The sequence below is a fragment of the Frankiales bacterium genome (assembly GCA_016125335.1).
Classification (GTDB): domain Bacteria; phylum Actinomycetota; class Actinomycetes; order S36-B12; family CAIYMF01; genus Longivirga.
The window spans coordinates 1-56,999 of sequence record WGLY01000027.1 but is presented as its reverse complement, the minus strand read 5'-3'; the positions used below and the strand labels follow the sequence as shown (position 1 = coordinate 56,999).

Sequence of the window (56,999 nt, the reverse complement as noted above, 5' to 3'; positions counted from 1 at the left end):
CACGGCCGAGAGCATGACGAGCAGCACCGTGCCCGCGGCCGCGAGCGAGAGCCCGTTGAAGAAGCTGATCCGCATGATCCACAGGCCGAGCAGGGCGATGATCACCGTGCTCGCCGCGAACACCACGGCGCGACCCGAGGTGTTGACCGCCTCCAGTGCCGCCTCACGCGGGCTGTGGCCGGCGTGGATGGCCTGGCGGTAGCGGTTGATGACGAACAGCGAGTAGTCGATGCCGACGCCCAGACCGATCATCGAGGCGAGCGTGGGGGCGAAGGTCGCGACGTCGTAGAAGTTCGCCACGAAGTAGAGCAGCATCCCGCCGAGCCCCACGCCGACGCCGGCGGTGAGCAGCGGCAGCCCGGCGGCCACGAGGGAGCCGAACGCCAGCAGCAGGATGATGAGCGCGATCGTGACGCCGATGCCCTCGCTCGAGGGCGGCTCCTGGCCGGCGAAGGTGAGCGCGTCGCCGTTGGCGCCCACCTGGATGCCGTCGACGCCGTTGGCCGCCTTGACCAGGCTGACGATCTCGTTGCTGCTCGCCGAGGGGACGTCACCGATCGCCTTCGCCGTGAAGGTGATCGTCGACCGGGCGACCTGCCCGTCCGGGCTGATCGGCGAGGCGGCCTTGGCCAGGGCGGCCAGGCCCGCCTTGTAGGCGGCGGTCTGCTCGGCGGTCAGCCCCGGCTTGGGCTGGGGCGCCTGCGGCGGGGTGCAGGCGGAGCCGAGGCCGCCGCCCTGCGCGTCGTAGGGGTTGGTGACGCAGCCCACGCCCGGCAGCTTCGAGATCTGCGTGAGCAGCGGGACGATCTGCGTCGCGACGGCCGGGTCGGTCACCGAGCCGCTCTGCGGCGACCACAGGATCGTCGCGGTGATCGCGTCGTAGTTGCCGAACGAGGTCTGCGAGAGCAGGTCGGTCGCGGTCTTGGACTCGGTGTCGGGCAGCGAGAAGGAGTCGTTGAGCGTCCCCTTCTTCGCCGTGCCGAGGAACCCGATGACGACGGCGAGCACGAGGAAGGCGCCCAGCGCCCACCACGGCCGGCGCACGGCCCAGCGTGACAGTCCACCCATGAGGTTCGTCTCTTCTCTTGCGGCGGGTCCGACGGCGTCCGCTGCGGACGCCGGTGCGGGCGCATGGCCCGAATGCATGTGCTACACAGATACCGGCGACGAGCCTAAGATATGTGTGCTGCACATGCAATTCCGTTCGGCGACGACGAGCCGCCACGACCACGCGGGAGGGAGCACCGCATGAGCGTCGCGCGCACGCGCAGAGCCAGTCTCGCACCCGGGGAGCAGCCGTCTCCCGTCGTGCGCGCCCCGCTGCCCGACCACCTCGTGGACGCCCTCGACCGCGCGTTCCGCCGGCTGCGCCGCACGATGATCAAGCCGCCGGCCGGGATGGTGCCGGTGCCCGCCCTCGGGCGCCAGCTGGAGTTCCCCAAGATCGCCGCGTGCGACGCGATCGCCGAGCTCGCCGGCCGCTCGGGCTCCGTGGCGGTCAAGGACGTCGCGACGGCGCTGGGCCTCGAGCACTCCACGGTGAGCCGGCTGCTCTCCGAGATCGAGGAGGACGGGCTGCTCGTGCGCAGCGCGGACCCGGACGACCGCCGGCGCACCATCGTCACCCTCACCGAGCTCGGCGAGGCGGTGGTGAGCGACGCCACGACCATGACCCGGTTCTTCACCCGCACGCTGCTCACCGACTGGCCCGAGCACGACGTGGAGCAGCTCACCCGGCTGCTCGGCCGCCTGGCCGACACCGTGCAGGAGCGGCTGGCGGACCTGCCCCAGCTCGCGCTCGACGAGCTGCGCCGCGCGCACGGCCTGCCGCCCGAGTCGCTGACCGACCTCGCCTGCGGCACGGGGGACTGACGACCGGACCCGCCCGGGTCACTCCCCCAGGCGCGCGGCGTCGCTGAGGTCGACGTCGAGGTCGTCGAGCAGGGCGCGCTCGAGCGCGTCGAGCTCCGCCTCGCCGGCCAGGGCCTCGCGCACGACGCGCAGCGACATCCCGCCGGGGAACCCCTTGCGCGCGAGCATCCCGACCAGCCGTCGCACGCGGACGTCCACAGGGAGCGCCCGGGTGGCGAGCAGCCGCCTGGCGACCAGCGCCCGGGCGCTGGCGAGCTCGGCGTCCGGGTCGAGCCGGTCGAGGGTCTCGGTGACGACCTCCCCGGAGACGCCCTTGGCCCGCAGGTCGGCGCCGAGCGCGCGCCGCGACATGCCCGCCGCGCGGCGGGAGTGCACGACCGTCTCGGCGAAGGCGGCGTCGTCGAGGAGCCGGACGTCCTCGAGCCGGTCGAGGACCTCGGCCGCTACGGCGGGATCGGTGCCCCGGCGGCGCAGGACGGTGGCGAGCTGGGCGCGCGACTTGGGCGAGGACGCCAGCTGCGCCAGGCAGATCTCGCGCGCCACGTCGCGCGGATCGGCGTCGGGGACGGCATCGGCCGACGATCCCGGGGTGGGACCGTCGGCCGGGCCGCGTGCGGTGCTCATGCGGGGCGTCCGGGCGCGCGCCTACAGGTCGATCGGGACGTGGTCGGGGACCACGATCGCCTCGACCTCGGGCAGCTCGAGCGGGGCGCCGATGCCGAGCTTGGCCTTGATCTTGACCTCGAGCTCGTCCGCGAGGTCGGGGTTGTCCTTGAGGAACTGCCGGGCGTTCTCCTTGCCCTGGCCGAGCTGGTCGCCGTCGTAGGTGTACCAGGCACCGGACTTGCGGACGAAGCCGTGCTCGACGCCCATGTCGATGAGGCCGCCCTCGCGGGAGATGCCCTCGCCGTAGATCATGTCGAACTCGGCCTGCTTGAACGGCGGGGCCATCTTGTTCTTCACGACCTTGACGCGGGTGCGGCTGCCCACGGCGTCGGTGCCGTCCTTGAGCGTCTCGATGCGCCGGACGTCGAGCCGGACCGAGGCGTCGAGCTTCAGCGCCTTGCCGCCCGTGGTGGTCTCGGGGCTGCCGAACATCACGCCGATCTTCTCGCGCAGCTGGTTGATGAAGATCGCGGTGGTGTTGGAGCTGTTGAGCGCGCCGGCCAGCTTGCGCAGCGCCTGGCTCATGAGGCGGGCCTGGAGGCCGACGTGGCTGTCGCCCATCTCGCCCTCGATCTCCGCTCGCGGCACGAGCGCGGCGACGGAGTCGATGACGATGACGCTCAGCGCGCCGGAGCGGATGAGCATGTCGGCGATCTCGAGCGCCTGCTCGCCGTTGTCGGGCTGGCTCACCAGCAGCGCGTCGATGTCGACGCCGAGCGCCTTGGCGTACTCGGGGTCGAGCGCGTGCTCGGCGTCGATGATCGCCGCGATGCCCCCGCCGCGCTGGGCGTTGGCGATCGCGTGCAGGGCGAGCGTGGTCTTGCCGGAGGACTCCGGGCCGTAGATCTCGATGACCCGCCCGCGCGGCAGGCCGCCGATGCCGAGGGCGACGTCGAGCGCGACGGAGCCGGTGGGGATGACCTCGACGGGGGCGCGGCCCTCCTGGCCGAGGCGCATGACCGACCCCTTGCCGAACTGGCGCTCGATCTGGGCCAGCGCGGTGTCGAGCGCCTTCTCGCGGTCGGAACCGCCGGAGCCGCCGGGGGACTTGCGGTCGGAGCTGGCTGCCATCGGGACCTGCCTTCGTGTGATCGCGGGTGGTTCGTCGGGCCGGACGCTACGGACCGGGTCCGACACCGGGGCCGGTGCGGAGCCGGCCTGGGGACGACCGGCCGGGACCGGCGGCCCTGCGGACGGGCTCGTGCGGGGCGTGCGGTGGAGCGGTTGGAGCGGTGGTGCAGGCCGTGCGGGCCGGCCCCTCGCAGGGCCGGGATGCCCGACGACGCGCCCAGGCTAGGTCGAACGGGTGTTCGACGGCCACGCGACACGCCGACGGCGTTCGAACAGGTGTCCGGTCCCCGCCGGGGCCACCGCACGGGCCACCGGGCCCCGCCCCACCCGGGGTGCGCGTCCCGCCGCTCCCCCGCAGGACGACGCGGTGAGGGCACCCTCACCGCCGTGCTAGGATGGTTGCATGACACAAGCAATTAGTGCGGCGGAGGCGGCCGGCGTCCGTCTCCCCGGCCTCGGGGACGGCCGCGCGCCCGCCCCGGCCGGGGGGCGCGGCGACGACGTCATCGACGCCCTGATGCGCGTGCTCACCCAGCTCAAGCGCCGCTCGGGCGACCCGGAGACCCACGCCCGCGTGTTCCTGCTCAAGCACGTCGACGCCCTCGCCCCGGTGCGGGCCACCGACGTCGCCGACCACGCGGGGCTCGACGCCTCCACGGTGAGCCGCCACCTGCGCAGCCTCGAGGACGCCGGACTCGTGCTGCGCTCCCCCGACCCCGACGACCGTCGGGCCGCCCTGCTCGAGGTGTCCGACGCCGGCCGCGAGGTGCTCGACCACGCCGCCCGCGCCCGCTCCGAGCTGTTCTCCCGCGCCACCGACGGGTGGCCGGACCACGACGTGGCGGACCTGTCCCGCCTGCTCGACCTCCTCGCCCAGGAACTGGAGACGCTGTGACCACGCAAGACCCGTTCGTCTTCGACCCCGACGTCGAGGAGAGCCGCAAGCACCTGCGGCTGATCCTCGGCGCCCTCATGCTCACGATGCTGCTGGCCGCCCTGGACCAGACCATCGTCTCGACCGCGCTGCCCGTCATCACCAGCGACCTCGGCGGCCTCAACGAGCTCTCGTGGGTGGTGACGGCGTACCTGCTCGCCTCCACCGCGACCACGCCCATCTGGGGCAAGATCTCCGACCTCTACGGCCGCAAGCGCATGCTGCAGCTGTCGATCGTCGTGTTCGTCGTCGGCTCGATGCTCGCCGGCGCGGCCCAGAACATGGGCGAGCTGATCGCCACCCGCGCCCTGCAGGGCGTCGGCGGCGGTGGCCTCATGGTGCTGGTGATGGCGGTCATCGCCGACCTGATCCCGCCGCGCGAGCGCGGCCGCTACGCCGGCCTGTTCGGCGCGGTGTTCGGCATCTCCTCGGTGGTGGGGCCGCTGCTCGGCGGCTTCTTCACCCAGCACCTGTCGTGGCGCTGGATCTTCTACATCAACGTGCCGCTGGGCATCGCGGCGTTCGTCGTCCTCGGCGCGGTGCTGCACCTGCCGATCACCCACCAGCGCCGCAAGATCGACTGGATGGGCTCGGGCCTGCTCGTGGCCAGCGTCGTCTCGCTGCTGCTCGTGACCGTCTGGGGCGGGCACCAGTACGACTGGCTCTCCGCGCAGATCGTCGGCCTCACCGTGTTCGGCCTCGCCGTGGGCGCCTGGTTCGTGGTGCACGAGCTGCGCACCGAGGAGCCGATCGTCCCCATGTCGCTGTTCCGCAACAAGGTGTTCCGGGTGACCTCGGGCATCGGGTTCATCGTCGGGTTCGCGATGTTCGGCTCGATCGTCTACCTGTCCATCTACTTCCAGGTGGTGCGCGGCGCGTCGCCGACCGAGGCCGGCCTCATGCTGCTGCCGCTCATGGTGGGCGTGCTGCTGACCTCGATCCTGTCGGGCCAGCTCATCACCCGGCTGGGCCGCTACAAGATGTTCCCGGTCATCGGCACCGCGCTGGCCACGGTGGGCCTCTACCTCATGAGCCACATGGGGGTCGACACGCCGTTCTGGTTCTCCGCGCTGGCGATGTTCGTGCTCGGTGCGGGCCTCGGCAACGTGATGCAGGTGCTCGTCCTCGCGGTGCAGAACACCGTGGCACCGCAGGAGATGGGCGCGGCCACGAGCGGCTCGACCTTCTTCCGCTCGATCGGCGGCTCGTTCGGCACCGCGTTCTTCGGTGCCGTGTGGACGGCGCGGCTGGCCACCGAGCTCAGCTCGAGCCTGCCGCCGGGCACCGGCGCCGGGAGCGGCGACATCACGTCGTCGATCACCAACATCCAGGCGCTCCCCGAGCCCGTGCAGGAGATCGTGCTCGGCGCCTTCGCCCGCGCGATGGACACCACGTTCCTCGTGGCGGTGCCGTTCATGGCGGTGGCGTTCGTGCTCGCGCTGCTGCTGCCCGAGGTGCGCCTGCGCACCCACCAGGACACCGCGCACGCCCTCGCCGAGGACGCCGGCGTGCCGATGCCCTCGCTGGACTGACACCGCACGACCGCGTCGACGGCCGCCGTCCCCGTTCCGGGGCGGCGGCCGTCGTCGTACGGGGGCTCAGCGCTCGCGCGCGTGCAGGCCGAGCTCGGCGTGCACGGCGCGCCAGACCACGACGGTCTCCTCGCCGCCGGCGATCGCCTCGTCGACGGTGCGGCCGCCCAGGGCCGCCAGCACGTGGTCGGCCGCCCAGGAGCGGGCGTAGGCGGGGCCGAGGACCCCCTCCATCCGCCGCCAGAACTCCGTGAGCCGCATGCGGTGAGGCTACGACGTCCCGCGGCGGTGCGCGTGCGTCCCCCGGCCCGGCCCGGACGCCGTCGGGCTCTCGTGGCGACGGCGGACGGACCGGCGTCAGCCGGCGGGCGGCTCGGGGCCGTCGGCGGCCGGCGGGTCGCCCCGCGGTCCGGGGTCGTCGGCGGGCGAGCGGCCCGCCGCCCCGCGCAGCGCGAGCACGAGGAGCGCGGCCAGCACGAGCAGCACGGCGGCGGCCACCAGCCAGGGCACGAGGTCCACCCCCCGATCATCCGCCCCCGGACCGGACCTCACTGGCGGAACGGTCGCTTCCGGCGGCGGGAGGCGACCCTTTCACCAGTGACATCGGGGCCGACGGGGGCGGGCGTCGGACCGGCGGTGGAGGATGGCCCGGTGCCGGAGGCGGAGGTGGGCGACGCGGTGGCCGAGGACGTCCTCGGCCGCTTCTTCCCCGCGACCCGTGCGTGGTTCGCCTCGGCGTTCGCCGCGCCCACCGCCGCGCAGGTGGGCGCCTGGGACGCCGTCTCCGGCGGCCAGCACGCCCTGGTGGTCGCGCCCACCGGCTCGGGCAAGACGCTCGCGGCGTTCCTGTGGGCGCTCGACCGCGTCGCCGCCGAGGAGCGCCCGGCCGACCCGCTGCGCCGCTGCCGGGTGCTCTACGTCTCCCCGCTCAAGGCCCTCGCCGTCGACGTCGAGCGCAACCTGCGCAGCCCGCTCACCGGGATCCGCCGCGAGTCCGTGCGGCTGGGGCTGCCCGAGCCCGAGGTCGCGGTCGCCGTGCGCAGCGGCGACACGCCCGCGGACGAGCGGCGCCGGCTCGGCACGCGCCCGCCCGACGTCGTCATCACCACCCCGGAGTCGCTCTTCCTCGTGCTCACCTCGGCCGCGCGCGAGTCGCTGCGCGGAGTCGAGACGGTGATCGTCGACGAGGTGCACGCGCTGGCCGGCACCAAGCGCGGCGCCCACCTCGCGGTCTCGCTGGAGCGGCTCGACGCCCTGCTCGAGCGGCCGGCCCAGCGCATCGGCCTCTCGGCGACCGTGCGCCCGGTCGAGGAGGTCGCGTCCTACCTCGGCGGCACGCGCCCGGTCACCGTGGTGCGGCCGCCCTCGGCGAAGGAGGTCGACCTCGAGGTGGTCGTGCCGGTCGACGACATGGCCGAGCTCGGCGCGCCCACCGGTGAGGTGTCCGGGTCCGCCGCGGGCGACGAGCCGCGCACGTCGATCTGGCCGTTCGTCGAGGAGCGCGTCGTCGACCTCATCGCCGCGCACCGCTCGACGATCGTGTTCGCGAACTCCCGGCGGCTGGCCGAGCGGCTCACCGCACGGCTCAACGAGATCTGGGTCGAGCGCACCACCGGCGACGCGCTCGAGACGGGGGCCGCGCCGGCCGCGCTCATGGGGCAGGCGGGGTCCACTGGCGGCGCCCCCGCCGTGCTGGCACGGGCCCACCACGGCTCGGTGAGCAAGGAGCAGCGGGCGCTGATCGAGGACGACCTCAAGGCCGGCCGGCTGCCCGCGGTCGTGGCCACGAGCAGCCTCGAGCTCGGCGTCGACATGGGCGCCGTCGACCTCGTGGTGCAGGTGGAGTCGCCGCCCAGCGTCGCCAGCGGGCTGCAGCGCGTGGGCCGCGCCGGCCACCAGGTGGGCGCGGTGAGCAAGGGCGTGGTGCTGCCCAAGTACCGGGGCGACCTCGTGCAGACCGCGGTGGTCGCCGAGCGCATGCGGGCCGGGCTCATCGAGGAGCTGCGCATGCCGCGCAACCCGCTCGACGTGCTCGCGCAGCAGGTGGTCGCGATGACCGCGCTCGACACCTGGCACGTGGACGACCTGCTCGCGCTGGTCCGCCGGGCCGCCCCGTTCGCGACCCTCCCGCAGTCGGCGTACGACGCCGTGCTGGACATGCTGGCCGGGCGCTACCCCAGCGACGAGTTCGCCGAGCTGCGCCCGCGGCTGGTGTGGGACCGCACCGCCGGCACGCTCACGGGACGCCCCGGCGCGCAGCGGCTGGCCGTCACCAGCGGCGGCACCATCCCGGACCGCGGGCTTTTCGGCGTCTTCCTCGTGGGCGAGAAGGCCTCGCGGGTGGGCGAGCTCGACGAGGAGATGGTCTACGAGTCCCGCGTGGGCGACGTGTTCGCCCTCGGCGCGTCGAGCTGGCGCATCGAGGACATCACCCACGACCGCGTGCTCGTCTCGCCCGCGCCGGGGCTGGCCGGACGGCTCCCGTTCTGGAAGGGCGACGCCCTCGGCCGGCCCTACGAGCTCGGCCGGGCCATGGGCGCGTTCGTGCGCGAGGTGGCGGCGCTGCCGGCCGCGGACGCCGACCAGCGCCTGGCCGCGGTGGGCCTCGACGAGCGGGCCCGCACCAACCTGCGCGCCTACCTCGACGAGCAGCGCGCCTCGACCGGCCACGTGCCGGACGACCGCACGCTCGTGGTCGAGCGCAGCCGCGACGAGCTCGGCGACTGGCGTGTGATCGTGCACTCCCCGTTCGGCGCGCAGGTGCACGCCCCCTGGGCGCTGGCGATCGGGGCGCGCATCCGCGAGCGGCACGGCGTCGACGCGCAGGTCATGCACGCCGACGACGGCATCGTGCTGCGGCTGCCCGACGTCGAGGACGACGACGTCGTGCGCGGCGTGCTCGAGGCGGCGCTGCTCGACCCCGACGAGGTCGAGGCGCTCGTGACGGCGGAGGCCGGCGGCTCGGCGCTGTTCGCCGCGCGCTTCCGCGAGTCCGCGGCCCGCGCCCTGCTGCTGCCGCGCCGCGACCCGGGCAAGAGGTCGCCCCTGTGGCAGCAGCGGCAGCGCTCGGCCCAGCTGCTGTCGGTGGCGGCGCAGTATGGCTCGTTCCCGATCGTCCTGGAGACGATGCGCGAGGTGCTCCAGGACGTCTACGACGTGCCGGGCCTGGTGGCGCTCATGCGGTCGGTGCAGGCGCGCGAGGTCCGGGTGGTCGAGGTCGAGACCGCGACGCCGTCGCCCTTCGCCCGCTCGCTGCTCTTCGGCTACGTCGCGGCCTACCTCTACGAGGGCGACTCACCGCTGGCCGAGCGGCGGGCCGCGGCCCTGGCCCTCGACACCGCGCTGCTCTCCGAGCTGCTCGGCCAGGCCGAGCTGCGCGACCTGCTCGACCCGGCGTCGCTGGCCACCGTCGAGGCGGAGCTGCAGTGCCTGGCCGCCGAGCGGCACGCCCGCAGCGCCGAGGGGGTGGCCGACCTCCTGCGCCGGCTCGGGCCGCTCACCCGCGCGGCGATCGAGGCGCGCGGCGGCACGTCGGCGTGGGTCGACGAGCTGCTCGCCGCCCGCCGCGCCATCGAGGTGCGCGTGGCGGGCGAGGCGCGCGTGGCGGCCGTGGAGGACGCCGCCCGGCTGCGCGACGCACTCGGCACGGCGCTGCCGGTGGGGCTGCCCGACGCGTTCCTCGAGCCGGTGGCGGACCCCGTCGGCGACCTCGTCTCGCGCTTCGCGCGCACGCACGGCCCGTTCGTCGTGGCCGACGTCGCAGGCGCCTTCGGGCTCGGCCCGGCCGTGGTGGCCGGGGCGCTGGCCCGCCTGGCGGCCGTCGGCCGCGTGGTCACCGGGGAGTTCCGGCCCGGGGGCACGGGCACCGAGTGGTGCGACGCCGAGGTGCTGCGTCTCGTGCGGCGGCGCTCGATGGCGGCGCTGCGCCGCGAGGCCGAGCCGGTGCCGCCCGAGTCGCTCGGCGCGTTCCTGCCGGCGTGGCAGCACGTCGGCGGCCGGCTGCGCGGCCCGGACGGCGTGCTGCGCGTCGTCGAGCAGCTGGCCGGCGTCGCGGTGCCCGCGTCCGCGTGGGAGACCCTCGTGCTGCCGGCGCGGGTGGAGGGCTACCAGCCCGCGATGCTCGACGAGCTCACGTCCTCCGGCGAGGTGGTCTGGGCCGGGGCGGGCGGCCTGCAGGGCGGCGACGGCTGGGTGGCCCTGGCGCCGGCGGAGTCGGCCGCGCTCGTGCTGCCGGAGGCCGGCGAGCTCGAGCCCACCCCGGTGCACGCGGCCCTGCTCGAGACCCTCGAGGCCGGCGGCGGCTGGTTCTTCCGCGAGCTCGCCGAGCGGGTCTCGCGGCTGGCCGCGCCGATGGTCGAGGGCAGCGCCGGCCGGGTCGAGGACGCCGAGCTGGCCGAGGCGCTGTGGGACCTCGTGTGGTCCGGCCGGGTCACCGGCGACACCTGGGCGCCGCTGCGGGCCCGGCTGGCGGGCAGCGGGCGCCGGGTGCGCACCGCCGCCGCGCCGCCGCGGCGGCCCTCGCGCGCCCGCTACGCCCGGCCGTCGCGGTCGGCCGCGGCGGCCCGGCTGGTGCCCCCGGGGGTCGCCGGCCGCTGGTCGGCGCTCGAGCCGCGCGAGCCGGACCTCACGCTGCGCGCCGCCGCGCTCGCCGAGGGGCTGCTCGACCGGCACGGCGTCGTCACCCGCGGCGCCGTCGCCGCCGAGCGGGTGCCGGGCGGGTTCGCGGGCGTCTACCGCGTGCTCTCGGCGTACGAGGACGCCGGCCGCTGCCGGCGCGGGTACGTCGTGGAGGGGCTCGGCGCCGCGCAGTTCGCGCTGCCCGGCGCCGTGGACCGGGTGCGCGCGGCCGCGCCCGACAAGCGCGACCCCGCCGCCGCGCCGCACGCGGTGGTGCTCGCCGCCACGGACCCGGCCAACCCCTACGGCGCCGCGCTGGCCTGGCCGGCCCGCGCCGAGGACGCCGCCGGCGGCCACCGCCCCGGCCGCAAGGCCGGCGCGCTGGTGGTGCTGGTCGACGGCCGCCTGGTGATCTACGTCGAGCGGGGCGGGCGCACCCTGCTCACGTGGGACGACGAGGACGAGCGGGCGCTCTCCGCGGCGTGCGCGGCCCTCGCTGCGGCCGTGCGCGGCGGCGTCCTCGGTCGGCTCACCGTGCAGACCGCCGACGGCGAGCCGGTGCTCACCTCCCGCTCGCCGCTCGGCTCGGCGCTCGAGGCGGCGGGGTTCACCGCCACGCCGCAGGGCCTGCGGCTGCGCGCCTGAGCCGGCGCGGGCCCCTCGCTCAGCCGCGCACCACGCGGATGTTGAACGCCGGCGTCCCGAACGAGCTCATGAGCGAGAGCCACAGGGGCAGGTACAGCTCCAGCCCGCGGGCCGCGACGATGCCGCCGACGTCGACCACCTCGTCGGGGGCCCAGCCGAGGTCGGCCAGCAGACCGCCGACCAGCGTCTTGGCCTCGGCGTCGTCGCCGGCGACGAAGACGGTGTGCGCGGCCGGCAGCGACCGCGGGTCGACCATCACGGCGGCGGTCATCGTGTTGAGCGTCTTGACCACGCGGGCGCCCGGGAAGGCCTCCTGCACGTGCTCGCCGACGCTGCGCCCCTCCGGCTGGAGCACCGCGGGCGGGAAGCCGCCGGAGAAGTCCAGCGGGTTCGACACGTCGAGCACGGCCTTGCCCTCGAGCGCGTCGGCGCCCGCGCTGCGCAGCACGTCGAGGGTCACCAGCCCGGCGGTGGCGTTGACCACCACCTCGCCCCACGCGGCGACGTCGTGGAACGTGCCGTGCCCCGCCGGCGCGCCGAGGTCGCGCGCCCACGCCGCCGCCGTCGCGTTGTCGGCCGTGCGCGACCCGAGCCGCACCTCGTGCCCGGAGCGGACGAACGCCGTCCCCAGGGTCGTGCCCACCACTCCCGTACCCAGCACCGCGATCCGCACCGGCCTGCTCCGTCCCGTCCGAGGTACGGCGCCCGCCGCACGGCGGGGCAACACCGCTCGCGCCCGGCGTTGTTCCCGTGCGACGGTGGCCGCGGCGTCCCGAGCGGGGACGGCGCGGGAGGAGGAGCCGGTGCCCGAGGGCGACACCGTGTGGCTCGTGGCGCGGCGCCTGCACGACGCCCTGGCCGGCGACGTGCTGACCCGCACCGACCTCCGGGTGCCCTCGCTGGCCACGACCGACCTGTCCGGGCGGCACGTGCTCGGGTCGGCCGCGCGGGGCAAGCACCTGCTGCTGCGGCTCGAGGGCGGCCTCACGCTGCACAGCCACCTGCGCATGGACGGGATGTGGCACCTCTACCGCCCGGGGGCGCGCTGGGCCGGCGGGCCGGACTGGCAGGTGCGCGCGGTGCTCTCGACCGCCGCGTGGGACGCCGTCGGCTACCGCCTCCCCGTGCTCGAGCTGGTGCCAACCGACGCCGAGGAGCAGGTGGTGGGGCATCTGGGCCCGGACCTGCTCGACCCGGGCTTCGACGCCGACGCGGCGCTGGCCCGGCTGCGGGCCGACCCGGGCCGCGAGATCGGGCCCGCACTGCTCGACCAGCGGCTGCTCGCCGGGATCGGCAACCTCTACATGGCCGAGACGCTGTTCGTGCACCGGACCTCGCCGTGGACGCCGGTGGGCGAGGTCGCCGACCTGCCCGCCGTGGTCGGGACCGCACGCCGGTTCCTGCTCGCCAACCGCGACCACGCGGCCCAGGTGACCACCGGCGACCCGCGGCGCGGGCACGAGCACTACGTGCACGGCCGCGCGGGCCGGCCCTGCCGCCGCTGCGGCACCCCGGTGCGCACGGCGCCGCAGGGCGAGCCGCCGCGCGAGCGGGTCACCTTCTGGTGCCCCGTCTGCCAGCCCGGCCCGGCCCCGGCCGCGGACGCCCGGCCCCCGTCCCGTCGGGCCGGCCCACGGCGGTGAGCCCGGGCGCCGGGTGCGCGGGTCAGGTGGTGGGGGCGGCGAACGCCGTGGTGCGAACGGCGGCCGGCAGCGCGGCCGCGAGCACGCGCGCCTGCGCCTCGCGGGAGGCCCGCGTGCCGGGGGCGACGGTGTGCGTGGCCAGCCACCGGCACACGAGGTCGACGTGCTCGGCGGCGTCGGAGCGGCCGGCGACGTCGAGCACGCGGGCCACCTGCGCCCGCACGAGGTCCCAGCCCTCCCCGCTGCCCGGGGCCGCGAGGGCGACCAGCGACGCCGGCTCCACGGCGCGCAGGCCGACGACGACGACGTGGCCCGCGACCGCGTCCGCGGCCCGGGTCAGGGCCACGGCGAGGTCGTCGGCGGCGAGGTCGGCGCAGTCGGCGGACAGGTCGACGACCTCGTCGTGGACGAGTCCGGCGACGAGGTCGTCCTTGGTGCGGAAGTGGTTGTAGAGCGTGGCCTTGGCGAGGCCGCCGCGGACGGCGACGTCGCCCATGGTCGCCTTGCGGACGCCGCGCTCGGCCAGGACGCGGCGGGCGCCGTCGAGAGCCGCCGCACGGGTGCGGCCCATCGCGTTGCCCGCGCGCGACCGCGGGGACCGCTCCGGCACGGGACCGGGGTCAGGCGGCCGCGACGACGGACGCGGTGGGGACCGGGAGGTCGGTGACCTGGGCGACGGTCTCGAGCACCTCGACCTCGTCGCTCACCGCGCGCAGCACGGTCGAGAGGGGGACGTCGAGCGCGGTGCAGATGGACGCGAGCAGCTCGCTGCTGGCCTCCTTCTGGCCCCGCTCGACCTCGGAGAGGTAGCCCAGGGAGACGCGCGCGGCACTGGAGACCTCGCGCAGCGTGCGGCCCTGGTCCTGGCGACGACGCCGGAGCTCGTCGCCGATGACGCGGCGCAGCACCACCACGGGGGCACCTCCTCTCGCGCGGACCCGGGACTCACCGCCGGGAGCGGTGTGCACACCGTACCCGGCAGGGGCGGTCGGTGCAGGAGCACTACCCGCTCGGGCGATCACGGCGCGTCGCGTCGGGACCGTGGTGGGAGCGGCGGCGGGGGTGGGGATCACGGGCGCACCTCTCGGGGAGCAGGGTCCGCCGGACGGCAGATCGCGCCCGGCGGGTCCCACCGGGTGCGGAGGTCCGTCCGGCGGGAGACGGCCCGGAGGCCGTCGAAGGTGTAACGGTGTAATCGTCCGTCGGTGTTCCCGCCCGCGCGACCGGGTTTCCGTCGGGCCGGCGCACCGCGCGCGGCGGGGCGCCCGGCGCGGCTCAGGCGGGATCGACGAGCTCGAGCAGGAGCGCGAGCGCCGCCGCCACGGTGGCCTCGCGCACGGCCTGGCGTCCGTCGACGCCGGCGAGGTCCAGCGTGCGCGACCCGCTCCCCGCGGCCGTGGCCCAGCCCAGGTGCACCGTGCCCGGCGGGTGGCCGTCCTGCGGGTCCGGGCCGGCCACCCCCGTGGTGGCGACGCCGAGGTCGGCACCCAGGCGCGCGGCGGCCCCGTGCGCCATGGCGCGCGCGACCTCGGGGTCGACCGCGCCGGCCCGCTCGAGCAGGCCGGCGTCGACCCCCAGCAGGGTGGCCTTGAGGTCCGTGGCGTAGGCGACGACGCCCCCGCGGACCACGGTGGAGGCGCCGGGCACGGCGACGAGCGCGGAGACGAGCAGCCCGCCGGTGAGCGACTCGGCCACGGCGAGGGTGAGCCCCTGCGCGGCGCAGCGGCGCACCACCTCGGCCGCCTGCGGCGCCGGCGCCCCGGCCGGATCCGGGCCCGCGCTCACGGCACGTCCGGCGCGGCGCCGAAGCGGCGCAGGCGCCAGGCCCGCAGGACGTAGTCCACGCCGGTCACCACGGTGAGCACCAGGGCGACGGCCATCACCAGCGCGCGGGCGGTGAGCAGCCAGCCGCCCACCGGGAGCAGGTAGAGCAGGATCGCGAGCATCTGCGCCGCGGTCTTCGCCTTGCCGCCGCGGCTGGCCGGGATCACGCCGATGCGGATCACCCAGAACCGCAGCAGCGTGACGCCCACCTCGCGCACGAGGATCACCACGGTGACCCACCACGGCAGCTCGCCCAGCCAGCTCAGCCCCACGAGGGCGGTGCCGGTGAGGGCCTTGTCGGCGATGGGGTCGGCCACCTTGCCGAAGCTGGTGACCAGGCCCTGGCGCCGGGCGAGCTCGCCGTCGACGAAGTCGGTGGTGCCGGCGACGACGAAGACCGCGGCCGCCCACACCCGCGAGGCGGTGTCGGCGCCGTCCTCGCGCAGCAGGAGCCAGGCGAAGACCGGCACGAGGAGCAGGCGCAGCACGGTGAGCGCGTTGGGCAGGTTCCAGGCCGAGGGCGACTGGACCGGGTCGCCGACGTGGTCGGGGGGTGCCGGCCTCATCCGGCCGCCCCGCGGTGCCCGCTCGAGGTCACCGGCGGGCCTCCGCCGCGGCGACGAGGTCGACGCCGTCGCAGGCCACGACCCGGGCGGTCACCAGGTCGCCGACGCGGACGGACCCCAGCGGCAGGGCACCGTCGACCAGCGCCGTGGCGCCGTCGACCTCGGGCGCCTGGTGGGCCGCGCGGCCCTCGACCACGGGCGCGCCGTCGTCGTCGAGCCCCACGTGCTCGACGAGCACCTCCACGGTGTCGCCCAGCCGGTCCTCGGCGCGCTGCGCCGTGAGCTCCTCCACCAGCGCGGCGACCCGCTCGACCCGCTCGCGCACGACGTCCTCGTCGAGCTTGCCGTCGTAGCCGGCGGCCTCGGTGCCGTCCTCGTCGGAGTAGCCGAAGACGCCGACGGCGTCGAGCCGGGCGGCCACGAGGAACGCCTCGAGCTCCTCGACGTCGGCCTCGGTCTCGCCGGGGAAGCCCACGATGACGTTGCTGCGCGCCCCGGCGCCCGGCGAGAGCGCCCGGGCGGAGGCGAGCAGCTCGAGGAACGACTCGGTGCCGCCGAAGCGCCGCATGCGGCGCAGCACGGTGGACGAGGCGTGCTGGAACGAGAGGTCGAAGTACGGGACGACGCCGGGGGTCGTCGCGATGGCCTCGAGCAGGGACGGGCGGGTCTCGGCCGGCTGGAGGTAGGACACGCGCACCCACTCGATGCCGTCGACGGCCGCCACCTCGGGCAGCAGCGTCTCGAGCAGGCGCAGGTCGCCGAGGTCCTTGCCGTAGGAGGTGGAGTTCTCCGAGACGAGGACCACCTCGCGGACCCCCTGGCCGGCCAGCCACCGCGCCTCGGCGACGACGTCGGACGGGCGGCGCGACACGAAGGAGCCGCGGAACGCGGGGATGGCGCAGAAGGAGCAGCGCCGGTCGCAGCCGGAGGCCAGCTTGAGCGGCGCGGACGGCCCGGTGCCCAGGCGCCGCCGCACCACGCGCGGCCCGCTGGCCGGCGCCACGCCCGCGGGCAGGTCCGGCTCGTCGAGCTGGCCGTGGCCCCGCAGCGCGACGTCCGCCTCGGACCGCTCCACCGGCGAGAGGGGCAGCAGCAGGCGACGGTCGCGCGGGGCGTGGGGCACGTGCGCCTCGCCGGCGACGATGCGGCGCAGCCGCGCGCCGATGTCGGAGTAGTCGTCGAAGCCGAGCACGGCGTCGGCCTCGGGCAGCGACTCCGCGAGCTGGTCGCCGTAGCGCTCGGCCAGGCAGCCCACGGCCACGACCGCCTGCGGGCGCCCGTGGGCCTTGAGGTCGGCCGCCTCGAGCAGGGTGTCGACGGAGTCCTTCTTGGCCGCCTCGACGAACCCGCAGGTGTTGACCACCACCGCATCCGCGTCCGCGGCGTCGTCGACGAGCTCCCAGCCGTCGGCGGCGAGCCGGCCGGCGAGCTCCTCGGAGTCGACCTCGTTGCGCGCGCACCCGAGGGTGACGAGCGCGACGCGGCGCACGGTCGCGTCGGCGGGAGAGGTCATGCAGGAGAGCCTACGGGTCGGCGGCACCGCTCACGTGCGGCGATGCCGGCGGTCGGCGCGGACGGCGTCAGGCGGAGGGGTTGGTGGGGTCGCCCGGCCCGAACTCGGTGCGCACGACCTGGCCGTTGCCGCCGGGGCTGCCGAGGCTCTTGCCGTTGACGGTGAGCTCGACCGCGCCCGCGCTCCCGATGAGGAGCTTCACCTTCGTCTTGTCGCGGAAGGTCTTGCGCTCGCCCTGCTGGAGGGTGCCCTCGTAGAGGGTCTTGCCGCTGGCCGTGGTGGCGCGGATCCACGACGCGGACCCGGTGACGTCGAGCACGACGGTGACGCCGTTGCCCTCGGCCACGACGTCGGACGGCGAGGTGGTGGGCGACGCCGAGTCGCTGGGCGTGGCCGCGGGGCTGCTCGCCGGGGCGGTGACGCTCGGCGTGGAGGACGGCGTGGGCGTCGGCGTGTTCGCGGCCGCCGGCACCTCGCCGCCGCGGTTGCTCAGCAGCGAGATCGCGCCGACGACGACCACCGCGACGAAGGCGAGCGCCATGACGGCGGTCCAGTTGGCCCCGCGGCGGTCGGTGCTCGAGGAGCCCAGCGTGCCGGCCAGCGCGCTGAGGCTGCCGCTGGCGTCCATCACGCGGGTGGGCTGGTCGATGGGCTCCACGACGGGCACGGCGGGCCGGCTGGCCCCCTGCTGCTCGTCGAAATGCGCGGCGAGCTCGGCCGGGTCGATGCCCACGGCGGTCGCGATGCTCTTGAGGTGGCCGCGGGCGTAGACGTCGCCGCCGCAGAGGCGGAAGTCGTCCTTCTCGATGGCGGAGATGACGGTCGCCCGCACCCGGGTGGCGGCCGCGACCTGGGCGACGGTCATGCCGGCAGCCGTGCGCGCGCGCTCGACGGTCTGGCCGACCGTCAGCGGTGCCTCGGACATGCCGGACCCCTCCCCTGTCGACGGAGAGTGACCGGGTGCGCACTCCGACTGCCGCCGGTCGACCATGCTAGGCCGGTTCGTGACCCCGATCCACCCGACCAAGATCGACTTCCGCCGTCCGGGCGGTGTCCCCGCAGGTCAGCGGGGTTCGGCCGCGGCAGCGGTGGGCGTCCGACCCCCGGACACCCGGCAGGACCACGCGTGCGGTCCGGCCGGCCCCTCCGTCCGCCTCGGGCCTGCCCATCACGGGCCCCCCGGGCGCGACGGTCACCCTGGGTGCCGGCAGGCGGCTACTCGCCGCCGAGCAGGGCGAGCACGCTCTCGAGCTCCTCGACCGTGACCAGCACGTCGCGGGCCTTGCTGCCCTCGCTCGGGCCGACGATCCCGCGGCTCTCCATGAGGTCCATGAGCCGGCCGGCCTTGGCGAAGCCCACGCGCAGCTTGCGCTGGAGCATCGACGTCGAGCCGAACTGGGTCGTGACGACGAGCTCCACGGCGGCGCGCAGCAGGTCGAGGTCGTCGCCGATCTCCTCGTCGACGTCCTTCTTCGCCGAGGCCGGCGCCGTGATGTCCGAGCGGTAGGCCGGCGCCATCTGCGTCTTGCAGTGCGCGACGACGGCGCGGATCTCGTTCTCGGTCACCCACGAGCCCTGGATGCGGATGGGCTTGCTCGCGCCCATCGGCAGGAACAGCGCGTCGCCCTGGCCGACGAGCTTCTCCGCGCCGGGCTGGTCGAGGATGACGCGGCTGTCGGCCAGGCTCGAGGTGGCGAACGCGAGCCGGCTCGGCACGTTGGCCTTGATGAGGCCCGTGACGACGTCGACGCTCGGGCGCTGCGTGGCGAGCACGAGGTGGATGCCCGCTGCCCGCGCGAGCTGCGTGATGCGGACGATGGACTCCTCGACGTCGCGCGGCGCCACCATCATGAGGTCCGCGAGCTCGTCGACGATCACGAGCAGGTAGGGGTAGGGCGTGATGACGCGCTCGCTGCCCGGCAGCGGCTGCACCTGCCCCGCGCGGACGGCCTTGTTGAAGTCGTCGATGTGGCGGAACCCGAACTGCGCGAGGTCGTCGTAGCGCAGGTCCATCTCGCGCACGACCCACTGCAGCGCCTCCGCCGCCTTCTTGGGGCTGGTGATGATCGGCGTGATGAGGTGCGGCACGCCGTCGTAGGCGGTGAGCTCGACGCGCTTGGGGTCGATGAGCACCATGCGCACCTCGTCGGGCGTCGAGCGCATGAGCACGCTGGTGATGAGCGTGTTCATGCAGCCGGACTTGCCCGCGCCGGTGGCGCCCGCGACGAGGATGTGCGGCATCTTCGCGAGGTTGCCGCAGACGAAGCCGCCCTCGACGTCCTTGCCCAGGCCCACGAGCATCGGGTGGTGGTCGCTCGTGGCCGCCTTGCTGCGCAGCACGTCGCCGAGGCTCACCAGCTCGCGGTCGGTGTTGGGGATCTCGATGCCGATGGCCGACTTGCCCGGGATCGGGGACAGGATCCGGACGTCGGCGCTCGCGACGGCGTAGGCGATGTTCTTGCTCAGCTGGGTGACGCGCTCGACCTTGACCGCCGGCCCGAGCTCGACCTCGTAGCGGGTCACGGTGGGTCCGCGCATGTAGCCGGTCACCTGCGCGTCGATCCCGAACTGCTCGAGCACCTCGGTGAGCGAGCCGACCACCGCGTCGGAGGCCTTGCTCGTCGGCTTGTGCACCGCCCCCGGCTTGAGCGCGTCGACCGGCGGCAGGTGGTAGGTGACGTCGCCGGACAGCGGCAGCTGCTCCACGCGTGAGGGCGTCTCGGGCAACGGGTCGGCCACGACGCGGGCCGGCGCGGTGACGACGGTGTCCTCGGTGAGGTCCACGATCACGGTGGACTGCTCGTCGGGGCCCGGCGCGACGTGCTCGTCGTCGGCCACGGCGCCGCGGCGTCGCCTGCCCTTCGGGGGCTGCTCCGCGACCACCGGCGTCTCGAACGCGACGTCGCCGGCGAGGTCGCCGAGCCCGTGCGCCGATCCGGCGGCCGTGGCGGCCGCCTCGGCCTTGCGCCGGCGGCGGCGCTGGGCGCGCGTCTCGGTGGTGGGAGCCGGCTCCTCCTCCCCCTCGACCGGGATCGGCGCGACGCCGAGCAGGCGGTCGCGGACGTAGCGCAGCCGCTCGGGCACCGCGGCGACCGGCGTGGCGGTGACGACGAGGAGACCGAAGACGGCGAGCAGCACGAGCAGCAGCGCGGCGACCACCGGGTGGGTGGCCGACACGACCGGGGCGGAGGCAAGCCAGCCGACGGCGCCGCCGCCCGCGGCCATCGCGTCGGCGCCGTCCGCGGGGACGGGCGTGCCGTGCGCGACGTGCACCAGCCCGCACGCAGCGAGCACGAGGGCGGTCCAGCCGATGGTGATGCGGCCGGTGGCCGCGCTCTCGTCCGGACGCCGCAGCACGCGCCAGGCGAGGCCGAGCAGCAGGAACGGCAGGGCCCAGTCGAGGCTGCCGAGCGCGCCGGTGACGATCGTGCCGACGATGCCGCCGAGCCCCGAGGTGACGTTCCACCAGGTGGCGAACGCGACGAGGATGGCCAGGCCCACCAGCACCAGCCCCAGGCCGTCGCGGCGGTGCGCCGGGTCGAGGTCGCGCGCGCCGTGGCCGACGCGGCGCACCACGGCGCCGAGCAGGTGCCCGATGCCGACCCACACGGCCACGAACGCGCCCAGGATCCCGCCCACGACGCGGGAGAACGCCGAGGGGCCGGGCGGGCGCGCGGCCCGGGCCGCCCGGGACTCGGACGCGGACATGCGCGGACGGGAGGCGCGCGCCGACGACGACCGGCTGCTCGCCGGGGCCTTCGGGCGGCTCGTCGGGGAAGACCCGGACCGTCCCGACCCCGAGCGGGAGCGCGACGGCGCGGGCGAACGGGTCGCCATGTCCGGCAGCGTACTCACACGGCTCCCACCAGCCCCGTACGCCACACCGGACCCAGCGGCACGGAGGCGGGGGTCGGGCGGTGGACGGGTGGGGCGGCTCAGGCCTCGACGACGACCGGCACGATCATCGGACGCCGGCGGTGCTGGTCGTTGACCCACCGGCCGAGGACGCGGCGGACCAGCTGCTGGAGCGCGTACTGGTCCGTGCTGCCGTTGCGCAGGGCGTCCTCGACCGCGGCGCGGATGACCGGGATCACCTCGTCGAAGACCGAGTCGTCCTCGACGAAGCCGCGGGCCTGGATCTCCGGGCCCGCGGTGACCTTGCCGTCGACGCTGTCGACGACGACGAAGCAGGTGACGAAGCCCTCGGTGCCCAGCACGCGGCGGTCCTTGAGCGAGGACTCCGTGAGGTCGCCGACGCTGGCGCCGTCGACGTAGACGTAGCCGCACGGCACGGCGCCGGTGACGCGGGCGACGCCGCCCACGAGGTCGACCACCCCGCCGTCGAGGGTGAGCACGATGCGCTCGGCCGGGACACCCGTGGCCAGGGCGAGCTCGGCGTTGGCCTTGAGGTGACGGGGCTCGCCGTGCACCGGCATCACGTTGCGCGGCTTGACGACGTTGTAGCAGTAGAGCAGCTCGCCCGCCGCCGCGTGACCGCTGACGTGGACCATCGCGTTGCCCTTGTGCACGACCTTCGCCCCGAGGCGCGTGAGCCCGTTGATCACGCGGCTCACGGCGTTCTCGTTGCCGGGGATGAGCGAGGAGGCGAGCACCACGGTGTCGCCGGGGCCGACCTTGATCTGGTGGTCGTTGTTCGCGATGCGCGACAGCGCCGCCATCGGCTCGCCCTGCGACCCGGTGCACACGAGCACGACCTTGTCGTCGGGCAGCTGGGCGAGCTGCTCCGGGGTGACGACCATGTCGTCGGGCATCGTGAGGTAGCCGAGCTCGCGCGCGACGCCCATGTTGCGCACCATCGAGCGGCCGAAGAACGCGACGTGCCGGCCGTGCCGGCGGGCGATGTCGACGACCTGCTGGATCCGGTGGATGTGCGAGGCGAAGGAGGCGACGACGATCCGCCCCTGGGCGCCGGTGAAGACCCGGTCGAGCGCCGGCTCGATGTCGCGCTCGCTGGAGACGAAGCCCGACACCTCGGCGTTGGTCGAGTCGACGAGGAACAGGTCGACGCCGCGCTCGCCGAGCCGGGCGAAGGACCGCAGGTCGGTGATGCGCCCGTCGAGCGGGAGCTGGTCCATCTTGAAGTCGCCGGTGTGCAGCACGGTGCCGGCCGGGGTGGCGATGAAGACCGCGAGCGCGTCCGGGATGGAGTGGTTGACCGCGACGAACTCGAGCTCGAACGGGCCGGCCGTCGTGGTGCCGCCCTCGGCGACCTCCACGGTGGTGCCCTTGATGCGGTGCTCGCGCAGCTTGGACTCGAGCAGCGCCAGGGTGAGCCTCGAGCCGTACACGGGGATGTCGGCGCGCTCGCGCAGCAGGTAGGGCACCGCGCCGATGTGGTCCTCGTGGGCGTGCGTGAGCACGATCGCCTCGACCGCGTCGAGGCGGTCCCGGATGAAGTCGAAGTCCGGGAGGATCAGGTCGACGCCGGGCTGGGCGTCCTCCGGGAACAGCACGCCGCAGTCGACGACGAGCAGCCGCCCGGCGTGCTCGAACACGGTCATGTTGCGGCCGATGTCGCCGAGGCCCCCGAGGGGGACGACGCGCAGCCCGTCGGCGGGGAGCGCGGGAGGCGTCCCGAGCTCCGGGTGGGCGTGGCTCATGCGACCGACTCGAAGCCCGGCACGCCGCCGTCCGCGAGCGACTCCACGAGGGCGTGGCGGTCCGCGGCCGGCATGGGCAGCAGAGGCAGCCGCAGCGCGCCACCGCCCGGACGGCCCTGGTGCTCGAGCGCTGCCTTCACGGCGATGACCCCCTGGGTCCTGGTCATGATCCCCTCGGTGACGGGGACGAGCTCGTCGTTGAGCTCGCGGGCGAGCTCGACGTCGCCGGCCTCGTGCGCGGCGATCATGGCGGCGATCCGGTCGGCCACGACGTGGCCGGTCACGCTCACCGCGCCGACGGCGCCGACGGCCAGCAGCGGGAGGTTCATCGCGTCGTCGCCGGAGTAGTAGACGAGCTCGCAGCGCGACATCACCCGCTGCGCCTTGAACGGGTCGCCGGCGGCGTCCTTCACGGCCACCACCTGCGGGTGCCCGGCCAGGCGCAGCAGGGTCTCGGCCGCGATCGCGGTGCCGGTGCGGCCGGGGATGTCGTAGAGCATCACCGGCAGGCCGGTGGCCTCGGCGACCGCGGTGAAGTGGGCGACGAGCCCCTCCTGCGGCGGCTTGCTGTAGTAGGGCGTCACCACGAGCAGGCCGTGCGCGCCCGCCTTCTCCGCGGTGCGGGCCAGCTCGATCGAGTGGTGGGTGTCGTAGGTGCCGACGCCGGCGAGCACGTGCGCCCGGTCGCCGACCGCCTCGACGACGGCGCGCAGCAGGCGCTCCTTCTCGTCGTCGCTCGTGGTGGGCGACTCCCCCGTGGTGCCGCTGATCACCAGGCCGTCGTTGCCGAGCTCGACGAGGTCCTCGGCGAGGGCGGCGGCGGCGTGGGTGTCCAGCGACCCGTCGGCGTGGAAGGGCGTGACCATCGCCGTGAGCATCCGGCCGAACGGACGCTGGGGGGTCGACGTGCGGGGCATGGCCTCCAGACTAGTGGTCCCGCGCCCCGGCGGTCTCCTCCCGCGGCCGGACGGGCGTCAGGGCGCGACCCGTCCGTTGGCCTGGAACGCGGCGTAGGTCAGGGGCATGAGCCGCTCGAACTCCTGCTCGTAGCGCTCGGCCACCAGCTCGATCTCGCGCTGCGGGAACGACGGGAAGTGCGACCCCTCGCGCTTGGTGCGCAGGGAGAGGAAGTTCATCAGCGCCCGCGCGTTCATCGTGACGTAGGCCGAGGAGTAGATCGTGACGGGGAGCACGATGCGGGCCACCTCGCGGGCGACGCCGGCGTCGAGCATCGCGCGGTAGGCGGCGTAGGCCTGCTCGCACGACGCGCGCACCGTGGAGTCGACCAGGGCGTGCTGCTCCGGGGACCCCGGCACGAACTCGTAGGCCCCGGGCTTGCCCTGCTGCACGAGGTTGCGCTCCGGGCCGGGCACGTAGAACACCGGCTCGAGCTCGCGGTAGCGGCCGGACTCCTCGTTGTACGACGTGATGCGGTGCCGCATGTGCTCGCGCCACACGAAGATCGGGGCGCGCACGAAGAAGGTGAAGGAGTTGTGCTCGAACGGGCTCCCGTGCCGGTCCCGCATGAGGTAGTTGATGAGCCCCGCGGAGCGCCCGGCGTCGGAGTCGACGTCCTCGAGCGACTGCTCGCCCTTGGTGGACACCCGTGCCGCGAACAGGACGTCGGCGTCGGACGCCGAGGACTTCACGAGCTCGACGGTGACGTCGCTCCGGAAGGAGATCTCGGGCGCGGCACCGTCGGTCATGGGGCTCTCCTGCGGTCGGTGGGGGACGCCCGCGAGGCTACCGGCCGAGCACGTGCGGGAGGCGGACCGGCTCGCCGCCGGCGAACCTGGCCAGCCCGAACGTCGCGACGTCGGCGTCGGGCGCCCGGCCCTCGGCCAGGTCGGCCAGGATCAGCCCCATGAGGGCGGAGAACTTGAAGCCCTCGCCGGAGTCGCCGCAGGCGATCACCACCCGCCCGTCCGCCACGGTGTCGATCACGAAGCGGCCGTCCGGGGAGTCGGTCCACGAGCACACCTGAGCGTCGAGCACGGTGGGGTCGAGGTCGACGAAGTTGCGCGACACCCGCGCCGAGATGTGGGCGGAGACGCCGGGGTCGGGCACCCGGTCGAGGTCGTCCTCGCGCCAGGCGCGCAGCGGCTGGTCGACGCCGAGCTTGTAGCCACGACCCGGGGTGGGCATCGCGTACATCCCGGGCTCCTGGCCCATCGGCCCGTCGTAGAGGCAGGGCATGGCGTCGGTGTCCGGGGCGTGGCCCACGTGGCACACCTGCTCGAGCACCGGGTAGAGGGTGAGCGGGACGCCGAGGGCGCGCAGCAGCGCCCCGGCCCCGGGCCCGGGCGCGAGGACGGCGACGTCGGCCCGGAAGGAGCGGCCGCCCTCGGCGAGCAGGAGCACGCCGTCGGAGGTGGTGTCGATCTCCCGCACGACAGGCCCGCACACCAGCTCCCCGCGGGCCATCGCGAACAGCGCCGCCTGCGCGTCGAGGGCCGCCCGGGCGAGCACCGGGCCGGCGTCGCGCTGCCACACGGCGACGCGGCCGTCGGGGCGCAGCCCCGGGAAGACCCGTCCGACGTCCTGGGGCTCGACCACCTCGTGCGGCACGCCCTCGGCGGTGAGGGCGGCGTCGACCTTCTCCCACGTGACGTCGTCGCGCCAGACGAGGCCGCGCTCGAGGATCGCGGTGATGCCGGAGGCTGCCTCCAGCCGGTGCCAGGCCTCCACCGAGCGCTGGGCCAGGCGCACGCGCAGTCGGTCCGGGTGCGCGAGGCGCCACAGCCGGGTGGGGCCGGAGGAGGACCCGAGCTGGTGGGCGGTGCCGTGCCGGTCCAGGAGGGTGACGTCGTGGCCGCGGCGGGCGAGCTCGGCCGCCGCGGGCAGGCCCCACGCACCGGCTCCGACCACCACGGCCCTCACGCGCGCCACGCTAGCGGGAGGATGGGGCCCGTGGCCTCCCCGTCCAGCCCCCATCCCCATGATCACGCCGACGTCTCCGTGCGCCCGGCCCGCCCCGAGGACGCCGCCGAGCTCGCCGCGGTGACGTACGCCGGCTGGACCGGGCCGTACGCCGCGCTGCTGCCCGAGGGGGCGGCGGCCTCGCTGCGCGAGGACGCCCTGGCCGACGAGTGGCGGGCCGCCGCCGACGCGGCCCCGACCCCGCGGCACCTCGTGCTCGTCGCGGTCGAGGCCGACCGCGTGGTGGGGTACGCCGTCACCGCCCCGGCGGCCGACCCGGACTCCGCCGGCGCCGACGACGTCGCCGAGGTGCTCGACCTCGTGGTGCACCCGGATCACCAGCGCGCCGGCCACGGGTCGCGCCTGCTCGCGGCGGCGACGGACCTGCTGCGCGAGCGCGGCGTGCGCGGGCTCACCTCGTGGGCGGCCGCGTCCGACGCCCCGCGGGCGGCGTTCCTGCGCTCCGCGGGCCTCGACGCGGACGGCGCCACCCGGGTGCTCGACAGCGGTCCGGGCAGCCGGGGCGTGGAGCAGGTGCGCTTCTCCGCGTCGCTGGCCTGAGCCTGCCGTCGCGCCGATCCCGCGGGCGGCGCCGCGGTCGCCCCGCCTAGGGTGCCGACGTGGCCGCGTTCACCGGGATCCCCCTCGCCGCGCTCGACTTCTACGAGGCGCTCGCCGTCGACAACACCCGCACGTGGTGGACGGCGCACAAGGACGCCTACGAGCGCGACGTGCGCGGGCCGCTCACCGACCTCGTCGCCGAGCTCGAGGGCGAGTTCGGCGCGGCGAAGGTGTTCCGCCCGTACCGCGACGTCCGCTTCTCGAAGGAGAAGACGCCGTACAAGGACCACCAGGGCGCGTTCGTGGGGGCGGAGGACGGCATCGGCTGGTACGTCCAGGTGTCGGCTGCGGGCCTCATGGTGGCCGGCGGCTGGTACTCCTCGTCGCCCGTGCAGCTCGCCCGGTTCCGTGCCGCCGTCGACTCCCCCGTGGTGGCGACGCTCGAGACGGCGCTGGCCGCCGCCCGCAAGGGGCGGCTGGAGATCGGCGGCGACGTCATGAAGACGCGACCGCGCGGCGTGCCCGAGGACCACCCCCACCTCGACCTGCTGCGCCACCGGTCGCTCACCGTCTCGACCCAGTACGGCGCGCCCGCGTGGCTCGCCAGCCGCACCGCCCTCACGCGCGTGCGCTCCGCGTGGCGTGCGATGACGCCGCTGGTCGACTGGCTGGCCGATCACGTGGGCCCGGTGGACGACGGCATCCCGCCGGAGCCGCCGTGAGCGCGCTGACCGGGACGCCGGCGCCCTGGAGCGCGGAGCGGCGCGAGATCCTCGTCAACGCGTTGTCCGTGGGGCTGGCCACGGGCGTGTACGGCGTCTCCTTCGGTGCGGTGTCGGTCACCGGGGGGCTCACCGTGCTCCAGACGCAGGTGCTCTCCGTGCTCATGTTCACCGGCGGCTCGCAGTTCGCCCTCGTGGGGGTGCTGGCGGCCGGCGGCGGCGCGGCGTCGGCCGTGGCCACGAGCGTGCTGCTCGGCCTGCGCAACTCCTTCTACGGCCTGACGATGGCGCCGATCCTGCGGGTGCGCGGCGCGCGGCGGCTGGTCGCCGCGCAGCTCACGATCGACGAGTCGACCGCCATGGCGGTGGGCCGCACCCTCGAGCACGACGACGGCCGAGCCTCGCGGCTGGCGTTCTGGGCCACGGGCCTGTCGGTGTACGTGGTGTGGAACCTCGCCACGCTGGCCGGCTCGCTGGGCGCGAGCGCCCTGGGCGACCCCAAGGTCTACGGGCTCGACGCCGCCATCCCGGCCGGGTTCATCGCCCTGGTGTGGCCCCGGCTGCGCGACGCCCGCTCGTGGACGATCGGCCTGAGCGCGGCGGCGGTCGCGCTCGTGCTGACCCCGTTCCTGCGGCCCGGCGTCCCGGTGCTGCTCACCAGCGTCGTGGCCGTGGTGGCGGGCGTGCTCGCGGTGCGGCGCAAGGCGGCGCAGCCGTGAGCGCCGTGTGGTGGGCGGTCGTCGTGTCCACCCTGGCCTGCTACGCGGCCAAGCTGGCCGGGCAGTCGGTGCCGCAGCGCTTCCTCGACCAGCCGCTCACGCGCGAGATCGCGGACGCGCTGCCCCTCGCGCTGCTCATGGCGCTGGTGGCCGTCCAGACCTTCTCGGCAGGGCAGTCGCTGGTCATCGACGCGCGCGCGGCCGGGCTCGCCGCCGCCGTCGTCGCGCTGCTGCTCCGCGCCCCGTTCGTGGTCGTCGTGGTGGTGGCCGCGGCCGTGGCGGCGGCCGTGCGGGCGCTCGGGTGGGCGGCGTGAGCGCGCCGGCGGTCGCCTGGCGGCGCCCGATGGTGGCCCGCGACTCCGGCGAGGAGCACCGCGCGTCGACGCCGCTCGAGCTCTTCTTCGACCTGTGCTTCGTCGTGGCGGTCGCGGCGGCGTCGACCGAGCTGCACCACAGCGAGACCGAGCCTGGGCACCTGGCCGCCGGGGTGGTGTCCTACCTGATGGTGTTCTTCGCCATCTGGTGGGCGTGGATGAACGTCACGTGGTTCGCCTCGGCGTACGACCCGGACGACGTGCTCTACCGGCTGTCGGTCCTCGTCGTGATGGCGGGTGCCCTGGTGCTCGCTGCCGGTGTTCCGCGCGCGTTCGAGGAGCGCGACTTCACGGTCGTGACGGTCGGCTACTGCGTGATGCGGCTCTCCCTCGTGCAGCTGTGGCTGCGCGCGGCGCACGACGACCCGCCCCGGCGCGACACCGCCGTGCGCATGGCGACCGGGGTGAGCCTGTGCCAGCTCGGCTGGGTCGCGCTGCTGCTCGTGCCGGTCGGGCTCAAGCTGCCCGGCTTCGCGCTGCTCGTGGTGTGCGAGCTGGTCGTGCCCGTGGTCGCCGAGCGCGCCAACCCCACACAGTGGCACCCCGGGCACATCAGCGAGCGCTACGGCCTGTTCACGCTCATCGTGCTGGGCGAGTCGGTGCTGTCCGGCTCGGTGGCCATCGGCGCCGCGGTGACCGGATCCGGCCAGCTCGCCCTGGTGTGGGGCATCGCTGTCGGCGGGCTTCTGCTGGTGTTCTCCATGTGGTGGAAGTACTTCGCCCGCACCGCGGTCGCGCTGCTCACGAGCACCCGGCAGGGGTTCGTCTGGGGCTACGGCCACCTCGTGGTGTTCGCCTCGGCCGCGGCGACCGGGGCCGGGATCGCCGTGGCCGTCGACCAGGCGACGGGCGTCGCCGACATCGACCTGCGGCTCGCAGCGGCCTGCGTGACGGTGCCCGCCGCGCTCTACCTCGCCACGGTGTGGTGGCTGCACCTGCGCCCCCAGGAGGGCACCGACAGCCGGTCCTTCACCCTCCTGGGTGTGGGCCTCGTCCTGCTCGCGACGTTCGGGCCGCAGCCGGTGCTGCTGGCCGGCCTCGCCGCCGCGCTCACGGTCGCCGCCAACGTCGTCCTCGACGTGCGCGCCTCGACGACGACCAGGGCCGCCGCCCCCGAAAGCGCCTGACACTCCGCGTCGCCGCCCCAACCCCCTCCAGATTCGGCATTCGGTATCGCTTCGTCCGGCATGATCGAGGTGTGTCGGAGCTCGGGGGGTTCGAGATCGAGGACGGCCCTGATGGGCTGACGATGGTGGTCACCTCAGGCTGGTCGACGGAAGCAGAACGACGGCTTGGGGTGGGAGACGTCACTGGCCTGACCCTCAACTACGCCCTTGGATTCCAGGAGCCCGATCTGGAGTTCCTACGCGATTGGCCCATTCGCCGACTCACGATCCTCGCCAGGACCATCACGGATCTGACCCCGGTGTATCGCACGGCGCCGACACTGGAACGGCTCTCCGTGCAGTCGTCACCGAGCGCCCGGATAGACCTACGCCGGCTCCCGTGGCTCACTGCCGTCGCTGCCGATTGGCAGCAGGTTGCGGACACGATCGAGTACGCCCTCGCACTCAACGACCTGTTTGCGGCGTCGTACAACGCGCCCGACCTGCATCCGCTACGGCGTAACGAAGCCCTGGTCCGGCTGCAGATGAAGCAGCACCCCAAGCTGAGGTCGCTAGACGGACTTGCGGAGCTGCGCTCGATGCGGGAAGTCGGAATCTTCGGCGCGCGAGCCATGGACGACATCTCGGCACTCGACATCAGAGCAGGGGCTCCAACGCTCGAGCGCCTCAACCTGGACAGCTGCTCGGCGTTCACATCCCTCGAGCCCCTTTCCGGGCAGAAGCTGCTCGAAGTACTGGGCATCGCGAACTGCGGTCCCGTCGAGTCGCTCCTGCCCATCGGCGACATGCAGCGGCTGCAGCGGCTCCACGCTTACGAGAGCACCCGGATCGCAGACGGAGACCTCAGCCCGGTGTTGGGTCTCCTCGCCCTGCGGGACCTTCGCATGATGAACCGGCGCCACTACAAGCCGTCAGTCCAGGAAGTGAAGAGGCGACTCGGACTCCCCGATTGAGCGCGCTTGTCTGCCGTTCTCAATCGCCGAGGAAGCATCGGACCCGTGACAGGATCACCCCGTGCGTCCACCTGGGTTTCGACGCGACGTGAGGCCGCTCCACGACCTGGCTGCCTTCCCCACATGGTTCGCCGAGTACACGACGGTGACGGTGTTCGTCACACTGTTCGGCCCTAGGGTGGTGAGGTGTGACCCAGGGTTGTCGACGTCTGCGTGAGGTTCATCGTGCTCGGGGTTCGTGACTTGCCGCCTGACACTCGGGTGTTTGCCATGCTCGACGTCCGCTCCGATGCCTCGACGGCTGCGGCATGGTGGCTTCGTCGAGTGCTGGAGGGCATAGCCCCTGAGGCTGCGGCGGTTCTGTCCAGCCACGGGAGCCCGGCCTACGTGCCTGTCTTCGACGCGGGCACGGTGGTGGGGCCGCCGGGCGCGCCCTTCGCCTTCCTCAACGAGCTGTCGATGACGAACGGTCGCGTGCGGGCGAAGTCGCGCACCTTCGAAGAAGGCATCGAGGAGCGCGTCGCGGGGAAGCTGGGCGACAAGGTCGAGGACGTGTCGCTGGTCCTGGAGTGGCTCGACGACAGAGGGTGCCTGTCCTCGCTCTCGCGTGACTTCGGCGCCTCCATGGGCACCTCACGAGCCCTAGAGGTGAGCGCCAGTGTCGACCAGAGCGAGGCACCCGGCTGGGTCCGGTTGGTCTCGGCCATCTCGACAGGTGCGCTGCGCGGTTCGACGGACGTGCAGGAGCGCTGGGTCGGGTTGCTCCGTGAGGGGTGCGCGCGCTTCGAGGTCGGGTATGGCCAGATCGGTTTCGGAGGGCATGAGACCCCGTGGGAGGAGGCCTCGGACGGTTGGAGCAAGGCCGGCTGGGTGGGGACGCGGGAGTGCCTGTCCGTGCTGCGTGGCGTCGGCTGGCTGACGCTCGTGCCGGCTCCGCTGGTGGAGGCCGGGCGGCTGACGCCAGGGCCGCTGGCCGAGCTGTGGCCCGGCGGCGTGATGTGCCTCAAGGCGTCCCAGGACTTCGGTGACTACGACGAGGAGCACTCGTCACAGGTGTACGACCTGGTCGCCCCGCTCCTTCACCGGTCCCGCGTGCGGCCACGCCCGCCCGCGGAGTTCGAGCCACGGGTGAACAACCGATCCAGGTTGTGGATGGTCCCCGAGTGGATGACGGCGTAGGTCAGACATGGGCTTCTGGGGGATCGTGGCGTTCTCGCCGTGGACGGGCCAGCTCGGCGCGCTTCTCACGGAATCGTTCGGCGGCGAGGTGGACGCCGACTGGGTCGAAGCCTCGGGGTGGCGCTTCGTCTCGGTGCATGGCGCCCACGTGCCGGAGGCGAGCGAGGTCCGTCGCCTGGCAGAGGAGATCGGGTCGACCCTCGTGTGCGCCTACGTCGCCGACAGCGATGTCGCCTGGGTGCAGTGGCAGCCACCGGGGTCCGACGCGATAGCCCTGACCGTGAATCCCGACGAGGCCGACGCGTACGGGTTGGACGTCGAGACGTTCGACGACGCCACCCTGGCGGCCACTCTCCCCGTGCCGCCCGAGGCCGTCCCCCGTGTGCAGGCCGTGCTCTCGGCCGACTACGGGTTCGCCGAGGACGGGGTGCTCGCCCTCGCGTGTGCAGTCGGGCTGATCGACGCGGACCGGCTTCGCGAGCTGGCTGTCGGCGATCTGGAGCCATAGCCCTGGCATCCGGGGCGCGCCCGGCGGGCGTGCCGCGTCGGTTCAGGCCAGGCCGAGGTAGGCGTCGAGGCCGATGGTGAGGCCGGGCCTGGTCGCGACGGTGCGGACGCCGAGCAGCACGCCCGGGACGAAGGACGCCACGTCGAAGGTGTCGTGGCGCAGGGTGAGGGTCTCGCCGGGGCCGCCGAGCAGCACCTCCTGGTGCGACACCAGGCCGCGCAGCCGCACGGCGTGCACGGGGACGCCGTCGACGCTGGCTCCCCGCGCGCCTTCGAGGGCCGAGGTGGTCGCGTCGGGCATGGGCCCGAGCCCTGCGTCCCGGCGCGCGGCCGCCACGGCGCGCGCGGTCGCCTGCGCGGTGCCCGAGGGCGCGTCGGCCTTCGTCGGGTGGTGCAGCTCGACCACCTCGACGGACTCGAAGTAGGGCGCCGCCATCGCGGCGAAGCGCATCATGAGCACCGCCCCGATGCCGAAGTTGGGGGCGACCAGCACGCCGGTGCCGGGCGAGGCCTCCAGCCAGGTGCGCACGCGGGCGTAGCGCTCGTCGTCCCACCCGGTGGTGCCCACGACGGCGTGGATGCCGTGGCCCACCAGGAACTCGACGTCGTCCATCACTGCTGCGGGGTGGGTGAAGTCGACGACGACCTCGCAGCCGGCGTCGGTCAGGGCCTCGAGCCGGTCGTCCTTGTCGATGGCCACTGCGAGCTCGAGGTCGTCCGCGGCGTCCACCGCCGCGGCCACCACCGAGCCGACGCGCCCGCGGGCACCGATCACACCGACGCGCACGGTCATGGCGTTCCTCTCAGGCGACGGCGGTGGAGAAGTCGCGGTCGGCGTCGAAGGGCCCGATCACCGCGAGGGTGGGCGTGACCTCGAGCAGCGACCCGGCCACGTCCTTGACGTCGTCGACGGTCACGTCGTCGATGGCCGCCAGCACGTCGGCGGTGGACCACAGCTCGCCCGTGAGCAGCTCGGCCTTGCCGATGCGCGACATCCGCGACCCGGTGTCCTCCAGGCCCAGCACGAGTCCGCCGCGCATCTGGCCCTTGCCGCGCTCGAGCTCCTCCACGGTGAGACCGTGCGCGGCCACCTTCACGAGCTCGTCGCGGCACACCGCGAGGACGTCGTCGACCTTCTTGGGCATGCAGCCGGCGTAGACGCCGAACTGCCCGGTGTCGGCGTAGTGGGAGGCGAACGAGAACACGGAGTAGGCCAGCCCGCGCTTCTCGCGGATCTCCTGGAACAGCCGGCTGCTCATGCCACCGCCGAGCGCGGAGTTGAGCACGCTCAGCGCGAAGCGCCGCTCGTCGTCGCGGGCGAGGCCGGGCACGCCGAGCACGACGTTGGCCTGCTCGGTGGTCTTGGTGAGCACGCGGACGTCGCCGGCGCCGCGGGTGCGGAACTCCCCCGCGCGCGGCAGGGCCGGCACCGCGTCGCCCTCGAGCAGGCCGGCATCGCCGAACGCCCGCCGCACGAGCCGCACGACGGTGGTGTGGTCGACGTTGCCCGCCGCCGACACGACCATGTTCTCGGGGCGGTAGCGGCGCTGGTAGAAGGTGCGGATCGCCCGCGGCGTGATCGACTCGATCGTCTCGACGGTCCCCAGGATCGGCCGGCCCAGCGGGGTCTTGCCGAACATGGCGTCGGCGAACTCCTCGTGCACGAGGTCGCCGGGGTCGTCGTCGCGCATCGCGATCTCCTCCAGGATCACGTCGCGCTCGGAGTCGACGTCGGAGGGGCGCAGCAGCGCGGAGGTGACCAGGTCGCTCACGACGTCGACCGCGAGCGGCAGGTCGACGTCGAGCACCCGGGCGTAGAAGCAGGTGTACTCCTTGGAGGTGAAGGCGTTCATCTCGCCGCCGACCGCGTCGATCGCGGCGGAGATGTCGAGCGCGGAGCGACGCTCGGTGCCCTTGAACAGCAGGTGCTCGAGGTAGTGCGCGGCACCGGCCTGCGCCGGCGACTCGTCGCGCGAGCCGACGCCGACCCAGATCCCGAAGGCGGCCGAGCGCACGCCGGGCAGGCTCTCGGTGACGACCCGCAGCCCGCCGGGCAGCACGGTGCGCCGCACCCGGGCGCCGTCCTCGACGAGCAGGGTGCGGGTGGAGCCGGACTTCTGGTCGCGCGCTCCGGGCACCCGGCGGTGCCGGGTGCCCGGAGCGGAGGTGCGCAGCGGCATCGACGTCGTCAGGCGTCGACGGTCTCGTCGGCGGCCTCGGCCGGCGCGTCGGCCGGGGCAGAGGCGCCGTCCTCCTCGACCGGCGTCAGCGACAGCTTGCCGCGGGAGTCGATCTCGGAGATCTCGACGAGCACCTTCTGCCCGATCGACACCACGTCGTCGACGTTCTCCACCCGCTTGCCGCCCGCGAGCGCGCGCAGCTTGGAGATGTGCAGCAGGCCGTCCTTGCCCGGCATGAGCGACACGAAGGCGCCGAACGTCGTGGTCTTCACGACGGTGCCCAGGTAGCGCTCGCCGACCTCCGGCATGTGCGGGTTGGCGATGGCGTTGATCTGCGCCCGGGCGGCCTCGGCCTTGGGGCCGTCGGTCGCGCCGATGTAGATCGTGCCGTCGTCCTGGATGGTGATCTCGGCGCCGGTCTCGTCCTGGATCTGATTGATCATCTTGCCCTTCGGGCCGATGACCTCTCCGATCTTGTCCACCGGGATCTGGATCGTGATGATCCGCGGCGCGAACGGCGACATCTCGTCGGGGGCGTCGATCGCCTCCAGCATGACGTCGAGGATCGCCAGGCGCGCGTCGCGGGCCTGGGTCAGCGCGCCGCCGAGCACCGAGGCGGGGATTCCGTCGAGCTTGGTGTCGAGCTGGAGCGCCGTGACGAACTCGCGCGTGCCGGCGACCTTGAAGTCCATGTCGCCGTACGCGTCCTCGGCCCCGAGGATGTCGGTGAGGGTGACGTACTGCGTCGACCCGTCGACCTCGTCGGAGATGAGGCCCATCGCGATGCCCGCGACGGGCGCCTTGAGCGGGACACCGGCGTTGAGCAGCGACATGGTCGAGGCACAGACCGAGCCCATGGACGTCGAGCCGTTGGAGCCGAGGGCCTCGGACACCTGGCGGATCGCGTAGGGGAACTCGTCCTTGGTCGGGAGCACCGGCACGAGGGCGCGCTCGGCGAGCGCGCCGTGGCCGATCTCGCGGCGCTTGGGCGAGCCCACGCGACCGGTCTCGCCGGTGCTGTAGGGCGGGAAGTTGTAGTTGTGCATGTAGCGCTTGCGCGTCTCGGGCGAGAGCGTGTCGAGCTGCTGCTCCATGCGGAGCATGTTCAGCGTCGAGACGCCGAGGATCTGCGTCTCGCCGCGCTCGAACAGCGCCGAGCCGTGCGCCCGCGGGACGACGTCGACCTCGGCCGACAGCGTGCGGATGTCGGTGAGGCCGCGGCCGTCGATGCGCACCTTGTCGCGCAGCACCCGCTGGCGCACGAGCTTCTTGGTCAGCGACCGCAGCGCGGCGCCGATCTCCTTCTCGCGGCCCTCGAACTGGCCGGCGAGCCGCTCGGCGGCCAGACCCTTGACGCGGTCGAGCTCGGCCTCGCGCTCCTGCTTGCCGGCGATCGTGAGCGCTGCGGCGAGCTCGTCGGTGACGGCACCGGCGACGGCGTCGAAGGCGTCGGGCTGGTAGTCCGGGAACAGCGGGAACTCCGCGGTCTCCTTGGTGGACTTGGCGGCCAGCTCGCTCTGCGCCTCGCACAGCACGCGGATGAACTTCTTGGACGCCTCGAGGCCCTGGGCGACGACCTCCTCGGTGGGCGCCGTGGCGCCGCCGCGGACGAGCTCGATCGTCTGGCTGGTGGCCTCGGCCTCGACCATCATGATCGCGACGTCGTCGCCGACGACCCGGCCCGCGACGACCATGTCGAACACGGCCTCCTCGAGCTGGCTGTGGGTCGGGAACGCCACCCACTGGCCGCGGATGAGCGCCACCCGCACGCCGCCGATGGGGCCGCTGAAGGGCAGGCCGGCGATCTGGGTCGACATGGAGGCGGCGTTGATCGCGACCACGTCGTAGAGGTGGTCGGGGTTGAGCGACATCACCGTGATGACGACCTGGATCTCGTTGCGCAGGCCCTTGACGAACGAGGGGCGCAGCGGACGGTCGATGAGCCGGCAGGTGAGGATCGCGTCCTCGCTGGGGCGGCCCTCGCGGCGGAAGAACGAGCCGGGGATGCGGCCCACGGCGTACATCCGCTCCTCGACGTCGATCGTGAGCGGGAAGAAGTCGAACTGGTCCTTGGGGTGCTTGCCGGCGCTGGTGGCCGACAGCAGCATCGTGTCGTCGTCGAGATAGGCGACGGCGGAGCCGGCGGCCTGCTGGGCCAGGCGGCCCATCTCGAAGCGGATCGTGCGGGTGCCGAAGCTGCCGTTGTCGATGACGGCTTCGGACGAGTGGATCTCGGGACCCTCCACGGGTGCCCTCCTCGTGTGTCGTGGGACGACGAGGAGCGAGCGCGGGAGAACCCACCTGTCGGCAGGAGGCCGGTCTTCGATCGAAGCACCCGGGCGGCGGGCCGCTCCCGCTCCTGCGCGGAGGGCGACGTGCCCGGGCACCACTACCGAGGACCGACGACGAGTCGGGCGTCTCCGGGGCGTCCGCCCCTAGTCCGTCCCTGTGGTGCGCGGCTGGTGTGGCCAGCCGCGGGACTGTTCAGTTGTACGGGCCGTGGCCCGGGGCGCTCGGCCCCGCGGACGTTCTACCGCAGGCACGGAGCGTTCGAGGGGAGCGACGCGGCCGGTGCCGGTCACTCCCCTCGGTGTCGCTAGCGGCGGATCCCGAGTCGCTCGATGATCGCGCGGTAGCGGCTGATGTCCTTCTTGGTCAGGTACTGGAGCAGCCGACGGCGCTGCCCGACCAGCAGCAGCAGCCCGCGGCGGCTGTGGTGGTCGTGCTTGTGCGTCTTGAGGTGCTCCGTGAGGTCGTTGATGCGCCGGGTGAGCAGCGCGATCTGGACCTCCGGGGAGCCGGTGTCACCCTCGGAGAGGGCGTACTCGGCGATGATCGCGTTCTTGGTCGCGGTGTCGAGCGACATGCGGGGGTGTCCTTCAGGGCGCGTCGCGGGCGGCGCGGAACTGCGCCGACCCTGGGAAGTCGCGAACCGCAGGGCGCCCTGCCCCGCAGCCGTCGGGTGCAGACTACCAGCGGGCCGCCGACGGCCCAAAACGAGCGCGAGCAGCGTCTGCGCTGGTCAGGGGCCGGTCGGCCGCGCCACGGGCGGCTCGGCGAGCAGCAGCCGGGCGCTGTCGACGTCGCGGGCCATCTGCGCGGTGAGCGCGAGGGCGGCGTCGTCGCCGCTGAAGGTGAGCTGGCCGCGGATCCGGGCCACGAAGTCCAGGGCCACGTGCGCGCCGTAGAGGTCGAGGTCGTCGCGGTCGAGCACGTGTGCCTCCACGCGGCGCTCGCGCCCGCCGAAGGTCGGGTTGGTGCCCACGCTCACCGCGGCCGGCAGCCGCACGGCGTGCTCGGTGTACGGCGCCACGACGAGCCAGGCGGCGTAGACGCCGTCGGCCGGCACGGCCGCGTGGGGGGTGGTGGCGAGGTTGGCGGTGGGGTAGCCGAGCTCGCGGCCGCGCTTGTCGCCGTGCACGACGCTGCCCTCGACGCGGTGCGGCCGCAGCAGGCTGTAGGCCGCCTGGGCCACGTCGCCGGCCCGGATCAGCCCCCGCACGTAGGTGGACGACCAGACGCCGCCCTCCCCTGCCACCAGCGGGGCGGCGTCGACGACGAAGCCGCGCTCGGCGCCGAGGTCGGCCAGGGTCTCGGTGTCGCCCGCGGCGCGGTGCCCGAAGCGGAAGTTGTCGCCCACGACGACGGCCAGCGCGTGGAACCGCTCGACGATCACCTGCTCCACGAACTCCTCGGGGCTCAGCGCGGCGAGCTCGAGGGTGAAGGGCAGCACGCAGACGGCGTCGACGCCGAGCTCGGCGAGCAGCGCGCAGCGCTGGTCGACCGTGGACAGCAGCGCCGGGTGGGTCCCCGGGCGCACCACCTCGTCCGGGTGCGGGTCGAACGTGACGACCACGACGGGGGCGCCGAGCTCGCGGCCGTGCGCGACCGCTCGCCCGATCACCTGCCGATGCCCGTAGTGGACGCCGTCGAACACGCCGATCGCGACGACCGACCGGGGCTGGTCGTCCGGCACGTCCTCCAGTCCCTGCCAGCGCTGCACGGCGCACAGCCTGCCAGGGCCCGAGCACGGCTCGCGCACCGGATAGCCGGCGCGGGGCTAGCCCCGAGCACGCCGGCCGGTGTCGCGGCGCCGCTCAGGCGAACACGACGCGGTAGGCCAGGGTCGGGCCGGAGACGTCGGCGAGCGCGAGCACGGCGCCGTCGGGGCCCAGCACCCCCACGGGGCCCACGGCCCCGCCCACTGGGTCGGGCGCGGGGATGCGCACCCCGTGGAGCACGAGCCGCACCTGCTCCTTCCCCACCGTGACGGTGGGGAAGGCCGAGCGCACGACGTCGTCGAGCGGGAGCACGACCGGGTCGGCCTCGAGCTCGTCGAGGGTGCGCGCGGCGGACAGGTCGAACGGCCCTACGCGGGTGCGGCGCAGCGAGGTGAGGTGCCCGCCCACCCCGAGGGCCTCGCCGAGGTCGCGGGCCAGCGCGCGCACGTACGTGCCCGAGCTGCACTCCACGTGCACGTCGAGGTCGAGGACGCCGAGGCCGGCCACGGTGTCGCGGCGCGCCGCGACCACGTCGAGCCGCGACACCGTGACCTCGCGCGCCGGCAGCTCGACGTCCTCCCCCGCGCGCACGCGGGCGTAGGAGCGCACGCCGTCGACCTTCACGGCGCTGACGGCGGAGGGCCGCTGCCGGATCCGGCCGCGCAGCGCGGGCAGCGCGGCCTCGACGTCGGCGTCGAGCACGCCGGAGGCGTCGGACCGGGCGAGCACCTCGCCCTCGACGTCGTCGGTGACCGTGGCGGCGCCGAGGCGCACCGTGGCGTCGTAGGCCTTGTCGACCAGCGCGAGGTGCCCGAGCAGCCGCGTGGCCCGCTCGACGCCGAGCAGCAGCACGCCGGTCGCCATCGGGTCGAGCGTGCCGGCGTGCCCGACCTTGCGCGTGCCCAGGGCGCGGCGCACCGCGCCCACGACGTCGTGGCTGGTCATCCCCGCCGGCTTGTCGAGCACGACGAGGCCGTCGGGTGCGGTGCGCGGGCGCGGGCCCCTGGCCATCGGTCAGCCCGGCAGGTGGGGGGCGGCGGCGAGCCGCTCGCGGACGGCGTGGAGCACCTCGCGGGGGCCGCCGTCGCCGGTGAACCCGGCCGCGAACCGGTGCCCGCCGCCGCCGAGCGCGGTGGCGACGGCAGCGACGTCGACGCGCCCCTTGCTGCGCATGCTCACCCGCCAGGCGCCGGTGTCGTCCTGCTTGAGCACGCAGGCCACCTCCGCCTCCGTGGCGATGCGCAGGACGTCGATCACCCGCTCCACGGCGTCGAGCGGGAGGTCGAGCGCGGCGCGGTCGAGGTCGGAGACGACCGTCCACACGAACCCGAGGCCGCCGACCGCGGTCTCCTCGAGCACCGCCTTGTCGAGCGCGCCGCCGAGCAGCCGCAGCGCGGCGAACGGCTCGTCGTCGTAGATGAGCCGGGCGACGTGGTCGTGGCGCATCCCCGTGCCGAGCAGCCGCGCCGCCACCAGGTGGGTGGCCGAGGTGGTGCCGGCGTACTTGAACGAGCCGGTGTCGGTGACCAGGCCCGCGTACACCGCGGTGGCGATGTCGACGTCGAGCTCCACGCCCAGCCGGTCGACGAGCTCGAGCGCCAGCACGGCGGTGGCCGGCGCCGCGACGTCGACCACGTGCACGTGGCCGAAGCCGGTGTAGGAGGCGTGGTGGTCGATCGCGACGAAGGTGCGCGCCCGCTCGGCGGCGGCGCGCAGGACGCCGAGCCGCTCGATGGAGCTGACGTCGAAGGTGGCCACCACCGGGCGGTCGCCGACGGAGTCCGGGGCGACGAGCAGGTGCTGGCCGGGCAGCGTCCGCAGCACCCGAGGGACGGCGAAGGGCTCGTCGCCGAAGGACACGGCGACGTCGACGCCGAGCCGCTCCAGCGCGATCCCGGTGGCCAGGGCCGAGCCGAGCGCGTCGGCGTCCGGGGCGACGTGGGCGAGCAGCAGCACCGGGCCGCCGCCGGACAGCGCCGCGACGGCGGCGTCCCAGTCCGCGGCAGCGGGGGCGGTGGACCAGGTCACGCGCGGGGCCCGTCGACCAGCGAGTCCTCGGGCTCCTCCTCGTCGAGCTCGTCCGCGCGCGGCCGGCGGTAGGGGTCCGCCTCGCCCGCGTAGCTCGCGCGGGCGGCCCGCTCGTGCACCTCGGCGTCGGCCGCCGCGGCCTGGTGCAGCAGGTCCTCGATGGCCAGGGCGTTCTCGGGCACGGCGTCCGCGACGAACGCGAGCGTGGGGGTGAAGCGGACGCCGGTCTGCCGGCCGATCTCGCTGCGCAGCACGCCGCGGGCGCTCTCGAGCGCGGCCGCGGTCGCGGCCTTCTCCTCGTCGGTGCCGTAGACGGTGTAGTACACCGTGGCGTCGTGCAGGTCGCCGGTGACCCGGGCGTCGGTGATGGTCACGAAGCCCAGCCGGGGGTCCTTGATCCGCTGCTCGAGCATCTCGGCGACGATCACCTTGATCCGGTCGGCGAGCTTGCGGGCGCGGGCCGGGTCGGCCATGGCGTCGTCCTCTCCTCGGCGGACCGACCGGGGCGGGCCGGTCCGGCGGTGGCGGGGTCGCGGGCTGTCCGCGCCCCGGTCCGTGCTGGGTGCTGGTGCTGTGCGCTAGTCGTCGTCGGTGTCGCGCAGCGTGCGCCGCGCGCTGAGCAGCTCGAGCTCGGGCCGGGCCGCCACGGCGCGCTCGCACGAGTCGAGCAGGTGGGTGCAGCGCGCCGGGTCGGCGCCCACCACCGCGACGCCGATGAGCGAGCGCCGGTGCAGGTCGTGCATGCCCACCTCCGCCACGGTGACCTCGAAGCGGCGGCGCAGGTCGGCCACCACGGGCCGGACCAGGCCGCGCCTCTCCTTGAGCGAGTGCACGTCGCCCAGGAGGACGTCGAGCTCGAGGGTGCCCACGAACATCGACGTCCTCCCGGCGTGCGACTGGTCAGACGCGCGGCTTCTCGCGCATCTCGAAGGTCTCGATCACGTCGTCGACCTTGATGTCGTTGAACGACCCCAGGCCGATACCGCACTCGAAGCCCTCGCGGACCTCCGTGGCGTCGTCCTTGAACCGGCGCAGCGACTCGATGCTGAGGTTCTCCGCCACCACCGCGCCGTCGCGCACGAGGCGCGCCTTGGCGTTGCGGCGGATGAGGCCGGACCGGACGAGGCAGCCGGCGATGTTGCCGAACTTGCTCGAGCGGAACACCTCGCGCACCTCGGCGCTGCCGAGCGCGACCTCCTCGTACTCGGGCTTGAGCATGCCCTTGAGCGCCGCCTCGACCTCGTCGATGGCCTGGTAGATCACCGTGTAGTAGCGGACGTCGACCCGCTCGCGGTCGATGATGTCCTGCACCCGCTCGGCCGGCCGGGCGTTGAAGCCGATGATCACGGCGTCCGACGCGACCGCGAGGTTGACGTCGTTCTGCGTGATCGCGCCGACGCCGCGGTCGATGACCCGCAAGCTGACCTCGTCGCTGACCTCGATGGCCATGAGGGCCGACTCCAGCGCCTCGACCGAGCCCGACACGTCGCCCTTGAGGATGAGCTTGAGCTCCTCGACCTCGCCGCGCTCGAGCGACTTGAGGAAGTCCTCCAGCGTGCGGCGGCCGCGCGCCTGCGCCAGTGCCGCGTTGCGCTCGCGCGCCGCGCGGGTGGTGGCGATCTGACGGGCGGTGCGATCGTCCTCGACGACGAGGAAGTTGTCGCCCGCGCCCGGCACGGCGGTGAGGCCGAGCACCTGGACAGGACGCGCCGGCGGCGCCTCGGTGAGGGTGTTGCCGAACTCGTCGAGCATCGCGCGGACGCGGCCGTAGGCATCCCCGACGACGATCGAGTCGCCCGGGTGCAGGGTGCCGCGCTGGACGAGCACCGTCGCGACGGGGCCGCGGCCCCGGTCGAGGTGGGCCTCGATCGACACGCCCTGCGCGTCCTGGTGCGGGTTGGCCCGCAGGTCCAGGGCGGCGTCGGCGGTGAGCAGGACGGCCGCGAGGAGGTCCTCGATGCCCATGCCCTCCCGCGCGGAGACGTCGACGAACATCGTGTCGCCGCCGTACTCCTCGGGGACCAGGCCGTACTCGGTGAGCTGGCCGCGCACCTTGGCCGGGTCGGCGCCCTCCTTGTCGATCTTGTTGACCGCCACCACGATCGGGACGTCGGCCGCCTTGGCGTGGTTGAGCGCCTCGATCGTCTGCGGCTTCACGCCGTCGTCGGCCGCCACCACGAGGATCGCGATGTCGGTGACCTGGGCACCGCGGGCACGCATGGCGGTGAACGCCTCGTGGCCCGGGGTGTCGATGAAGGTGATCGCGCGCGGCTCCTCGTCGCCCACCCGTGCCTGCACCTGGTAGGCGCCGATGTGCTGCGTGATGCCGCCGGCCTCCTTCGCCACCACGTTGGTGTTGCGGATGGCGTCGAGCAGGCGGGTCTTGCCGTGGTCGACGTGGCCCATGACCGTGACGACCGGCGGACGGGTCTCGAGGTCGCTCTCGTCGCCCTCGTCCTCGCCGAACTCGAGGTCGAAGCTCTCGAGCAGCTCGCGGTCCTCGTCCTCCGGGCTGATGATCTGGACGTCGAAGTTGAGCTCGGTGCCCAGCAGCACCAGGGCGTCGTCGGACAGCGACTGCGTGGCCGTGACCATCTCGCCGAGCTTGAACATGACCGTGACGAGGACGCCGGCGGGCACGTTGATCTTGTCGGAGAAGTCGGTCAGCGAGGAGCCGCGGGCGAGGCGGACGACCTCGCCGTTGCCCATGGGACGGATCTCGCCGCCCATGGACGGGGCCGACATGTTGTCGAACTCCTGGCGCTTGGCCCGCTTGCTCTTGCGGCCGCGCGCGGGCTTGCCGCCGGGACGGCCGAAGGCGCCCGCGGTGGTGCCGCGCCCGCCGGGGCCGGGACGGCCGGAGAAGCCGCCGGGGCGCGGGGCGCCGTAGCCACCCCCGCCGCCACCGCCGCCACCGGGGCCGCCGAAGCCGCCACCGGGACGACCGCCGGGGCCGCCGGGGCGACCGCCGCCGGGACGGGCCCCGGGGCCGCCGGAGCGACCGCCGGGCGCTCCCGGGCGCGCGCCCGGACCGGCCGGGCGCATGCCGGGCATCATCCCGGGGTTGGGGCGCGGGGCGCCGGGGACGCCGCCCGGGCGCGGGACCGGCCGCGGGGCGCCGGGCACGCCGGAGGGGCGCTCGGTGCTGCGGTCGGTGAAGGGGTTGTTGCCCGGACGCGGCGCGCGCGGGGCGCCCGGTGCGGGGGCCGCGGGCCGGGGCGGGGCCTCGGCGCTGCGGTCGGTGAAGGGGTTGTTGCCCGGACGCGGCGCGCGCGGCGCGGCCGGTGCCGGTGCGGCCGGCGCGGGTGCCGCGGAGGCCGCCGGAGCAGCCGGCACGGGCGCGGGCGCGGGAGCCGCCGGGGCGGGCGCGGCGGGGGCCGCCGCCACCACGGGCTCGGGGGCCGGGGCCGCCGGTGCGGGGGCCGCGGGCGCCGGCTTGGGCGCCGCCTTCTTCGCCGGTGCCGCGGGTGCGGCCGGCGCGTCGGGGAACGCCTCGCGCAGGCGCCGCACGACGGGGGGCTCGATCGTGGAGCTCGCCGAACGGACGAACTCACCCATTTCCTGGAGCTTGGCCACGACGACCTTGCTCTCGACTCCGAGCTCCTTCGCGAGCTCGTAGACCCGGACCTTCGACACAGTTCTCCTGGTTCTCGGTCCGGGGCGTGGTCGACCCGGACCTCTTAGACGTGCACGGACACGCTCATCGCTGGGCGTTCATCGGGTGCTCATGTCCTCGTCGCTCCTGGGGACGCGGGCGGATGGGGGTGGTGCGGTGGTGCCCTGCCGACGCTCGATCTCGGCGCGCACCGCGGTGTCGTCGAGCGGTCCCGGGACCCGCAGGGCCCTCGGCAGCGCCCGCCGGCGTACGGCGAGGTCGAGACAGGCCGGATCGGGGTGCAGCCATGCCCCCCGGCCGGCGATGCGCGCCCGCGGGTCGGGGACGAGGACGCCCTCGACCACGACGACGCGCACCAGGTCGGGTCGGCCGCCTCTGCCCCGGCATCCGACGCAGGTGCGCACCGGGGTGCGCGCCTCGGCACGGGGGGCCGGGCGACCGGCCGCCGTCGAGTCTACCCCGCCGAGGGCGCCGTCCCGGACGCTCACGTCCCCGCGTCGGGCGAGGGGGCGGACGGCGCCCCGCCGCCCTCGGCCGCGGCCGGGGGCGCCGCGGGCTGCTCGGCCGGGGCGGTGTCGGACCGGATGTCGATGCGCCAGCCGGTCAGGCGGGCCGCGAGGCGGGCGTTCTGCCCCTCCTTGCCGATGGCCAGCGAGAGCTGGTAGTCCGGCACGACGACGCGCGCCGCGCGGGCGGCCTCGTCGACCACGGTCACCGACGTCACCCGGGCCGGCGAGAGGGCGTAGCCCACCATCTCGGCGGGGTCGTCGGACCAGTCGACGATGTCGATCTTCTCGCCGTGCAGCTCGGTCATCACCGCGCGCACCCGCTGGCCCATCGGACCGATGCAGGCGCCCTTGGCGTTGAGCCCCTCGACGGTGGAGTGCACGGCGATCTTGGTGCGGTGACCAGCCTCCCGCGCGATCGCCATGATCTGCACGGAGCCGTCGGCGATCTCGGGCACCTCGAGCGCGAACAGCGACTTCACCAGGTTGGGGTGGGTGCGGCTGAGCGTCACCCGCGGCCCGCGCGGGGTCTTGGCGATGGACACCACGTGGCACTTGAGCCGCGTGCCGTGGGCGTAGCGCTCGCCGGGCACCTGCTCCTGCGGCGGCAGCACGGCCTCCACCTTGCCGAGGTCGACCAGCACCGTCCGCGGGTCGTTGCCCTGCTGGACGATGCCCGAGACCAGGTCGCCCTCCGTGCCGGCGAACTCGCCGAACGTCGCCTCGTCCTCGGCCTCGCGCAGGCGCTGGAGGATCACCTGCCGGGCCGTCGTGGCGGCCACGCGGCCGAACCCGGACGGGGTGTCGTCGTACTCGCGCCCGGGCGTGCCGTCCTCGCCGGGCGCCTCGCGCGCCCACACCGTGACGTGGCCGGTCTTGCGGTCGAGCTCCACGCGCGCCTGGGCGGCCGAGCCCTCCGTGCGGTGGTACGCCAGCAGCAGCGCCTGCTCGAGGGTCTGCACGACGACGTCGTAGCTCAGCTCCTTCTCGCGCACCAGGGCGCGCAGCGCGGAGACGTCGATGTCCATGGTCAGTCCTCGTCCTCGTCGGGGGTGTCGGCGGCGGCGCCGCCCGAGGCGGCCCCGGCGTCCTGGGTGTCGCCGGTGTCTTCGGTGTCGTCGGTGTCGTCCGGCTCGTCGGCGGCGGCGCGGGTGAACTCCACCTGGACCACGGCCCGGGTCACCGACGCGAGGGGCAGGACGACCTGGCGCGTGCGGCCCTTCTCGGCCACCTCGAGCGTCACCTCGTCGTCCGTGGCGGCGGCCACCCGCCCGGTGGTGCGGCGGCCGGAGTCGTGGGTGGCCTCCACGAGGCGGCCCAGCGCCCGGCGCCAGTGCCGCGGCAGGGTCAGCGGCCGCTCGACGCCGGGCGAGGACACCTCGAGGGTGTAGGGCTCGTCGCCGAGCACGTCGCTGGAGTCGAGGGCCTCCGACACGGCCTGCGAGGCGGCGGCCACCTGGTCGAGGCTCACCCCGCCGTCGGTGTCCACGAGCACCCGCAGCACGAGCCGGCGGCCCACCGTGCGCAGCTCGACGTCCTCGAGGTCGAGGCCGGCGCCGCCGACGACGGGGGTCAGCAGCGCGACGACGGCGTCGCGGCGGTCGGCGCCGCCGCGGGCGGCCGAGGAGGAGGAGCGACCCGATCGGGCCGGGGCGGACGGACGGCGGCCGGAGGGCTCCGGGGGCCGACGGCCCTTCGGGGGTCGGGCGGACATCTCGCCTCCTGTGGCACGGCCGGCCGGTGACCGCGTGCTGTGCTGTTGTGGTCGCTCAGTTGTCGGGGCCAGCCTACCCGCGACCGCGGCCGGCCCCGGGCGCGTCACGGCACGTCCGGGCCGCAGGCCGGGGAGCGCGCCGCGTCGTGAGAGCCTGTCCGTCGTGCCCGTCCCCCCTCCCCCGGCCGGCTCCCCGGCCCCTCCTGTCACGCGCCGCGCGCTGCTGCGCGCCGCGGGCGCGGTCGCCGTGGGCGCGGGCCTGGCGGCGTGCACGACGGCGTCGAACGGGTCGCCGTCGGCCTCCTCCGGCAGCATCACGGCCTCGCCCGGGGGGCCGGACGACCCCGACGCGGCCCTGCGGCTGGAGGTCTCGGCCGACGAGCAGCAGCTGAGCGCGCTCTACGACGCGCTCGTGCCGAAGGCGCCCGCCGCGCTGCGCGCGCAGCTGACCCAGCTCGGCACGCGGCACACGGCCTACCGGGACGCCGTCTCGCCGGGCGCCGCGGTCTCCCCTGCGAGCCCCGGGCCGCTGCCCTCCGCGGTGGACGCCGTGACGCGCCTGCGCCGGGCCGAGACCGCCGCGGCCAGGGCCCGGGCCGCGCAGTCCGTGCGGGCGCAGGACCCCGAGCTCGCCCGCGTGCTGGTGCTGGCGGGCACCGGGGCCGCGGCAGCCGCCGAGAAGCTGCGGACGGTCGGGTCGTGAGCGAGGTCGACGCCGCTGCGGTGGTCCTCGCCGGCGAGCAGGCCGCGGTGTACGCCTACGGGCTCGTGGCGGCCCGGCTGACCGGCAGCGAGGAGCAGCGCGCCCTGGCCGCGATGGCCGACCACCGGGCGCAGCGCGACCGGCTGCGCGCCCGCATCACCGCCCTCGGCGGCACCCCGCCCGCGGGCGCCGCGGCGTACACCCCGCCGTTCGAGGTGGTCGACGCCGGCACCGCCCGGCGCCTCGCCGCGCTCGTGGAGGACCGGCTGGCCGGGCAGTGGGCCGGCCTGGCCGCGCAGTCGACCGGGCGATCGCGCTCGGACGGCGCGCTGGTGGCCCAGGCCTGCGCCGTGCGCTCGGTGTCGTGGGGCGGCCCCGCCCCAGTGTGGAGCGGCAGCCGCTGACGGCCTCAGCCGTGGAGGACGTCGTAGGCCAGCTTGAGCAGCAGCACGCCGACGACGACCAGGAACACGACGCGCACGAACGCCGAGCCGCGGCGCACGGCGGTGCGGGCGCCGAGCACCCCGCCGACGAGGTTCGCGGCGCCCATCGTGAGCCCGAGCGCCCAGAGCACGTGGCCGCCGAGGCCGAACACGATCAGGGCCGCGAGGTTGGTGGCCACGTTCACGACCTTGGCGATCGCCGAGGCGTTGAGGAACGAGTAGCCGAGCAGCGCCACGAGGCCGAACACGAGGAACGTCCCCGTGCCGGGCCCGAACACGCCGTCGTAGAGCCCGATCACCGCGCCCATGACGACGGCGGCGACCCGGTGCCTGCCGTGGTCCGGCGTGCCGTGCCAGCGCAGCGACTGCTCGTCGCCGAGGGCCGGGCGCACGAGGGTCCAGACCCCCACGACGACGAGCAGCACCAGGGCGAGCGGGCGGAAGAACGTGCCCGGCAGGTGCGTGGCCACGGCCGCCCCGGCCGCCGAGCCGAGGAAGGCGGCGCCCGCCATCGGGACCGCGGTGCCGAGGTCGGTCACGGCGGCGCGGCCGTAGGTGAGCGCGGCCGCGGACGTGCCGACGATCGACGACAGCTTGTTGGTGCCCAGCACCGTGGCGGGGGCCGCGTCGGGCAGGCCCACCAGCAGCGCCGGCAGCTGGATCAGCCCGCCGCCGCCCGAGACGGCGTCGACCCAGCCGGCCAGGCCCGCCGCGGCCACGAGGGCGACCAGGACGGCGGGCGCCACGCCGTAGAGGGACTCCACGTCAGGCGCGCAGCGCCGCGGAGTTCCACGCCCGCACGAGCGTCAGCACGTCGAGCAGGCGGTGCGCGACGCCGTCCGGCACCACGTCGACGGGTACCTGCTGGTGCAGCGGGATGTCGCTGTGCGGCACGAGGATCGCGCGCATGCCCACCTGCTGGGCCCCGTGGACGTCGTCCCACGGACGGTCGCCGACGAAGACGACCCGCGCCGGGTCGTCGCAGCCGACGGCCGCCAGGGCGGCGCGGAAGGAGTCGGCGTGCGGCTTGCCGGTCGGGGTCTCGCTGGTGAAGACCGCGCCGTCGACCAGGTGCAGGACGCCGTCGCGCTCGAGCACCGCCTCGTGGTGCTGCCGCGGCCACATCGTGTTGGACAGGATCCCGGTGCGCACGCCGTCGGCCCGCAGCGCCTGAAGCAGCGGCACGACGTCGGGGTCGGTGTAGGTGTGCGGGTCCCACGCCTCGAGGTAGGTCTGCAGCGCCTCGGCGTGCTGCCACGACTCGACGTCGATGCCGCACGCCGCGAACACGTCGTCGAGGTGGCCGGTGCCGTGGGCCCCGCCCGAGTCGCGCTGGCGGCGCCACAGCGACTCCTCGGCCTCGAACAGCCGCCGCGCGAGCTCGGCCCCGTGCACCGGGTCGTAGACCTGGGCGTAGGCGTACCACTGGGCCACGAGGTCGATCGAGTGCCAGGGCGTGAGGGTGCCGCCCCAGTCGAAGACGACCGCCTCGACCGGCGCCGCGGGCGTCATGCCGTGCAGACGCCGACGACGTGCGCCAGCGCGTCGCCCACCGCGACCTGCGTGCGCTCGCCGGTGGCGCGGTCCCTCACCTCGACCTCGCCGTCGGCGAGCCCCTTGCCCACGACGACGATGGTCGGGACCCCGATGAGCTCGGAGTCCTTGAACTTCACGCCCGGCGAGGCCTGGCGCCGGTCGTCGTAGAGCACGCGCAGGCCGGCGCGCTCGAGCTCGACGGCGAAGTCCTCGGCGAAGGTCCACACGGCGTCGTCCTTGCCCGTGGCGACGAGGTGGACGTCGGCCGGCGCGACCTCGCGCGGCCACCGCAGGCCGAGCTCGTCGTGGCTCTGCTCGGCGACGGCGGCCACGGCGCGCGAGACGCCGATGCCGTAGGAGCCCATGGTGACCGTGACCAGCTTGCCGTTCTCGTCGAGCACCTGGAGGTCGAGCGCCTTCGCGAACTTGCGGCCGAGCTGGAAGATGTGGCCGATCTCGATGCCGCGCGCCATCTCCAGCGCCGACCCGCAGCGCGGGCAGGCGTCGCCCGCGACCACCTCGGCGGCCTCGATGGTGCCGTCGGCGGTGAAGTCGCGGCCGGCGACGAGGTCGAACACGTGCCGCCCCGGCTCGTTGGCACCGGTGATCCAGCGCGTGCCCTCGACCACCCGCGGGTCGACGAGGTAGCGGATCGTCGACGCCGACGCCTCACCGAGCACCTGCGGGCCGATGTAGCCCTTCACCAGCTCCGGGTGGCGGGCCAGCTCGGCCTCGTCCATCGGCTCCGGCGCATCTGGGTGCAGCACGGCCTCGAGCCGCTTCATGTCGACCTCGCGGTCGCCCGGCAGGCCCACCACGAGCGGGTAGGAGGTGCCGTCCGGGCGGCGCACCGTGAGGACCACGTTCTTGAGCGTGTCGGCGGCGGTCCAGGCCCGGTCGGCCCGCGGGAGGTGGGCGTTCGCGTGCGCGACGAGGGTGTCGATGGTCGGGGTGTCCGGCGTGTCCTCGACATGGGCCGCGGGCGCGTCGTCGACCGGCTGCGCCGGCGGCACCGGCGTGACGACGGCCTCGACGTTGGCGGCGTAGTCGCCGGTGACGCAGCGGACGTAGGTGTCCTCGCCGTTCTCGGCCGTGGCGAGGAACTCCTCAGACGCCGAGCCGCCCATGGCGCCGGACATCGCCGAGACGATGACGTAGTCGAGCCCCATCCGGTCGAAGGTGCGGATGTAGGCGGCCCGGTGCTTGTCGTAGGAAACCTGGAGCCCGGCGTCGTCGACGTCGAAGGAGTAGCTGTCCTTCATGACGAACTCGCGCCCGCGCAGGATGCCGGCCCGCGGCCGCGCCTCGTCGCGGTACTTCGTCTGGATCTGGTAGAGCGCGAGCGGGAGGTCCTTGTAGGAGGAGTACTCGCCCTTGACCATGAGCGTGAACATCTCCTCGTGCGTCGGCCCGAGGAGGTAGTCGTTGCCGCGGCGGTCCTTGAGCCGGAAGATGCCGTCCCCGTACTCGGTCCAGCGGCCGGTCTCCTCGTAGGGCTCGCGCGGCAGCAGAGCCGGGAAGTGCACCTCCTGGAAGCCCGCGGCGTCCATCTCCTCGCGCACGATGCGCTCCACGTTGCGGAACACGTGGTAGCCCAGCGGCAGCCACGAGAAGATGCCCGGCGCCACGCGCCGCACGTAGCCGGCGCGGACGAGCAGCCGGTGGCTGGGGACCTCCGCGTCCGCCGGGTCCTCGCGCAGGGTGCGCAGGAACAGCGACGACATGCGGAGCAGCACGGTGATCTCCTCGGGTCGGGACGGATCCGCAGGATATCGGCCGGGACCGGTCCGGCTCGCACCCGTTCCGGCGGTGGTCCGCGACCCGACGCGGGGCGGCGTCGGCTCAGCCGGAGCCGGCGAGCTCGGTGCGCAGCGCCGGCACCCGGCCGAGGCTCGAGGTCCAGGCCAGCACCGTCGCCACGGCCAGCACCACGGCGCCGGCGAGGACCGCGGCGGGCGAGCCGTGGATCCCGGCGACCACACCGCCGAGCAGCGCGCCCGCCGGGCTGCCCAGGCCCCACGACAGCATCCGGCCCGTCGTGTTCACGCGGCCCTGCATGTCCTCCGGCGTCTCCTCCTGCCGGAAGTTGATGACGTTCATCACCGCGACGATGTCGGCGACGCCGAACAGGAACACGACGCTGACCGTGAGCCGCCAGTCGTGCGGCCACGGCAGCAGGAGCAGCAGCACCGACATGGAGGTCATCGCCACGAGGCTGATGCGCGCCGGCGAGTAGGGCGCGACGAACCGGCGCAGCCCGGTGCCCAGCAGACCGCCGAGGCTGAACGCGGCGAACACCGCGCCGAGCCGGGCGTCGCCCTGACGGATCCCCAGCTGCTGGTCGGCGAAGGGCACCAGCTGGCCCACGATCCCCCCGAGCGCGAACGACGTCGCGGTGCCGACGCCGGTCATCGCCCGCAGGGTGGGGTGCGACCACAGCCAGCGGACGCCGGTGAGCACGTCGTCGCGCAGCCGGTGGGTCAGCTCGCGCTCGACGGACAGGCTGCGCCGGATCGCCCGGATCAGCGCGGCCGAGGCCAGGAAGGTGAAGGCCTGCACCCAGTAGAGGCTTGACGGCGACACCACGGCCACCGAGAGGCCCACCAGGCCCGGGAGCGCGACGTCGAACACCTGCGCGGTGCCCCAGACCGCGGCGTTGGCCGCCGGGATCCGGTCGCGCCCCACGAGGGTGGGCACGGCTCCGAAGTTCGCGGAGTCGAAGAAGACGAACACGGTGCTCGAGACGAAGCCGGCGCCGATCACGTGGGCCACCGTGAGGTGGCCGAGGGCCGCGGCCACCGGCACCGTGAGCAGGACGAGCCCGTTGACGAGGTCGCAGGACACCATGAGCCGCTTGCGGTCCACGCGGTCGGAGAGCGCGCCGGCCACCAGCCCGAAGAGCAGGTAGGGCAGTCCCTCCGTGGCGGCGGTGACGCCGGTGAGCAGGGCCGAGCCGGACAGCGCGTAGACCAGGATCGGCGCGGCGACGTAGGTGACCGTGCCGCCGGCGTACGACACGAGCCGGCTCAGCCAGTAGCGCCACCAGTCGGGCTCGGCCCACAGGCTCCCGGGCGGACGACGGCGCAGCACCCGCACAGTGTCCCCGACGCCGGCCGCGGCCCCGGCACCGGTTTCCCGGGCGGGCGGCACCGGCTCAGAACAGGACGGTGGCGAACTCGCCGACGGTGCGGAAGCCGGCGGTCTCGTAGGCGCGACGGGCCACGGTGTTGAAGTCGTTGACGTACAGGCTCACCACGGGGCTGTGCTCGCGCCGGGCGAGCCGCACGACGGCGGCCATGCCGGGGGCGGCCAGCCCGCGGCCCCTCAGGTGCGGCGCCACCCACACCCCCTGCACCTGGCAGGCCTGGTGGCTCACGGCGCCGATCTCCGCCTTGAACACGATCTCGCCGTCGTCGATGCGGGCGTAGGCGCGGCCGAGCCGGACCAGCTCCGCGATGCGCGCGCGGTAGGCCTCCGCACCACCGCCGGCCAGGGGCGAGACGCCGACCTCCTCGGTGAACATGGCGACGCACGCCGGGATCAGCAGGTCGATCTCGTCCTCGCGGACCCGGCGGACCCCCGGATCGGCCCCGAGCTCCGAGTCGGTGTCGATCACCATGAGCGGCTGGTGCGCGCGGATCTCGCGCGCCGGCCCCCATGAGTCGGCCAGCCCCGGCCACATCGAGGTCACCTCGTAGGCCGGGCCCACGATGGAGGAGCAGCGCCGCCCGATGCGCCGGCACCGGTCGACGAACGCGGCGCGCGCCTCCGCGGTGGTCTCGACCGGCACCAGGTTGGCGCCCAGGTAGAGCAGCGAGACGAGCTCGCCGCCCTCGGACCAGCCCCACACCTCGCCGCCGAGGCGCCAGGGGTCGAGCCCGCTGGCGCGCACGCGCGAGGCCACGAAGCAGTGCGCCACGGGGTCGCGGTCGAGGACCCGCTGCGCCTGCGGCAGGTCGCGCGGGCTGAGCACCCGCAGGACGCCGGTCGTCGCGGTGGTCACGGGGAGCATCCTGCCCGACCCCGGCGGCGATGGGGCGCACCCACGCGAGGCTCCGGGGTCAGGAGACGGTGACGAGCGGGGTGCTCTCGCCGGACTCCGGGTCGACGCCCATCTCCTCGGCCATCTCCAGGGCCATCTCGACGAGGGTCTCCACGATCTGCGACTCGGGCACCGTGGTGACCACCTCGCCGTGCTTGAAGATCTGGCCCTTGCCGTTGCCGGAGGCCACGCCGAGATCGGCCTCGCGGGCCTCGCCCGGGCCGTTGACGACGCAGCCCATGACCGCGACGCGCAGCGGCACCGCCAGCCCCTGCAGGCCCGCGGTGACCTGGTCGGCGAGGGTGTAGACGTCGACCTGGGCCCGCCCGCACGAGGGGCAGGACACGATCTCGAGCCCGCGCTTGCGCAGGTTGAGCGACTCCAGGATCTGCGTGCCGACCTTGACCTCCTCGACCGGCGGCGCGGACAGCGACACCCGGATCGTGTCGCCGATGCCCTGCGAGAGCAGCGCCCCGAACGCGACAGCCGACTTGATCGTGCCCTGGAAGGCGGGGCCGGCCTCGGTGACGCCGAGGTGCAGCGGGTAGTCGCAGCGCTCGGCGAGCAGCCGGTAGGCCGACACCATGACGACCGGGTCGTTGTGCTTGACCGAGATCTTGATGTCGCGGAAGTCGTGCTCCTCGAACAGCGAGCACTCCCACAGCGCCGACTCAACCAGCGCCTCGGGGGTGGCGCGGCCGTGCTTCTCGAGCAGCCGCTTGTCGAGCGAGCCGGCGTTGACGCCGATGCGGATGGGGACGCCGGCGTCCTTCGCGGCCCGGGCGATCTCGCCCACACGGTCGTCGAACTGCTTGATGTTGCCCGGGTTGACCCGCACGCCCGCGCAGCCGGCGTCGATCGCGGCGAAGACGTACTTGGGCTGGAAGTGGATGTCGGCGATGACGGGGATCTGCGACTTGCGCGCGATCTGCGGCAGCGCATCGGCGTCGTCCTGGCTGGGGACGGCCACGCGCACGACCTGGCAGCCGGCCGCGGTGAGCTCCGCGATCTGCTGAAGGGTCGCGTTGACGTCGCTGGTCAGGGTGGTGGTCATGGACTGCACCGAGATGGGGGCGTCGCCGCCGACCTCCACCGGGTGGGTGGGGTGGTTGAGCCGGATCTTGCGGCTCGGGCGGCGGGGGGCCAGCACGGGGGCGGGGAGGGCGGGCATGCCGAGTCCGACGTTCATGCGCTCATCATCCCCCCTGCGGCGCCGGCGCGCCGGTCCGCCCGCTACGCCCGTGGCGATCCCGGCTCAGCCGCCGATGGTGATCGGCTTCACGAGGTCGGCCACGATCGTGATGGCGCCGAAGAAGATCAGCACGATCGACATGGCGTAGGTGAGCGGCAGGGCCTTGGCGATGTCGACCGGGCCCGGGTCCGGCAGGTGGCGCAGCCGGGCCCAGCCCCGCTTGACCGCCTCCCAGAGGGCGCCCGCGACGTGCCCGCCGTCGAGCGGCAGCAGCGGGATGAGGTTGAACAGGAACAGGAACAGGTTCAGCCCGGCGAGCATGAACAGCACCTGGGCCGTCTTGTCGATGACCGGGGTGTTCTGGAGGGCCACCACGTCGCCGCTGAGCCGGGTGACGCCGACGACGCCGACGATGCCGTTGGGGTCGCGCTGCTCGCTGGTGAACGTCTGGCGCACGAGGTCCCACATCCGGGCGGGCAGGGTGACGATCTTCTGCACCGACTCGGTGGTGAGCGTCCACACGAACGAGGGCACCGCGCTGACCGGCTGGCGGACGTACTCCCCCGCCGCGCCGATGCCGACGAAGTTCTTCGTCTCGGTCTGCCGCGTGGGCGCGCCGTCGGGGCCGGTCACCGGGCGCAGGGCCGTGGAGACCGGCACGGTGAGGGTGACGGTGGAGCCGTTGCGCTCGACCACCACGGGCACCGGCGCCTGCGGCGCCTTCTGGATCGCGACGAGCAGGTCGTCCCACGTCGACACGGGGGTGCCGTCGAACGAGACGATCACGTCGCCGGGCTGGAGGCCGCCGAGCTGGGCCGGCGAGGGGTGCCCCGTGCCGCAGGTGCCCTGCGCGTCGAGCGCGCCGCTGGTGTTGGTGGCCGTCGTCGAGCAGGGGACGACGCTGCCCACGGTGGCTGTGGCCGTCTGCTGGAAGATCCCGATGCCGCAGAGCACGACGACGAACAGCACGAGGGCGATGATCAGGTTCATCGTGGGGCCGCCGAGCATGACCACGATCCGCTTGTGCACCGGCAGCTTGTAGAAGACGCGGTCGGCGTCCTCGGGCGGGATCTCCTCGAAGGACGCCGCGCGGGCGCTCTCGACGAGGTTCGCGAACCGACCGGTGGTCGAGGTGCGCAGCGTGGTGCCGTCGCTGCCGGGGGCCGGCGGGTACATGCCGATCATGCGGATGTAGCCGCCGAGCGGCACGGCCTTGACGCCGTACTCCGTCTCGCCGCGGCGGCGCGACCACACGGTGGGACCGAAGCCGACCATGTACTGGGTGACCTTGACCCCGAAGAGCTTCGCCGGGAGCAGGTGGCCGATCTCGTGCAGGCCGATCGAGAGGCCGATGCCCACGAGGAAGATGAGGACGCCGAGGACGAACAGCACGGCGGTCACGCGGCGGCCCCTGTCAGCTCGCGGGCGCGGGAGCGCGCCCAGTCCTCGGCGGCTAGGACGTCCTGCACCGTGCGGGGGTTCCCGCCCCCGGCCGCCAGGTGCTCCTCCACCACCGCCGTCACGGTGTCCACGATGCCGAGGAACGGCAGCCGGCCGCGCAGGAAGGCCTCGACGCACTCCTCGTTGGCCGCGTTGAGCACGGCGGGGGCGGTGCCCCCGGCGGCGCCGGCCCGGCGGGCCAGGCCCACGGCCGGGAAGGCGACCGGGTCGAGCGGCTCGAAGGTCCAGGTGGACGCCGTGGTCCAGTCGCACGGCGGTGCGGCGTCGGGCACGCGGTCCGGCCACGACAGGCCCAGCGCGATGGGCAGGCGCATGTCCGGCGGGCTGGCCTGCGCGAGGGTGGAGCCGTCGACGAACTCCACCATCGAGTGCACGACCGACTGCGGGTGCACGACGACCTCGATCCGGTCGTAGGGGATGTCGAAGAGCAAGTGCGCCTCGATCACCTCGAGGCTCTTGTTGACCATGGTGGCCGAGTTGATCGTGACGACCGGTCCCATGCTCCACGTGGGGTGGGCCAGCGCCTGCTCGGGCGTCACGTGCCGCAGGGTCTCGCGGGCGCGGCCGCGGAACGGCCCGCCGCTGGCCGTCACGACGAGGCGGCGCACCTCCTGCGCCCGGCCGCCGCGCAGGCACTGGGCGAGCGCGGAGTGCTCGGAGTCGACCGGGACGATCTGGCCCGGCGAGGCGGCCGCCCGCACCAGCGGGCCGCCGGCGACGAGCGACTCCTTGTTGGCCAGCGCCAGGGTGCTCCCGGCGCGCAGCGCGGCCAGGGTGGGGCCCAATCCGATCGAGCCGGTCATGCCGTTGAGCACCACGTCGGCCGGCAGCGCCGCCGCCTCGGTGGCCGCCTGCGGGCCCACCAGCAGGGTGGGGTCGACCCCCCGCTCCCGCAGTGCGGCGCGCAGCGGCTGCTCGGCGGCGGGGTCCGCGACGGCGACGACCGGGACGCCGTGCTCCGCGGCCTGCCCGGCCAGCGCCGCGACGTCGCCCCCGCCAGCCGCCAGGGCCACGACGCGGAACGCGTCCGGGTTGCGGCGCACGACGTCGAGCGCCTGGGTGCCGATGGACCCGGTGCTGCCCAGCACCACGACCTCGCGCGCACGACCCGCCTGCATGCCCACCAGTGTCCCCGATGCCGGCGCCGCCGCGCCCCCTGCGGCCGGGGACCCGCCGAACGTCGGTCCGCGGCGTCCCCCAGGATGGCCCGGTGCCCACCACCGAGCCCGTCGAGGGCGACGACGCCCGCGTGCTCGCGCTGACCCGCGCGCTGCTCGACGAGATGGGCGAGCGCTACCGCGACGACCCCGGCGAGATCGAGCCGCCGCACCCGGACGCCGCCTGGCTCCTGCTGCGCGACGACGCCGGGCACGTCGTCGGCTGCGGCGCGGTGCAGCCGCTGCGCACCACCCTCCCCGACGCACCGGCGGAGCACGGCGAGATCAAGCGGGTGTACGTCGACCCGGCCCATCGTGGTCGCGGTCACTCGCGCGTGCTCATGGACGCCCTCGTCGAGCTCGCGCGCGGGCTCGGCTACACGTGGCTGCAGCTCGAGACCGGCACCGTGCAGCACGAGGCGGTCGGCCTCTACCGCAGCAGCGGATGGCAGCCGCTGCCCGCCTACGGGCAGTACGCCCACGACCCCCGCACGGTCTGCTTCGGTCTGCCCCTCGCCCCGGCTGCGCAGGCTCAGGGGCAGACCGGGGTGCTCGGTCCGTAGAGGCCCCCGTAGTAGGTGGGCAGGTGCTCACCTGTCCTCCGACACCGTCGCCGTGTCCACAGGCTGTGGATAGCGGATCGGCGGAATCCCTTGGAAATACTGGGGATTGGGGGTTGTGGCTGTCGGTGGTCTCCGGTATCATTCCTACATCCATCCGAAACCAGCCGAGCCCGTGGGAGGTGCCCGATGACCGCCGTCGACGACCGGGACACCACCCCCTCGTTCGGCCCGGTGGGTCTCGGGTTCCACCCGGACTGGGACGTGCACGACCCGATCGCGTGGCTGACCGGCG

At 74.5% G+C, this 56,999-nt stretch carries 52 protein-coding genes (1 of these 52 running past the window's edge); 15 read left to right on the top strand and 37 right to left on the bottom strand.

All coding sequences use genetic code 11. From position 1 onward, the window contains the following. Positions 1-1,146, bottom strand: partial view of an MMPL family transporter gene (locus tag GC157_15135; GenBank protein MBI1378794.1) — the 5' portion only. The gene continues 1,479 nt to the left of window position 1, outside the view; only the first 1,146 of its 2,625 coding nucleotides appear in the window; the start codon lies at positions 1,144-1,146; its stop codon lies beyond the left edge, outside the window. A gap of 33 nt (positions 1,147-1,179) precedes the next feature. On the opposite strand from GC157_15135, the gene GC157_15130 reads away from it, so the two are divergent. Next, a complete protein-coding gene (locus GC157_15130) occupies positions 1,180-1,872 on the top strand; it encodes a MarR family transcriptional regulator (protein MBI1378793.1) in 693 nt (230 codons plus the stop codon). Between the two features lie 18 nt (positions 1,873-1,890). Here the strand turns inward: GC157_15130 and GC157_15125 are convergent, their stop codons facing one another. After that, the gene (locus GC157_15125) at positions 1,891-2,496 is read right to left on the bottom strand and encodes a recombination regulator RecX (GenBank protein MBI1378792.1); all 606 of its coding nucleotides are present in this window, start codon (positions 2,494-2,496) and stop codon (positions 1,891-1,893) included. A 21-nt stretch (positions 2,497-2,517) separates the two neighbouring features. After that, positions 2,518-3,609 carry a recombinase RecA gene (recA, locus tag GC157_15120; GenBank protein MBI1378791.1) on the bottom strand — a complete coding sequence of 364 codons (1,092 nt, stop codon included), beginning with the start codon at positions 3,607-3,609 and terminating at the stop codon, positions 2,518-2,520. Positions 3,610-4,012: 403 nt separating this feature from the next. Here recA and GC157_15115 point away from each other — a divergent pair, with 403 nt between their 5' ends. Further along, positions 4,013-4,504 carry a MarR family transcriptional regulator gene (locus GC157_15115; protein ID MBI1378790.1) on the top strand — a complete coding sequence of 164 codons (492 nt, stop codon included), beginning with the start codon at positions 4,013-4,015 and terminating at the stop codon, positions 4,502-4,504. Beyond that, positions 4,501-6,075 carry a DHA2 family efflux MFS transporter permease subunit gene (locus GC157_15110; protein MBI1378789.1) on the top strand — a complete coding sequence of 525 codons (1,575 nt, stop codon included), beginning with the start codon at positions 4,501-4,503 and terminating at the stop codon, positions 6,073-6,075. Before GC157_15115 ends, GC157_15110 begins: the two co-directional genes overlap by 4 nt. 66 nt (positions 6,076-6,141) lie before the next feature. Here GC157_15110 and GC157_15105 read toward each other — a convergent pair whose 3' ends face one another. Then, complete coding sequence (locus GC157_15105; protein ID MBI1378788.1) at positions 6,142-6,336, bottom strand: DUF3046 domain-containing protein; 195 nt, start codon at positions 6,334-6,336, stop codon at positions 6,142-6,144. A gap of 417 nt (positions 6,337-6,753) precedes the next feature. Here GC157_15105 and GC157_15100 point away from each other — a divergent pair, with 417 nt between their 5' ends. After that, positions 6,754-11,337, top strand: a complete 4,584-nt coding sequence (locus tag GC157_15100; protein MBI1378787.1) for an ATP-dependent helicase — start codon at positions 6,754-6,756, stop codon at positions 11,335-11,337. Between the two features lie 19 nt (positions 11,338-11,356). Here the strand turns inward: GC157_15100 and GC157_15095 are convergent, their stop codons facing one another. Further along, entirely contained in the window at positions 11,357-12,010 is a 654-nt protein-coding gene (locus tag GC157_15095) for an NADP oxidoreductase (GenBank protein ID MBI1378786.1), read from the bottom strand. Between the two features lie 130 nt (positions 12,011-12,140). On the opposite strand from GC157_15095, the gene GC157_15090 reads away from it, so the two are divergent. Beyond that, entirely contained in the window at positions 12,141-12,980 is an 840-nt protein-coding gene (locus GC157_15090) for a DNA glycosylase (GenBank protein MBI1378785.1), read from the top strand. 22 nt (positions 12,981-13,002) lie between these two features. On the opposite strand, the gene GC157_15085 is transcribed toward GC157_15090, so the two are convergent. The 11 genes from GC157_15085 to GC157_15035 all read right to left on the bottom strand — a co-directional run bounded on the left by GC157_15085 (position 13,003) and on the right by GC157_15035 (position 25,438). After that, positions 13,003-13,590: a TetR family transcriptional regulator gene (locus GC157_15085; GenBank protein ID MBI1378784.1), complete on the bottom strand. Its 588-nt coding sequence runs from the start codon at positions 13,588-13,590 to the stop codon at positions 13,003-13,005. Positions 13,591-13,600: 10 nt separating this feature from the next. Beyond that, a complete protein-coding gene (locus GC157_15080) occupies positions 13,601-13,894 on the bottom strand; it encodes a helix-turn-helix domain-containing protein (GenBank protein ID MBI1378783.1) in 294 nt (97 codons plus the stop codon). Positions 13,895-14,255: 361 nt separating this feature from the next. Beyond that, positions 14,256-14,765, bottom strand: coding sequence for a nicotinamide-nucleotide amidohydrolase family protein (locus GC157_15075; GenBank protein ID MBI1378782.1), 510 nt, complete (start codon positions 14,763-14,765; stop codon positions 14,256-14,258). Beyond that, positions 14,762-15,370, bottom strand: a complete 609-nt coding sequence (gene pgsA / locus GC157_15070; protein ID MBI1378781.1) for a CDP-diacylglycerol--glycerol-3-phosphate 3-phosphatidyltransferase — start codon at positions 15,368-15,370, stop codon at positions 14,762-14,764. The genes GC157_15075 and pgsA overlap by 4 nt, the downstream gene beginning before the upstream one ends. A gap of 28 nt (positions 15,371-15,398) precedes the next feature. Continuing rightward, positions 15,399-16,883 carry a 30S ribosomal protein S12 methylthiotransferase RimO gene (gene rimO, locus GC157_15065; GenBank protein MBI1378780.1) on the bottom strand — a complete coding sequence of 495 codons (1,485 nt, stop codon included), beginning with the start codon at positions 16,881-16,883 and terminating at the stop codon, positions 15,399-15,401. A gap of 67 nt (positions 16,884-16,950) precedes the next feature. Further along, positions 16,951-17,874, bottom strand: a complete 924-nt coding sequence (locus GC157_15060) for a DUF4115 domain-containing protein (protein ID MBI1378779.1) — start codon at positions 17,872-17,874, stop codon at positions 16,951-16,953. A gap of 224 nt (positions 17,875-18,098) precedes the next feature. Continuing rightward, on the bottom strand, positions 18,099-20,720 hold the full coding sequence (locus tag GC157_15055; protein ID MBI1378778.1) for a DNA translocase FtsK: 2,622 nt from the start codon (positions 20,718-20,720) through the stop codon (positions 18,099-18,101). A 98-nt stretch (positions 20,721-20,818) separates the two neighbouring features. Next, complete coding sequence (locus GC157_15050) at positions 20,819-22,504, bottom strand: RNase J family beta-CASP ribonuclease (GenBank protein MBI1378777.1); 1,686 nt, start codon at positions 22,502-22,504, stop codon at positions 20,819-20,821. Beyond that, positions 22,501-23,421 (bottom strand): 4-hydroxy-tetrahydrodipicolinate synthase, encoded by a 921-nt coding sequence (gene dapA, locus GC157_15045; GenBank protein MBI1378776.1) that lies wholly within the window; start codon positions 23,419-23,421, stop codon positions 22,501-22,503. Before dapA ends, GC157_15050 begins: the two co-directional genes overlap by 4 nt. Positions 23,422-23,478: 57 nt before the next feature. Next, complete coding sequence (locus GC157_15040) at positions 23,479-24,210, bottom strand: FAD-dependent thymidylate synthase (protein MBI1378775.1); 732 nt, start codon at positions 24,208-24,210, stop codon at positions 23,479-23,481. A 37-nt stretch (positions 24,211-24,247) separates the two neighbouring features. Then, positions 24,248-25,438, bottom strand: coding sequence for an FAD-dependent oxidoreductase (locus tag GC157_15035; protein ID MBI1378774.1), 1,191 nt, complete (start codon positions 25,436-25,438; stop codon positions 24,248-24,250). Between GC157_15035 and GC157_15030 the strand changes: the two genes are divergently transcribed. The 8 genes from GC157_15030 to GC157_14995 all read left to right on the top strand — a co-directional run bounded on the left by GC157_15030 (position 25,406) and on the right by GC157_14995 (position 31,566). Continuing rightward, on the top strand, positions 25,406-25,984 hold the full coding sequence (locus tag GC157_15030) for a GNAT family N-acetyltransferase (protein MBI1378773.1): 579 nt from the start codon (positions 25,406-25,408) through the stop codon (positions 25,982-25,984). The two genes, GC157_15035 and GC157_15030, sit on opposite strands and share 33 nt — an antisense overlap. Positions 25,985-26,043: 59 nt before the next feature. Next, on the top strand, positions 26,044-26,706 hold the full coding sequence (locus tag GC157_15025; protein MBI1378772.1) for a TIGR02453 family protein: 663 nt from the start codon (positions 26,044-26,046) through the stop codon (positions 26,704-26,706). 47 nt (positions 26,707-26,753) lie between these two features. Further along, on the top strand, positions 26,754-27,425 hold the full coding sequence (locus tag GC157_15020) for a branched-chain amino acid ABC transporter permease (GenBank protein MBI1378771.1): 672 nt from the start codon (positions 26,754-26,756) through the stop codon (positions 27,423-27,425). Positions 27,426-27,430: 5 nt separating this feature from the next. Beyond that, entirely contained in the window at positions 27,431-27,739 is a 309-nt protein-coding gene (locus tag GC157_15015; protein ID MBI1378770.1) for an AzlD domain-containing protein, read from the top strand. 29 nt (positions 27,740-27,768) lie between these two features. Continuing rightward, entirely contained in the window at positions 27,769-28,926 is a 1,158-nt protein-coding gene (locus GC157_15010; protein MBI1378769.1) for a low temperature requirement protein A, read from the top strand. Positions 28,927-28,997: 71 nt separating this feature from the next. After that, complete coding sequence (locus tag GC157_15005; GenBank protein ID MBI1378768.1) at positions 28,998-29,879, top strand: hypothetical protein; 882 nt, start codon at positions 28,998-29,000, stop codon at positions 29,877-29,879. A 213-nt stretch (positions 29,880-30,092) separates the two neighbouring features. Beyond that, the gene (locus GC157_15000) at positions 30,093-31,058 is read left to right on the top strand and encodes a hypothetical protein (protein MBI1378767.1); all 966 of its coding nucleotides are present in this window, start codon (positions 30,093-30,095) and stop codon (positions 31,056-31,058) included. 25 nt (positions 31,059-31,083) lie between these two features. After that, entirely contained in the window at positions 31,084-31,566 is a 483-nt protein-coding gene (locus GC157_14995; protein ID MBI1378766.1) for a hypothetical protein, read from the top strand. 42 nt (positions 31,567-31,608) lie between these two features. Here the strand turns inward: GC157_14995 and GC157_14990 are convergent, their stop codons facing one another. The 13 genes from GC157_14990 to rimP form a co-directional block, all read right to left on the bottom strand. Continuing rightward, entirely contained in the window at positions 31,609-32,358 is a 750-nt protein-coding gene (locus tag GC157_14990) for a 4-hydroxy-tetrahydrodipicolinate reductase (protein ID MBI1378765.1), read from the bottom strand. Between the two features lie 10 nt (positions 32,359-32,368). Next, positions 32,369-33,745: an insulinase family protein gene (locus GC157_14985; protein MBI1378764.1), complete on the bottom strand. Its 1,377-nt coding sequence runs from the start codon at positions 33,743-33,745 to the stop codon at positions 32,369-32,371. A gap of 8 nt (positions 33,746-33,753) precedes the next feature. After that, the gene (locus GC157_14980; protein MBI1378763.1) at positions 33,754-35,991 is read right to left on the bottom strand and encodes a polyribonucleotide nucleotidyltransferase; all 2,238 of its coding nucleotides are present in this window, start codon (positions 35,989-35,991) and stop codon (positions 33,754-33,756) included. 350 nt (positions 35,992-36,341) lie between these two features. Next, positions 36,342-36,611, bottom strand: coding sequence for a 30S ribosomal protein S15 (rpsO, locus tag GC157_14975; protein MBI1378762.1), 270 nt, complete (start codon positions 36,609-36,611; stop codon positions 36,342-36,344). 156 nt (positions 36,612-36,767) lie between these two features. Further along, on the bottom strand, positions 36,768-37,748 hold the full coding sequence (locus tag GC157_14970; protein MBI1378761.1) for a bifunctional riboflavin kinase/FAD synthetase: 981 nt from the start codon (positions 37,746-37,748) through the stop codon (positions 36,768-36,770). Positions 37,749-37,842: 94 nt separating this feature from the next. Next, complete coding sequence (gene truB, locus GC157_14965; protein MBI1378760.1) at positions 37,843-38,757, bottom strand: tRNA pseudouridine(55) synthase TruB; 915 nt, start codon at positions 38,755-38,757, stop codon at positions 37,843-37,845. A 3-nt stretch (positions 38,758-38,760) separates the two neighbouring features. Then, positions 38,761-39,774 (bottom strand): bifunctional oligoribonuclease/PAP phosphatase NrnA, encoded by a 1,014-nt coding sequence (locus GC157_14960; GenBank protein ID MBI1378759.1) that lies wholly within the window; start codon positions 39,772-39,774, stop codon positions 38,761-38,763. After that, positions 39,771-40,247, bottom strand: coding sequence for a 30S ribosome-binding factor RbfA (gene rbfA, locus GC157_14955; GenBank protein ID MBI1378758.1), 477 nt, complete (start codon positions 40,245-40,247; stop codon positions 39,771-39,773). The genes GC157_14960 and rbfA overlap by 4 nt, the downstream gene beginning before the upstream one ends. 105 nt (positions 40,248-40,352) lie before the next feature. After that, positions 40,353-40,649 carry a DUF503 family protein gene (locus GC157_14950; GenBank protein MBI1378757.1) on the bottom strand — a complete coding sequence of 99 codons (297 nt, stop codon included), beginning with the start codon at positions 40,647-40,649 and terminating at the stop codon, positions 40,353-40,355. A gap of 25 nt (positions 40,650-40,674) precedes the next feature. Beyond that, positions 40,675-43,410, bottom strand: a complete 2,736-nt coding sequence (infB, locus tag GC157_14945) for a translation initiation factor IF-2 (GenBank protein ID MBI1378756.1) — start codon at positions 43,408-43,410, stop codon at positions 40,675-40,677. Between the two features lie 78 nt (positions 43,411-43,488). Continuing rightward, positions 43,489-43,794: a DUF448 domain-containing protein gene (locus GC157_14940; protein ID MBI1378755.1), complete on the bottom strand. Its 306-nt coding sequence runs from the start codon at positions 43,792-43,794 to the stop codon at positions 43,489-43,491. An 80-nt stretch (positions 43,795-43,874) separates the two neighbouring features. Further along, positions 43,875-44,924 (bottom strand): transcription termination/antitermination protein NusA, encoded by a 1,050-nt coding sequence (nusA, locus tag GC157_14935; GenBank protein MBI1378754.1) that lies wholly within the window; start codon positions 44,922-44,924, stop codon positions 43,875-43,877. A 2-nt stretch (positions 44,925-44,926) separates the two neighbouring features. Then, on the bottom strand, positions 44,927-45,610 hold the full coding sequence (rimP, locus tag GC157_14930; protein ID MBI1378753.1) for a ribosome maturation factor RimP: 684 nt from the start codon (positions 45,608-45,610) through the stop codon (positions 44,927-44,929). A 267-nt stretch (positions 45,611-45,877) separates the two neighbouring features. On the opposite strand from rimP, the gene GC157_14925 reads away from it, so the two are divergent. After that, positions 45,878-46,717: a DUF4439 domain-containing protein gene (locus GC157_14925; GenBank protein ID MBI1378752.1), complete on the top strand. Its 840-nt coding sequence runs from the start codon at positions 45,878-45,880 to the stop codon at positions 46,715-46,717. Between the two features lie 5 nt (positions 46,718-46,722). Here GC157_14925 and GC157_14920 read toward each other — a convergent pair whose 3' ends face one another. The 8 genes from GC157_14920 to GC157_14885 all read right to left on the bottom strand — a co-directional run bounded on the left by GC157_14920 (position 46,723) and on the right by GC157_14885 (position 56,105). Next, a complete protein-coding gene (locus GC157_14920; GenBank protein MBI1378751.1) occupies positions 46,723-47,475 on the bottom strand; it encodes a TSUP family transporter in 753 nt (250 codons plus the stop codon). A gap of 46 nt (positions 47,476-47,521) precedes the next feature. Beyond that, positions 47,522-48,268 (bottom strand): HAD-IA family hydrolase, encoded by a 747-nt coding sequence (locus GC157_14915; protein ID MBI1378750.1) that lies wholly within the window; start codon positions 48,266-48,268, stop codon positions 47,522-47,524. After that, a complete protein-coding gene (locus GC157_14910; GenBank protein ID MBI1378749.1) occupies positions 48,265-50,028 on the bottom strand; it encodes a proline--tRNA ligase in 1,764 nt (587 codons plus the stop codon). The genes GC157_14915 and GC157_14910 overlap by 4 nt, the downstream gene beginning before the upstream one ends. A 106-nt stretch (positions 50,029-50,134) precedes the next feature. Next, positions 50,135-51,442, bottom strand: a complete 1,308-nt coding sequence (locus GC157_14905; GenBank protein MBI1378748.1) for an MFS transporter — start codon at positions 51,440-51,442, stop codon at positions 50,135-50,137. A 4-nt stretch (positions 51,443-51,446) separates the two neighbouring features. Then, positions 51,447-52,304, bottom strand: coding sequence for a GNAT family N-acetyltransferase (locus tag GC157_14900; protein ID MBI1378747.1), 858 nt, complete (start codon positions 52,302-52,304; stop codon positions 51,447-51,449). A 49-nt stretch (positions 52,305-52,353) separates the two neighbouring features. Beyond that, a complete protein-coding gene (gene ispG / locus GC157_14895; GenBank protein ID MBI1378746.1) occupies positions 52,354-53,523 on the bottom strand; it encodes a flavodoxin-dependent (E)-4-hydroxy-3-methylbut-2-enyl-diphosphate synthase in 1,170 nt (389 codons plus the stop codon). Positions 53,524-53,589: 66 nt separating this feature from the next. After that, on the bottom strand, positions 53,590-54,918 hold the full coding sequence (locus GC157_14890) for a PDZ domain-containing protein (protein MBI1378745.1): 1,329 nt from the start codon (positions 54,916-54,918) through the stop codon (positions 53,590-53,592). A 5-nt stretch (positions 54,919-54,923) separates the two neighbouring features. Beyond that, positions 54,924-56,105: a 1-deoxy-D-xylulose-5-phosphate reductoisomerase gene (locus GC157_14885; protein ID MBI1378744.1), complete on the bottom strand. Its 1,182-nt coding sequence runs from the start codon at positions 56,103-56,105 to the stop codon at positions 54,924-54,926. 17 nt (positions 56,106-56,122) lie between these two features. Here GC157_14885 and GC157_14880 point away from each other — a divergent pair, with 17 nt between their 5' ends. Beyond that, entirely contained in the window at positions 56,123-56,707 is a 585-nt protein-coding gene (locus tag GC157_14880; protein ID MBI1378743.1) for a GNAT family N-acetyltransferase, read from the top strand. The last annotated feature ends 292 nt before the right edge of the window (positions 56,708-56,999 follow it).

What these genes read in the sequence shown, in the direction of transcription:
- GC157_15130 (MBI1378793.1), top strand. Translation starts at nt 1,180, where the DNA reads ATGTGTGCTGCACATGCAATTCCGTTCGGCGACGACGAGCCGCCACGA.
- GC157_15125 (MBI1378792.1), bottom strand. Translation starts at nt 2,496, where the DNA reads ATGAGCACCGCACGCGGCCCGGCCGACGGTCCCACCCCGGGATCGTCG.
- recA (MBI1378791.1), bottom strand. Translation starts at nt 3,609, where the DNA reads ATGGCAGCCAGCTCCGACCGCAAGTCCCCCGGCGGCTCCGGCGGTTCC.
- GC157_15115 (MBI1378790.1), top strand. Translation starts at nt 4,013, where the DNA reads ATGACACAAGCAATTAGTGCGGCGGAGGCGGCCGGCGTCCGTCTCCCC.
- GC157_15105 (MBI1378788.1), bottom strand. Translation starts at nt 6,336, where the DNA reads ATGCGGCTCACGGAGTTCTGGCGGCGGATGGAGGGGGTCCTCGGCCCC.
- pgsA (MBI1378781.1), bottom strand. Translation starts at nt 15,370, where the DNA reads ATGAGGCCGGCACCCCCCGACCACGTCGGCGACCCGGTCCAGTCGCCC.
- rimO (MBI1378780.1), bottom strand. Translation starts at nt 16,883, where the DNA reads ATGACCTCTCCCGCCGACGCGACCGTGCGCCGCGTCGCGCTCGTCACC.
- GC157_15060 (MBI1378779.1), bottom strand. Translation starts at nt 17,874, where the DNA reads ATGGTCGACCGGCGGCAGTCGGAGTGCGCACCCGGTCACTCTCCGTCG.
- GC157_15055 (MBI1378778.1), bottom strand. Translation starts at nt 20,720, where the DNA reads ATGGCGACCCGTTCGCCCGCGCCGTCGCGCTCCCGCTCGGGGTCGGGA.
- GC157_15050 (MBI1378777.1), bottom strand. Translation starts at nt 22,504, where the DNA reads ATGAGCCACGCCCACCCGGAGCTCGGGACGCCTCCCGCGCTCCCCGCC.
- dapA (MBI1378776.1), bottom strand. Translation starts at nt 23,421, where the DNA reads ATGCCCCGCACGTCGACCCCCCAGCGTCCGTTCGGCCGGATGCTCACG.
- GC157_15040 (MBI1378775.1), bottom strand. Translation starts at nt 24,210, where the DNA reads ATGACCGACGGTGCCGCGCCCGAGATCTCCTTCCGGAGCGACGTCACC.
- GC157_15030 (MBI1378773.1), top strand. Translation starts at nt 25,406, where the DNA reads ATGGGGCCCGTGGCCTCCCCGTCCAGCCCCCATCCCCATGATCACGCC.
- GC157_15035 (MBI1378774.1), bottom strand. Translation starts at nt 25,438, where the DNA reads ATGGGGGCTGGACGGGGAGGCCACGGGCCCCATCCTCCCGCTAGCGTG.
- GC157_15010 (MBI1378769.1), top strand. Translation starts at nt 27,769, where the DNA reads ATGGTGGCCCGCGACTCCGGCGAGGAGCACCGCGCGTCGACGCCGCTC.
- GC157_14990 (MBI1378765.1), bottom strand. Translation starts at nt 32,358, where the DNA reads ATGACCGTGCGCGTCGGTGTGATCGGTGCCCGCGGGCGCGTCGGCTCG.
- GC157_14985 (MBI1378764.1), bottom strand. Translation starts at nt 33,745, where the DNA reads ATGCCGCTGCGCACCTCCGCTCCGGGCACCCGGCACCGCCGGGTGCCC.
- rpsO (MBI1378762.1), bottom strand. Translation starts at nt 36,611, where the DNA reads ATGTCGCTCGACACCGCGACCAAGAACGCGATCATCGCCGAGTACGCC.
- truB (MBI1378760.1), bottom strand. Translation starts at nt 38,757, where the DNA reads ATGGCCAGGGGCCCGCGCCCGCGCACCGCACCCGACGGCCTCGTCGTG.
- rbfA (MBI1378758.1), bottom strand. Translation starts at nt 40,247, where the DNA reads ATGGCCGACCCGGCCCGCGCCCGCAAGCTCGCCGACCGGATCAAGGTG.
- GC157_14950 (MBI1378757.1), bottom strand. Translation starts at nt 40,649, where the DNA reads ATGTTCGTGGGCACCCTCGAGCTCGACGTCCTCCTGGGCGACGTGCAC.
- nusA (MBI1378754.1), bottom strand. Translation starts at nt 44,924, where the DNA reads ATGGACATCGACGTCTCCGCGCTGCGCGCCCTGGTGCGCGAGAAGGAG.
- rimP (MBI1378753.1), bottom strand. Translation starts at nt 45,610, where the DNA reads ATGTCCGCCCGACCCCCGAAGGGCCGTCGGCCCCCGGAGCCCTCCGGC.
- GC157_14915 (MBI1378750.1), bottom strand. Translation starts at nt 48,268, where the DNA reads ATGACGCCCGCGGCGCCGGTCGAGGCGGTCGTCTTCGACTGGGGCGGC.
- GC157_14900 (MBI1378747.1), bottom strand. Translation starts at nt 52,304, where the DNA reads ATGCTCCCCGTGACCACCGCGACGACCGGCGTCCTGCGGGTGCTCAGC.
- ispG (MBI1378746.1), bottom strand. Translation starts at nt 53,523, where the DNA reads ATGAACGTCGGACTCGGCATGCCCGCCCTCCCCGCCCCCGTGCTGGCC.
- GC157_14885 (MBI1378744.1), bottom strand. Translation starts at nt 56,105, where the DNA reads ATGCAGGCGGGTCGTGCGCGCGAGGTCGTGGTGCTGGGCAGCACCGGG.
- GC157_14880 (MBI1378743.1), top strand. Translation starts at nt 56,123, where the DNA reads ATGCCGGCGCCGCCGCGCCCCCTGCGGCCGGGGACCCGCCGAACGTCG.